This window comes from Rhodococcus sp. B10 (assembly GCF_011770055.1).
In the GTDB taxonomy this organism is placed as follows: Bacteria; Actinomycetota; Actinomycetes; order Mycobacteriales; family Mycobacteriaceae; genus Rhodococcoides; species Rhodococcoides kyotonensis_B.
Genome location: NZ_JAAFYV010000042.1, coordinates 1 through 47,709 on the forward strand (window position 1 = coordinate 1; position 47,709 = coordinate 47,709).

General features: G+C 64.8%; 47 protein-coding genes, 3 tRNA genes and 1 pseudogene. 22 read left to right on the forward strand and 29 right to left on the reverse strand.

All coding sequences use genetic code 11. The features are described from left to right. Window positions 1-165: 165 nt before the first annotated feature. Window positions 166-1,200: an L-glyceraldehyde 3-phosphate reductase gene (mgrA, locus tag RhoFasB10_RS22475; RefSeq protein ID WP_167678668.1), complete on the reverse strand. Its 1,035-nt coding sequence runs from the start codon at window positions 1,198-1,200 to the stop codon at window positions 166-168. 144 nt (window positions 1,201-1,344) lie between these two features. Here mgrA and RhoFasB10_RS22480 point away from each other — a divergent pair, with 144 nt between their 5' ends. Then, window positions 1,345-1,782, forward strand: a complete 438-nt coding sequence (locus RhoFasB10_RS22480) for a MarR family transcriptional regulator (protein ID WP_167678670.1) — start codon at window positions 1,345-1,347, stop codon at window positions 1,780-1,782. 52 nt (window positions 1,783-1,834) lie between these two features. Next, a tRNA-Ser gene (locus RhoFasB10_RS22485) sits at window positions 1,835-1,921 on the forward strand. A 21-nt stretch (window positions 1,922-1,942) separates the two neighbouring features. On the opposite strand, the gene RhoFasB10_RS22490 is transcribed toward RhoFasB10_RS22485, so the two are convergent. Beyond that, a complete protein-coding gene (locus RhoFasB10_RS22490; RefSeq protein ID WP_346764463.1) occupies window positions 1,943-2,869 on the reverse strand; it encodes a pseudouridine synthase in 927 nt (308 codons plus the stop codon). Between the two features lie 75 nt (window positions 2,870-2,944). Continuing rightward, a complete protein-coding gene (locus tag RhoFasB10_RS22495) occupies window positions 2,945-3,313 on the reverse strand; it encodes an excalibur calcium-binding domain-containing protein (RefSeq protein ID WP_167678672.1) in 369 nt (122 codons plus the stop codon). A 123-nt stretch (window positions 3,314-3,436) separates the two neighbouring features. Here RhoFasB10_RS22495 and RhoFasB10_RS22500 point away from each other — a divergent pair, with 123 nt between their 5' ends. The 4 genes from RhoFasB10_RS22500 to RhoFasB10_RS22515 all read left to right on the forward strand — a co-directional run bounded on the left by RhoFasB10_RS22500 (window position 3,437) and on the right by RhoFasB10_RS22515 (window position 6,880). After that, a complete protein-coding gene (locus tag RhoFasB10_RS22500) occupies window positions 3,437-3,640 on the forward strand; it encodes a DUF3072 domain-containing protein (protein ID WP_068423357.1) in 204 nt (67 codons plus the stop codon). Window positions 3,641-3,702: 62 nt separating this feature from the next. Beyond that, on the forward strand, window positions 3,703-5,085 hold the full coding sequence (locus RhoFasB10_RS22505) for a DUF2252 domain-containing protein (protein ID WP_167678674.1): 1,383 nt from the start codon (window positions 3,703-3,705) through the stop codon (window positions 5,083-5,085). 2 nt (window positions 5,086-5,087) lie between these two features. Continuing rightward, entirely contained in the window at window positions 5,088-5,705 is a 618-nt protein-coding gene (locus tag RhoFasB10_RS22510) for a hypothetical protein (RefSeq protein WP_068423361.1), read from the forward strand. 140 nt (window positions 5,706-5,845) lie between these two features. Next, window positions 5,846-6,880, forward strand: a complete 1,035-nt coding sequence (locus RhoFasB10_RS22515) for an alpha/beta hydrolase family protein (protein WP_114330494.1) — start codon at window positions 5,846-5,848, stop codon at window positions 6,878-6,880. Here RhoFasB10_RS22515 and hisC read toward each other — a convergent pair. Next, window positions 6,877-7,938, reverse strand: a complete 1,062-nt coding sequence (gene hisC / locus RhoFasB10_RS22520; RefSeq protein ID WP_167678676.1) for a histidinol-phosphate transaminase — start codon at window positions 7,936-7,938, stop codon at window positions 6,877-6,879. The genes RhoFasB10_RS22515 and hisC overlap by 4 nt on opposite strands. A gap of 91 nt (window positions 7,939-8,029) precedes the next feature. Here hisC and RhoFasB10_RS22525 point away from each other — a divergent pair, with 91 nt between their 5' ends. The 3 genes from RhoFasB10_RS22525 (at window position 8,030) to RhoFasB10_RS22535 (ending at window position 9,090) form a co-directional block, all read left to right on the forward strand. Further along, window positions 8,030-8,779 (forward strand): dienelactone hydrolase family protein, encoded by a 750-nt coding sequence (locus RhoFasB10_RS22525; protein ID WP_114330335.1) that lies wholly within the window; start codon window positions 8,030-8,032, stop codon window positions 8,777-8,779. An 85-nt stretch (window positions 8,780-8,864) separates the two neighbouring features. Further along, window positions 8,865-8,954: transfer RNA gene (locus tag RhoFasB10_RS22530), tRNA-Ser, on the forward strand. A 63-nt stretch (window positions 8,955-9,017) separates the two neighbouring features. After that, window positions 9,018-9,090, forward strand: a tRNA-Arg gene (locus RhoFasB10_RS22535). A 392-nt stretch (window positions 9,091-9,482) separates the two neighbouring features. Here RhoFasB10_RS22535 and RhoFasB10_RS22540 read toward each other — a convergent pair. The 5 genes from RhoFasB10_RS22540 to RhoFasB10_RS22560 all read right to left on the reverse strand — a co-directional run bounded on the left by RhoFasB10_RS22540 (window position 9,483) and on the right by RhoFasB10_RS22560 (window position 13,369). Then, window positions 9,483-10,235: a hypothetical protein gene (locus RhoFasB10_RS22540; RefSeq protein ID WP_167678678.1), complete on the reverse strand. Its 753-nt coding sequence runs from the start codon at window positions 10,233-10,235 to the stop codon at window positions 9,483-9,485. Between the two features lie 76 nt (window positions 10,236-10,311). Further along, window positions 10,312-10,764 carry a hypothetical protein gene (locus RhoFasB10_RS22545; RefSeq protein WP_167678681.1) on the reverse strand — a complete coding sequence of 151 codons (453 nt, stop codon included), beginning with the start codon at window positions 10,762-10,764 and terminating at the stop codon, window positions 10,312-10,314. Continuing rightward, the gene (locus tag RhoFasB10_RS22550) at window positions 10,761-11,279 is read right to left on the reverse strand and encodes an ImmA/IrrE family metallo-endopeptidase (protein ID WP_167678683.1); all 519 of its coding nucleotides are present in this window, start codon (window positions 11,277-11,279) and stop codon (window positions 10,761-10,763) included. Before RhoFasB10_RS22550 ends, RhoFasB10_RS22545 begins: the two co-directional genes overlap by 4 nt. Before the next feature lie 241 nt (window positions 11,280-11,520). Further along, window positions 11,521-12,585 (reverse strand): site-specific integrase, encoded by a 1,065-nt coding sequence (locus tag RhoFasB10_RS22555; protein WP_167678685.1) that lies wholly within the window; start codon window positions 12,583-12,585, stop codon window positions 11,521-11,523. Window positions 12,586-12,733: 148 nt separating this feature from the next. Further along, on the reverse strand, window positions 12,734-13,369 hold the full coding sequence (locus RhoFasB10_RS22560) for a helix-turn-helix transcriptional regulator (RefSeq protein ID WP_167678687.1): 636 nt from the start codon (window positions 13,367-13,369) through the stop codon (window positions 12,734-12,736). A 141-nt stretch (window positions 13,370-13,510) separates the two neighbouring features. Between RhoFasB10_RS22560 and RhoFasB10_RS22565 the strand changes: the two genes are divergently transcribed. The 6 genes from RhoFasB10_RS22565 (at window position 13,511) to RhoFasB10_RS22590 (ending at window position 18,263) form a co-directional block, all read left to right on the forward strand. Beyond that, window positions 13,511-13,708 carry an excisionase family DNA-binding protein gene (locus RhoFasB10_RS22565; protein ID WP_167678689.1) on the forward strand — a complete coding sequence of 66 codons (198 nt, stop codon included), beginning with the start codon at window positions 13,511-13,513 and terminating at the stop codon, window positions 13,706-13,708. A gap of 1,075 nt (window positions 13,709-14,783) precedes the next feature. Further along, window positions 14,784-15,572 (forward strand): AAA family ATPase, encoded by a 789-nt coding sequence (locus tag RhoFasB10_RS22570; protein ID WP_167678691.1) that lies wholly within the window; start codon window positions 14,784-14,786, stop codon window positions 15,570-15,572. After that, complete coding sequence (locus RhoFasB10_RS22575; RefSeq protein ID WP_167678693.1) at window positions 15,572-15,916, forward strand: hypothetical protein; 345 nt, start codon at window positions 15,572-15,574, stop codon at window positions 15,914-15,916. The genes RhoFasB10_RS22570 and RhoFasB10_RS22575 overlap by 1 nt, the downstream gene beginning before the upstream one ends. A gap of 38 nt (window positions 15,917-15,954) precedes the next feature. Next, complete coding sequence (locus RhoFasB10_RS22580) at window positions 15,955-16,725, forward strand: DUF2637 domain-containing protein (protein WP_346764464.1); 771 nt, start codon at window positions 15,955-15,957, stop codon at window positions 16,723-16,725. A gap of 487 nt (window positions 16,726-17,212) precedes the next feature. Then, the gene (locus RhoFasB10_RS22585; RefSeq protein WP_167678697.1) at window positions 17,213-17,782 is read left to right on the forward strand and encodes a hypothetical protein; all 570 of its coding nucleotides are present in this window, start codon (window positions 17,213-17,215) and stop codon (window positions 17,780-17,782) included. A 175-nt stretch (window positions 17,783-17,957) separates the two neighbouring features. After that, window positions 17,958-18,263: a hypothetical protein gene (locus RhoFasB10_RS22590; RefSeq protein ID WP_094724459.1), complete on the forward strand. Its 306-nt coding sequence runs from the start codon at window positions 17,958-17,960 to the stop codon at window positions 18,261-18,263. A gap of 198 nt (window positions 18,264-18,461) precedes the next feature. Here RhoFasB10_RS22590 and RhoFasB10_RS22595 read toward each other — a convergent pair. Beyond that, window positions 18,462-18,832: pseudogene (locus RhoFasB10_RS22595) on the reverse strand (Lsr2 family protein). A gap of 501 nt (window positions 18,833-19,333) precedes the next feature. Between RhoFasB10_RS22595 and RhoFasB10_RS22600 the strand changes: the two are divergent. Together RhoFasB10_RS22600 and RhoFasB10_RS22605 are read left to right on the forward strand one after the other, a co-directional pair. Then, on the forward strand, window positions 19,334-19,537 hold the full coding sequence (locus tag RhoFasB10_RS22600) for a hypothetical protein (RefSeq protein WP_167678698.1): 204 nt from the start codon (window positions 19,334-19,336) through the stop codon (window positions 19,535-19,537). 44 nt (window positions 19,538-19,581) lie between these two features. Further along, a complete protein-coding gene (locus RhoFasB10_RS22605) occupies window positions 19,582-20,586 on the forward strand; it encodes a DUF4192 domain-containing protein (RefSeq protein ID WP_167678700.1) in 1,005 nt (334 codons plus the stop codon). A gap of 111 nt (window positions 20,587-20,697) precedes the next feature. Here the strand turns inward: RhoFasB10_RS22605 and RhoFasB10_RS22610 are convergent, their stop codons facing one another. Further along, window positions 20,698-20,862: a hypothetical protein gene (locus RhoFasB10_RS22610; protein WP_167678702.1), complete on the reverse strand. Its 165-nt coding sequence runs from the start codon at window positions 20,860-20,862 to the stop codon at window positions 20,698-20,700. 290 nt (window positions 20,863-21,152) lie between these two features. Between RhoFasB10_RS22610 and RhoFasB10_RS22615 the strand changes: the two genes are divergently transcribed. Genes RhoFasB10_RS22615 through RhoFasB10_RS22625 form a run of 3 tightly spaced genes read left to right on the forward strand, consistent with a single transcriptional unit; the run spans window position 21,153 to window position 22,317 of the window. After that, window positions 21,153-21,701, forward strand: a complete 549-nt coding sequence (locus RhoFasB10_RS22615) for a DnaB-like helicase N-terminal domain-containing protein (protein WP_167678704.1) — start codon at window positions 21,153-21,155, stop codon at window positions 21,699-21,701. Continuing rightward, the gene (locus RhoFasB10_RS22620; protein WP_167678706.1) at window positions 21,698-21,949 is read left to right on the forward strand and encodes a hypothetical protein; all 252 of its coding nucleotides are present in this window, start codon (window positions 21,698-21,700) and stop codon (window positions 21,947-21,949) included. Before RhoFasB10_RS22615 ends, RhoFasB10_RS22620 begins: the two co-directional genes overlap by 4 nt. Before the next feature lie 38 nt (window positions 21,950-21,987). Continuing rightward, window positions 21,988-22,317, forward strand: coding sequence for a hypothetical protein (locus RhoFasB10_RS22625; RefSeq protein WP_167678708.1), 330 nt, complete (start codon window positions 21,988-21,990; stop codon window positions 22,315-22,317). A gap of 58 nt (window positions 22,318-22,375) precedes the next feature. Here the strand turns inward: RhoFasB10_RS22625 and RhoFasB10_RS22630 are convergent, their stop codons facing one another. The 3 genes from RhoFasB10_RS22630 to RhoFasB10_RS22640 form a co-directional block, all read right to left on the reverse strand. After that, window positions 22,376-22,792 carry a DUF4234 domain-containing protein gene (locus RhoFasB10_RS22630; protein WP_346764465.1) on the reverse strand — a complete coding sequence of 139 codons (417 nt, stop codon included), beginning with the start codon at window positions 22,790-22,792 and terminating at the stop codon, window positions 22,376-22,378. 211 nt (window positions 22,793-23,003) lie between these two features. Then, the gene (locus tag RhoFasB10_RS22635; protein WP_167678711.1) at window positions 23,004-23,207 is read right to left on the reverse strand and encodes a hypothetical protein; all 204 of its coding nucleotides are present in this window, start codon (window positions 23,205-23,207) and stop codon (window positions 23,004-23,006) included. 270 nt (window positions 23,208-23,477) lie between these two features. Then, window positions 23,478-23,972, reverse strand: a complete 495-nt coding sequence (locus RhoFasB10_RS22640) for a hypothetical protein (RefSeq protein ID WP_167678713.1) — start codon at window positions 23,970-23,972, stop codon at window positions 23,478-23,480. A gap of 243 nt (window positions 23,973-24,215) precedes the next feature. On the opposite strand from RhoFasB10_RS22640, the gene mobF reads away from it, so the two are divergent. Further along, window positions 24,216-28,256 (forward strand): MobF family relaxase, encoded by a 4,041-nt coding sequence (gene mobF, locus RhoFasB10_RS22645; protein WP_167678715.1) that lies wholly within the window; start codon window positions 24,216-24,218, stop codon window positions 28,254-28,256. A gap of 217 nt (window positions 28,257-28,473) precedes the next feature. Then, on the forward strand, window positions 28,474-29,508 hold the full coding sequence (locus RhoFasB10_RS22650; RefSeq protein WP_167678717.1) for a hypothetical protein: 1,035 nt from the start codon (window positions 28,474-28,476) through the stop codon (window positions 29,506-29,508). A gap of 258 nt (window positions 29,509-29,766) precedes the next feature. On the opposite strand, the gene RhoFasB10_RS22655 is transcribed toward RhoFasB10_RS22650, so the two are convergent. From RhoFasB10_RS22655 to RhoFasB10_RS22725, 15 genes are all read right to left on the reverse strand, one after another. Beyond that, on the reverse strand, window positions 29,767-30,423 hold the full coding sequence (locus RhoFasB10_RS22655) for a hypothetical protein (protein ID WP_346764466.1): 657 nt from the start codon (window positions 30,421-30,423) through the stop codon (window positions 29,767-29,769). Further along, on the reverse strand, window positions 30,420-32,258 hold the full coding sequence (locus RhoFasB10_RS22660; RefSeq protein WP_167678719.1) for a TraM recognition domain-containing protein: 1,839 nt from the start codon (window positions 32,256-32,258) through the stop codon (window positions 30,420-30,422). The genes RhoFasB10_RS22655 and RhoFasB10_RS22660 overlap by 4 nt, the downstream gene beginning before the upstream one ends. After that, complete coding sequence (locus RhoFasB10_RS22665; RefSeq protein ID WP_167678721.1) at window positions 32,258-32,812, reverse strand: hypothetical protein; 555 nt, start codon at window positions 32,810-32,812, stop codon at window positions 32,258-32,260. Before RhoFasB10_RS22665 ends, RhoFasB10_RS22660 begins: the two co-directional genes overlap by 1 nt. Then, a complete protein-coding gene (locus RhoFasB10_RS22670) occupies window positions 32,809-34,314 on the reverse strand; it encodes an ATP/GTP-binding protein (RefSeq protein ID WP_167678723.1) in 1,506 nt (501 codons plus the stop codon). Before RhoFasB10_RS22670 ends, RhoFasB10_RS22665 begins: the two co-directional genes overlap by 4 nt. Before the next feature lie 16 nt (window positions 34,315-34,330). Then, the gene (locus RhoFasB10_RS22675) at window positions 34,331-35,914 is read right to left on the reverse strand and encodes an SCO6880 family protein (RefSeq protein ID WP_167678725.1); all 1,584 of its coding nucleotides are present in this window, start codon (window positions 35,912-35,914) and stop codon (window positions 34,331-34,333) included. Window positions 35,915-35,918: 4 nt separating this feature from the next. Continuing rightward, a complete protein-coding gene (locus RhoFasB10_RS22680) occupies window positions 35,919-38,096 on the reverse strand; it encodes a hypothetical protein (protein WP_167678727.1) in 2,178 nt (725 codons plus the stop codon). Window positions 38,097-38,104: 8 nt separating this feature from the next. Beyond that, window positions 38,105-38,830 carry a hypothetical protein gene (locus RhoFasB10_RS22685; protein WP_167678729.1) on the reverse strand — a complete coding sequence of 242 codons (726 nt, stop codon included), beginning with the start codon at window positions 38,828-38,830 and terminating at the stop codon, window positions 38,105-38,107. 45 nt (window positions 38,831-38,875) lie between these two features. Next, window positions 38,876-39,283, reverse strand: coding sequence for a hypothetical protein (locus tag RhoFasB10_RS22690; protein ID WP_167678731.1), 408 nt, complete (start codon window positions 39,281-39,283; stop codon window positions 38,876-38,878). Window positions 39,284-39,341: 58 nt separating this feature from the next. Beyond that, window positions 39,342-39,941 carry a hypothetical protein gene (locus RhoFasB10_RS22695; protein ID WP_206031238.1) on the reverse strand — a complete coding sequence of 200 codons (600 nt, stop codon included), beginning with the start codon at window positions 39,939-39,941 and terminating at the stop codon, window positions 39,342-39,344. After that, the gene (locus RhoFasB10_RS22700) at window positions 39,938-41,647 is read right to left on the reverse strand and encodes a peptidoglycan DD-metalloendopeptidase family protein (protein WP_167678733.1); all 1,710 of its coding nucleotides are present in this window, start codon (window positions 41,645-41,647) and stop codon (window positions 39,938-39,940) included. The genes RhoFasB10_RS22695 and RhoFasB10_RS22700 overlap by 4 nt, the downstream gene beginning before the upstream one ends. Before the next feature lie 160 nt (window positions 41,648-41,807). After that, on the reverse strand, window positions 41,808-43,898 hold the full coding sequence (locus tag RhoFasB10_RS22705) for a cutinase family protein (RefSeq protein ID WP_167678735.1): 2,091 nt from the start codon (window positions 43,896-43,898) through the stop codon (window positions 41,808-41,810). Window positions 43,899-43,947: 49 nt separating this feature from the next. Further along, the gene (locus tag RhoFasB10_RS22710) at window positions 43,948-45,288 is read right to left on the reverse strand and encodes a ParA family protein (protein WP_167678738.1); all 1,341 of its coding nucleotides are present in this window, start codon (window positions 45,286-45,288) and stop codon (window positions 43,948-43,950) included. Continuing rightward, window positions 45,288-46,007, reverse strand: a complete 720-nt coding sequence (locus tag RhoFasB10_RS22715) for a hypothetical protein (RefSeq protein WP_240931409.1) — start codon at window positions 46,005-46,007, stop codon at window positions 45,288-45,290. The genes RhoFasB10_RS22710 and RhoFasB10_RS22715 overlap by 1 nt, the downstream gene beginning before the upstream one ends. A gap of 91 nt (window positions 46,008-46,098) precedes the next feature. Beyond that, window positions 46,099-46,707 carry a hypothetical protein gene (locus RhoFasB10_RS22720; RefSeq protein ID WP_240931410.1) on the reverse strand — a complete coding sequence of 203 codons (609 nt, stop codon included), beginning with the start codon at window positions 46,705-46,707 and terminating at the stop codon, window positions 46,099-46,101. Between the two features lie 73 nt (window positions 46,708-46,780). Beyond that, a partial coding sequence (locus tag RhoFasB10_RS22725; protein WP_167678740.1) for a hypothetical protein occupies window positions 46,781-47,709 on the reverse strand: 929 nt, incomplete at its 5' end.

Here is a 47,709-nt window from a genome sequence, read left to right on the forward strand (position 1 = left end):
GCGCGCACCCGTTCTGGCCATGGAATCTTCCCTAGCCGATTCAGGTGCCCCACACCTACGACGCCAGCAAGCGTGTCTCACATGTCCGTAGACATACGACTCTCATATGTCTATGGACTGGACATGGCCCAGAGTCCAACTATCCGCGCACGGACGCGTAGCGCATCAGATGTCCCACAAATTGATCCCGAAGTCCTTGGCGTGCTGATCGATTCGGCTCAGCTCGTCGTCCGAGAAGTCCAGGTTCTGCAACGCGCCGATGTTGTTCTCCAGCTGCTGCACGCTGGATGCGCCGACGAGCACCGACGTGACGCGTGGATCACGCAATGCCCAGCTCAGCGCCAGCTGCGCCAACGACTGGCCGCGCGACGACGCGATGTCGTTCAACGCGTTCAGTTCCCCGACGTGCTCGTCGGTGAACCAGTCCGGGTTCAACGATTTGCCCTGTGTCGCGCGGGAGCCGTCGGGAATGCCGTTCAGGTACTTGTCGGTCAGCATTCCCTGCGCGAGCGGTGAGAACGCGATGGCGCCTGCTCCGACCTGTTCGAGTGTGTCGAGAAGGCCGTCCTCGATCCACCGGTTCACCATCGAGTAGCTGGGTTGGTGGATCAGCAGCGGAACACCGGCCTTCTCGAGCAACGACGCCATCGTCGCGGTGCCTTCCGGCGTGTACGAACTGATGCCGACGTGCAGCGCCTTGCCCTGCTCGACGGCGCTGACCAATGCGCCCGCGGTCTCTTCCAACGGCGTGTCGTGATCGGGCCGGTGGCTGTAGAAGATGTCGACATAGTCGAGGCCCATGCGCTGCAGTGACTGATCGAGCGACGACAGCAGATACTTCCGCGACCCGCCGAATCCGTACGGACCCGGCCACATGTCCCAGCCCGCCTTGCTGGAGATGATCAGCTCGTCTCGGTACCCGGCGAAGTCCTCGGAGAGGATGCGGCCGAAGTTCTTCTCGGCACTGCCGTACGGCGGACCGTAGTTGTTGGCGAGGTCGAAGTGCGTGACACCCAGATCGAATGCGCGACGCAGCACGGCTCGTTGCGTCGCGAGTGGAGTGTCGTCGCCGAAGTTGTGCCACAGGCCCAACGAGATCGCCGGGAGTTTCAGTCCGCTCCTGCCGACGTGTCGATACTGCATCGACTCGTAGCGGTCGTCGGCGGCGACGTAAGGGGGATCGATGTGTGGTTGGGACATCCCACGACAGTAGGCGTAACCGTCGGAAGCGGACATCCCCGTGGCGTGCTACTCATCGGTAGCTTCGTTGCTTAATATGGTCCGGTGACGGCCGAACGATCCTTTGGTCCCGGGGGGGACCCGCAGTGGCTCGATGCTGCGGAAATGAGAGCGTGGCGCGCCTATGTCGACGGCGGCCAACGACTGATGGGGGTACTCAACAAGGATTTGCAGGATGGGCACGACCTCACGATGGCGGAATATCGCATCCTGGTGATGTTGTCCGAATCGGCCGACGGGTCGTTGCGTATGAGCGATCTCGCCGACGGCGTTCTCTCCTCCCGCAGCAGGCTCACCCATCAGATTCGGAGGATGGAGGCCGACGGCATGGTCGGCCGCAGCACGTGCGTCGACGACGGCAGGGGCGTCCTGGCCGTCATCACCACCGAGGGTCGACGACGGCTCGCCGAGGCGGCACCGACGCATGTGGCCAGCGTCCGGAGGCATCTGGTGGATCTGTTGACGCCTCATCAACTCGCGGTGTTGGGGGACATCTTCGAGAAGGTCGACGCGGCGATGTCGAGCTCCGGCGCCGAGGGGTGATTGGCTCCCTACTCGCGGAGCGTTTAGTATCTCCCACGTAGTAGCGAGGCCAGGAAGCGTGGCAGAGCGGCCCAATGCACTCGCCTTGAAAGCGAGAGACGTCTAACCGCGTCCGGGGGTTCAAATCCCTCCGCTTCCGCGGGCGAAATCCCCCTTCGATTCAGGAGGGGGATTCGTTCGTTTCGTCCCAAGCCTGCAGAGTGCGGCCGGTCTCGAATCGCCGCGTCGCACCCGAGACCGGATCCACGAACTCGAGTTCCGACGCGAGCAACTGAAGCGGATCGGTGAAGTCGTCGATCGCGCGTCCCGTGGGTTCCGGGTACAGGTCGTCGCCGACGATCGGGGTGCCGAGCGAGTTCATGTGCAGCCGTAGCTGGTGGGTGCGCCCGGTGTGCGGATGCAATCGGTAGCGGCCCAGCCCTTCTCGAGCGTCCAGCAGTTCGACGACAGTCTTCGCATTCGGTTCGCCGTCGACCTCGCGAGCGTCGAAAGTTCCCTTCTCCGTGACGATTCGGCTTTCGATTGTCACAGGAAAGTCGTTATTCGACGACGCAGCAACAGCCTCGTACGTCTTACGGACCTTGCGGTCCTGGAACAGCGACTGATACGCCCCACGAGCCTTCGGGTCGGCGACGAACAGCACCAATCCCGCTGTGACGCGGTCCAATCGGTGTGCGGGCACCAAGAACGGCAGCGCGAGGTCTCGACGCAGCCGCACCAACGCGCTTTCCAGCACGTGGCCGCCGCGCGGAATGGTCGAGAGGAAATGCGGCTTGTCGACGACCACGATCGTCTCGTCGCGATGCACGACGGAAATGTCGAACGGCACCGGCGTCTCGTCCGGTAGGTCGCGGTGGAACCACACGGCCGCGCCGGGAACGTAGGGAGCGTCGACCGAGAGGGGCCCGAACATGTCGACGATCTCGCCTGCCGCGAACATTTCGTCGAGGCGTGCCCCTGATATCCGAGCCTGGCTGTCCGACAAGAATCTGCGGACCGTAGTCCAGTGCCCGTCCTCCGGCATCCGCACTCTGGCCGGGTCCAGCCCATGCCGCTTCGGCAGCGGCGGTTGCTGGCGTCGTCTCACGTAGGCGACGGTATCGAGTCCGCGCTTGTGCAGGCAAAAGTGGCCTTCCGGCCTGCACAAGCGCGGGTCCAGGGGTTACTCGCAGCCGATGCCGTCGTTGTCGCGGTCGAGGTGCGGGCCGTAGCCGTACTCGTCGCGGTAGACGGGAGCTGCGCCGGCGTCACGAGCCTCGGTGCAGTTCTTGTACTGGAATGCGCTCGGCGCGGGTGCCGGCCGAGGCGCGGGCGCAGCCTGAGGTGCGGGCGCAGCCTGAGGCGCGGGCGCAGCCTGAGGCGCGGGCGGCGCCACGAAGGCGGGGGGCGGCGGGCAGAACTGTGCCGATCCCGAGTTGCACAGGAAATCCGTGATCGGATCTGCGGCTGCGACGGCGGGCGTGGTGACCATGGCGGCCGCAAGGACGACGCCACCGAGTCCGGCGCGCACCAGCAGGTTCTTGCTCTTCATGTCGTGCTCCTGACGAAAAGGGGGTAAGGGTCTGATTTTCGAGCCAGAAGATTGAACAGTCAATCGAATTCATCTCCGCGAATGAACGGGTTTAGGCGGGGCGCCGATGGCGTATACGAACATATGAGCGAAAACACCCAGGTCAGTCAGAACCCCGAGAAGGATCCCGACAAGTGGGTCACCGGCGGTGAGCCGGCCACCGGCCCGCAGGAGAGCTACCTCAACACGCTGGCGCAGGAGGCCGACGAGGAAGTGCCCGAGGGCCTGACCAAGGCGGAGGCGTCGGAGATGATCGACAAGCTGCAGGACGAGACCGGCCGCGGCTGACTTCCAAAAATCCACCCGTAGCGGATGACGACGAGCGGCCGGACGGGCGTCACGATCGATCGATGACACTGACGCTCGATCGCAATGCCCGGCGTAAACGGGGCAAGACTGCGCGACGCGCGACGCCCCTCGAATCTCTCGCCGAGCATCGCGCCGTCCGTCGTGACCCGGTGGCGCTGCTCGAACAGCAGGCGGCGACGCGTGTGCCGGACCTCGTTCCGATTCGATACGGCCGAATGGCTGCGGCGGAGTTCCCGTTCTTCCGCGGGGCCGCGCTGGTGATGGCCGACGATCTGTCTCGCGCCCCGAATTCCGGCATCGAGACTCAGCTGTGCGGCGACGCGCATCTGAGCAACTTCGGCGTCTATGCGACGCCGGAGCGTCGAATGGCGTTCGACATCAACGATTTCGACGAGACCCATCCTGGCCCGTTCGAATGGGATGTGAAGCGACTCGCAGCGAGTCTCGCGATCGCGGCCGAGTCGCGCGGGTTCTCGGGCAAGCAACGTCGGCGCATCGTTCGGTCGTCGGCATGTACGTACCGCGAAACCATCAGGCGGCAAGCCGAACTCGGCAATCTCGCTGTGTGGTACTCGAACGTCGAGGTGACCGACGAGCTCGAGTCCGTGCAGGGCGAGCTCGATCCCGTGCAGCGCAAACGAACCCAGCAGATGGTGCGAAAAGCGCGTTCACGAGACAACATTCAAGCCCTGGCAAAGCTGACCGAGGTGGTCGACGGCAGAAGGCGCATCATCGCCGACCCACCGCTCGTCGTTCCGATCGAGGACATGAACGACGACCCGACAGCGGTCTATCGTGAACTCGAAACTCGTTTACAGGCATACCGTTCCACGTTTCAGCAGGACAAGCAGGTGCTGTTCGACTCGTTCCGCCTCGTACAGTTCGCCCGCAAGGTCGTCGGCGTCGGCAGTGTCGGGACGCGGGCCTGGATCCTGCTCATGGTGGGCGCCGACGAGACCGACCCGCTGTTCCTTCAGGCGAAGGAAGCGCAGCAGTCCGTCATCGCGCGCTACTGGCCCGGGCCGGCGTACGACAACGAGGGCCGACGCGTCGTCGACGGGCAACGGTTGATGCAGGCGTCGAGTGACATCTTTCTCGGATGGCAACGTGGCGCCGACCCCGACGGCGCGACGCGTGACTTCTATCTGCGTCAGTTGCGCGACGGCAAGGGATCGGCCGTCGTCGAGGCCATGGAGCCGAGCGGCATGGAACTGTACGGACAGTTGTGCGGGAAGGTGCTCGCCTACGCGCACGCCAGGTCAGGGGACCGGGTCGAGATCGCGGGTTACCTGGGATCGAGCACCAGGTTCGAGGACGCGATCACCGATTTCGCCGAGGTCTACGCGGTGCAGAACGCAGCCGATCACGCGGCACTCGTGACGGCCATCGACAACGGCCGGATCGTCGCACATGCAGGAATCTGAGCATGCTGCGACGCGAATCCTGGGGATTCGTCATCGGCTCGGTGCTGTTCGCACTTGCTGCGGTGCCCGGCTACGCGCAGTGGGTCGGCGTCGACAGCGACAACGTCACGTATTTCGTCGGTTCGCTCTTCTTCACCGCAGCCGGGTTCATCGCTCTGCGACTGAGCGGCAGGCCGGTGCCGGGGGAGGAATCGAGGAGGGTCGAACTGTTCGATTGGTGGGCAGCGGCGATCCAGTTCGTCGGCACGCTGCTGTTCAACGTCAGCACCGGCATCGCGATGGTGAGCGGTCTGACGGCGGAACAGGCGGACAAATGGGTGTGGCGTCCGGACGTCTTCGGGTCTGCGGCCTTCCTCATCGCGAGCGGACTCGCAGTCCTCGCGACGACCGAGACCGATGCCCTGTGGGACCCTGCCGCGCGGAACTGGCGGACGACGTGGCTGAACATGATCGGGTCGGTCGCCTTCGGTGTGTCGGCGATCGCGGCGTTCGTGGATCCGTCGACAGGGGAGCTCTCGAACGCAGCGATAGCCAACTTCGGAACATTCGTGGGAGCTGTGTGTTTCCTGGTCGCGGCCCTGCTCATGAGGCCTTCTGTAGATATCCCAAAGATCGCGTGAAACTTTTGTACGACGGTTGTCGCGACTATCCTGGCCGCAGTTACGGCTTGCGGCGCCCCCAACCTACCGGCGGGTAAGGTGCGAGACCGATGTTCGTGCCAGCGCCGCTCGCGGCGCGGCGGGGGAGGATGGATCAGTCGATGCACCGTCGTGTCCTGGCAGCGCTGGGAGTCAGTATCGCGTTGTCGTTGTCGGTAACCGGGGTCGTGTCGGCCCAGCCGCTGCCCGGCACCGGAAGCTCCGACGGCGCTCCTCCGTTCGTGGGTGCGTCACCGATCACGAGCGCGCGGATCGACCGCGTCGACATGATCACCGACCGTCGTGCGGCGGTCTTCGTCGAATCGCCCGCGATGAACAAGATCATCCAGGTGCAGGTGCTCCTGCCGGCTCGGCAGAACACGTCTCGGCCGACGCTCTACATGCTCGACGGCGTCAGCGCGGGCAAGGAGTCCAACTACGCCGAAAGCACGTGGACTCAGAAGACGGACATCGTCGACTTCTTCGCCGACAAGGATGTCAACGTGGTTCTGCCGGTGGGCGGCTCCAGTAGCTACTACACCGACTGGAACGTGCCCGACCCGATTCTCGGGGTCAACATGTGGGAGACGTTCCTGACGTCGGAGCTCCCGCCACTGATCGACGCCCGTTTCGACGGCAACGGCACCAATGCGATCGCAGGCGTGTCCATGGGCGCACAAGCGGCGATGGACCTCATCACCCGCCACCCGAATCTGTACACCGGCGTCGCGGGGCTCAGTGGCTGCTACGACAACTCGCAGCCCAACCTGAAGGACGCCGTCCGCGCGACGGTCGCGATGAACGGTGGCAACGCCACCAACATGTGGGGCGAGAACGTCGATCCGAAGTGGGTCGAGCACGATCCGTCACGCAACGCGGAAGCATTGCGCGGCAAGGACATCTACGTCTCCGCCGGCACCGGCCTTCCCGGTCCGTACGAATTGGGTCCGGGCGGAAAGGGTTTGCAGGACGCGGCGCAGGGCGGACCGCTCGAAGCCGCCTCGCTGTACTGCACCACGTTGTTCGACACGCGGTTGCGTTACCTCGACATTCCGGCGACGGTCACGTACCGCCCCTACGGAATCCACCAGTGGCCGTACTGGCAGGATGACCTGCGTGAGGCATGGCCGACGCTGAAGACGGCTCTCGGCCTCTAACGGGCCGCTGCGGCAGCGTATTTCAAGAATGCGTCGTTCTCGTGCGGATCACCGATGGTGATCCGCACCCCGTCGTTTCCGTAGGCACGCAGGATGACTCCCGCCTCGGCCGCTGCCGCCGCGAACGCTCCGGAGCGGTCGCCGAGCGGCATGAACACGAAGTTCGCGTCGGAATGCGCGACGTCGTACCCCATCTCGATCAGCGCAGTTCGCACACGCTCGCGCTCCACGACGAGTGTGTCGGTCCGTGCCAGCAGTCCGTCCTTGGCTGCAAGCGATGCCAGAGCTGCTTGCTGGGCAACGGAATTGACCGCGAAGGCGATGCGTACCTTGCCGAGCGCGGTGATGATCGACGGGTCGCCGACGGCATATCCGACGCGCAGGCCTGCGAGGCCGTACGCCTTGGAGAAAGTTCGAAGAACGAGAACATTGCGACGGCCGCGCGCCAGTTCGACGCCGTCGGTGTACTCGCCTTCGGGGTTCTCGCGGGCGTACTCGAAGTAGGCCTCGTCGAGGACGACGAGGACGTGGGCGGGCACGGCATCGAGGAACTTTTCGAGCGCGGATCGCGTGACGACGGTTCCGCTGGGGTTGTTGGGGTTGCAGACGAACACGACGCGGGTGCGGTCGGTGATCGCGGCGAGCATGGCGTCGAGATCATGGACGTGGTTCTCGTCGAGTGGCACCTCGACGGGCGTCGCACCTGCGACGCGGGCGATGATCGGGTACGCCTCGAACGACCGCCACGCGAAGACGACCTCGTCGCCCGGGTTGCAGGTGATCTGCACGACCTCCTGGCACAGTGCGACGGAGCCGTTTCCAGCGGCGACGTTCTCCGGCTCGACGTTCAGCATCCTCGCGAGTTCCGCGACGAGGGCGGTCGACAGGATGTCCGGGTAGCGATTCACGTTCGCCACGGCGTCGGCGATCGCGTCTCGGACGCTCGGCAGTGGGCCCTGCGTGGTCTCGTTGCTGGCCAGCTTGATCGCACCGGGAAAGTTCCGTCCCGGGACGTAGGCGGGGATGGCATCGAGGTCGGTGCGAATGCGGGCGGTCACGGCACACATTATGCGCTCACACCGGTGAGTACGTTTCAGTGTGTCCGTCGGTAATGGCCCGGGGCGAGCGCGTCGGCACTATTTTGGTGCTATGTCGGGAATCTTCACGGATGTCGCTGTACTGCGGGTCGATGTGGATACCGGGGAGGACGGCGACGAGCCCCCGCGGCCGCCGGACGATCCACAGACGGTGCCCTTGACCGCCATCTCGCCCGAGGGCAGTGTGCGGGGCGGCATCGTCGTTCTCCACGAATCGCGCGAGGTGCCCGACAGTCTCATCGATCTGCTGCGTGCGTTGGCCCTCGAAGGATGGCTGGCGGTTGCGCCCGACCTTTTCCATCGTGACGGAGCCGACGGCGAGGTGTTCGGCGAGAACCTGTTCGCGGACTTCGACGCCACGTTCGACTGGCTCACGTCGCGAGGCGTCTACCCGGATTGCGTCGGCGTCATCGGTTTCGACGACGCGGGCACCGCCGCGCTCATCGTCGCGACCAACCGTCGCATCGGCGCGGCGGTCAGCGTCGCTGCCGCGGGCATCGTCGAACCGCTCAATGCCGACGCGGTGGCTCTGGTCGAGGCCGCCCCGGCGTTGCAGGCGCCGTGGCTGGGCTTGTACGGCGAGAACGACCCCAAGACACCACCCGAGCACATCGAGACTCTTCGCGAGGCGGCGACGCGGGCGTCGGTGGCAACGAACATCGTCAGCTACAGCGGACTGCGTCATCGCGCCGACGCGGTCAAGGGGCAGCCGGGTAGCGCCGAGTATTCCGACCCCGCCTCCGACGCCCTCGTCGAAGCCCAGGCGCGGATCTTCGACTGGTTCGACTCATTCCTGAGGTGAACGGCAGGTTGACCAGGCGTTTTGCGTTCGTGGCGTAAGCATGTGTAATCTTTCACCCCGGCGGTCCGAGAGGGCCGGCAGCCTAGGAGGCGTGCCAGAGCGGCCGAATGGGAGTCACTGCTAATGACTTGACCCTTCACCGGGTCCGGAGGTTCAAATCCTCTCGCCTCCGCCACGCTGATTCGCAAGAGTCAGCATGTAGTACGGTTGGTTCGCAAGAACCAGCTCAACAGAAGATGCGCCCGTAGCTCAACGGATAGAGCACTTGACTACGGATCAAGAGGTTAGGGGTTCGAATCCCTTCGGGCGCACAAGAAAAGAAGCCCTGAACTGCGACGATGCGGTTCAGGGCTTCTTGGTTCCGGCCCGAGTTGTTCCGACTCAACACTTACTCAACACAAACGGCTCCCAGACCTCGTGAAAGTGTTGACCGCTCGTTGAGCTGCGGGTCCCCACGCTGCCGCAACCGACTAGTGCGCGGCTGGACGATATCGATCGGTAGATCGAGCGAGAGTCGAGCGGCGATCTGTTTGACGGCGCCCTCTCCCGTCGGAACCTGCGGGCGCGGAGCAAGACGGTGTCGACGCTTGCGCCGTCGGCAGCCCAGTAACCCAGCGGGCCAGCAAACGCTGCACGTTGGATTTAGGGTGATCAACGTCGCGACCGTTTCCGTGTCTAGCGGTGGCTACAGACACGGATAGATTCAGCGCATGAAGTCAGGATGGGGGCCGTAATACCCCCGATCCAACATCGTAGGGAGTAGGTCCCAGTCGCAAATCGCGATCGTGTTTATCGTAATACCCGAAAGATCACAGGCCGCTGCTCTCTCTCGGGCGGTGCGTAGTTGTGAGTCCCAGCCGGATGCTCCGTCGAAGTCTCCTGCGCCGCCTGGGTTGAATGCGAGCCAGATGAATTGCCCGCCCGCTGCATTTGATCCGTAGTCGTAGTACCGATGGAACGTGGCGAAGTGCGCGTAGATCTCGAAGGCGTCAGCGGCACCCTCGGTTCGGGCGTCCGTAAACATGCTGCGTCCCAGTCGGACAGGAACGATTCCGCGAGTTACCTTCCCGGTGTTGTAGTACAGATTTGAGTCGGTGATGGTGATGGAGTATGCCGCCACCGCGCCTTTAACTGCTTGCAGCACGACCCAGGCACCTGGTAGTCGGTAGATCCGATCTTCGCTTTGATCGCCAACGGTTTGCCACCGATTAAGAAGGTGCGGTTTCCCGAGTGCAGTTTCAATGGTTTCGAGCGGTCGGCCGAGACCCAGCTGATCGAGCTTTTCGGCCTGCTGCTTCTGTATCTGCTCAGGCCGTTGCTGCCACCGCCGCCGCAGCGGTCTGATGCTGACTCCGACAGCGACGATCAGAGTCGTAACCACAGCGATACCGGAATCGGCGATACTCAAGCCATCCTCTAGCCATTCCAACATCCCGCGGACCTCCGAATCATGCATTGCAGGAGCATTGCAATGTGCTGCCCGCCTGGACGTCTGCGGGGAGACTCGCGCGCATACACGTTACGGTGCACAGTCACGCGTAGAAGGTCTTGTAAATCGCGCCGACGAGTATCGCACCGATTGTCCCGAGCACCATCAGGACCACCACGACGCGGAGCAGAATGTCAGCAAATGTGCAGAATCCCGAGACCCACTTGTGTTCGCTGCAGTACTGCGACACGCGGTCTTGCTTCTCAGGATGGGTGTAACACGACACCGATTGGTAGTGCACGAAATCAGTAAATGGTGTGGCCTTGAGCAGCGAGGTCAGAAATTTGAACCCAGGCAGATCGACGTCGCTAGTGGGTCCGTCAGGTGAGGCCCCATCAAGCTCGCTGGAACGCTCAACCTCTGATGCACCGGCGTAAAGCTCCATCAGCTTGTCAAGAGTGGCCTGGTCAATGGGCTTCAGATCCTCAACTTCGCCCTCGTCGACGGCTGACTGCTCTTCCGGGTCGGCGTCATCCGATGGATTGACCAGAGTCACCGCAACCCGAGTGTTCTCAGCCGGTTTGATACTGCCTCGGGAGACACCCAGAACCTTCGGGCCAACTCCATCGAGTCGTAACCCATGCTGTTCAGTCGGCGCACTTCGCTCTCCGGCATCAGAAGATTTGCCGCGAATTTGTTCGCGTACATCTCCTCGACGCTGGTGCCGCATGATGACAGCGAGTCACGCCGGTGCGTATACGTCTTGTGACGCTCACCGCTGGGTGTGTAGTTCCCGAAGTAGTGCCCAAGTTCGTGGGCGCACGTAAAGCGCTGACGAACAGGGGCATGCTCGTCGTTCAAGAAGATGTCAGGTTCCTCGTCCTCGCGCAGCTTGACGATCATCCCGGAAACTGACGATGGTAGGCGCTGGTTAAATACATTCAGGCCGAGATCACGCGCCACGACGACGGGGTCGACCGGAAGGCGGAGCGTCCCATTCTCGTCGCGCAAGATCCCCAAGACTCGCTCGGCAATCTTCTGCGCGGGCCACCGCGCTGCTGTAGACGCCATTCACTCCTCCTCTCGGTCGTCTTCTACCACAACTCTAATGACACGTCGGTGATTCCCAGCGTGTCGCTACGTTCGCGGCGAGTTGCGAAGATTTCGAATGTTAGCCGTAAGGACTGACAAGGCTGCGTTGGGAAGGCCAAAGCGTCGTGCCGGTTTGGCGAGAACCGCTCGACTGCTGCCTCTGCCTTCTGATGCACGGTCACAGGAAGCACTGCGCCGCCGACGGTCCGTCGATCGAGAATCAGATTTGTATAACTCTCGGGTCGGCGTTGAGGTGTGGGGTGAACTCGTCCAGGGCGCCGGTGGTGTCCGGCGCGCTGTTCATTCGCTCGATGTAGTGAGCTTCGGTAACCCGGGTCGAGGAGTGTCCGAGCTGACTTTGGGCAGTTTCAACCCCGTACTTGGCCTTGATCAGCGTCGCGACGGTCTTTCGGAACGAGTGCGGCTTCACCCAACCGAAATCAGAGCCGAGAGCGGCGCGCCAGTTGCGTCGCACGTTTGAGGGCGACAACCAGTTGCCTGTGCTTGTCACGAATACGGCCGAGTGTGGATTGAGAAAGACAGGTGCGGCGGCCCGCCGTCGCAACACGTCCGCGCCGAATTCGGGAAGGATGAGGGTGAGCGGCGGGGCCTCACCTTTACGATGAGGCTGTCTCCAGAGCTTTTCACCAGCTGCGCGCGGGACGACTAGGGTTCCGCCGATCACGACCGTCGGCGGCATAGCCTCAGCGAAAACGTCCTCGTGCAGTAGGGCGAGAATTTCACCGATTCGAGCCCCGGTAGCGATCAGGAGATCCATGATGTCTTGCAGGTCCTGCCCTGGCTTGGGGCCCGGACGCTTCCTCGTTAACCCCGCCTCGTCGATTTCCTCATGTCGGCAGTACAAACTGACGCGTCTCCTGATCTCCGTAAGCTCCTCGATTGTCACTGAGCGAACAGCTTCGCGTTTGTGGCGAGGCAAGGAGATCTCGCGTACCGGGTTCCGTTGCATCAGCTCGAGGCGCACAGCTTTACCAAACACTCCAAGGCATACGACCCTCGCGAGTTTCGCATTGCCTGGCGTGCGCTTGGCCAAGGTGGTCAGACACGCGTCGACTGCGCTGACGCGCACTTCGTTGATCAGTAGTTCTCCGAGTGCGGGCGCACACAGTTTGTTCCATACATCCCGGTAGCGAACCCAGGACTGCCGCGCAATCTTGTCCTCTTGATCAAGTAGCCACTGCTGAGCGAGAGCTGAGACGGTAGATCGGCTGGTCAGCTCGACTCCCGATGAAGGAGGAATTCGGTTCTGCAGCTTCGTATTCAAGGCTCTGCGGGCTGCTTCGGCGGACGCGCCGCTTGCTTCTACTAAGCGGCGGACCCCGTCCGAGTCGCGGACCCGGACTCGCGCCACGAATCGCCCACCGCGTTTGGCATCAGTGACCTTGCCCCATTCGCCGGGGGCCATACGTTGCCTAGGCATCGTGGCTTTCGCTGTCGACGGCCATATCGAGTTCGGTCATCTGACGGAACAGCTCCTCGGATCGCCTCCGCGCCTCCTCGTACATGAACTGCATGGCTTCGATGTGTTCGGCGGATTCTTTCTTCGACAATCCGTTTCGCAGCTGGACACGCGCCTTGCGCATGGCCTGCAGCGCCTGGAGCCAGTCTCGGACGATGCTCACGCGGTCGTTCTTTGGGTCGAACTGCTCGCGCGCCCAGACTTCGCTTGGTTCGCCATTCTCACCGTCGACCCAGTCGTTGGTTGGCTTCATCAAGCCGGCCTCACCGCTGAACCACTGAAGTGCATCGTGTGACTCCTGGTCGAGTCCCGGTAGGACCTCGACGTTGCCTTTGGGGAGATTGGGAAAGACCAGCTGGACCGGCGAGACTCCCAGCGCTGCTGCGAGAACCAGCAACTCGGAAACGTCGAGGCTTTTCTTACGGCCGTTTTCGAGGTCGGCGACGACGGACCGCGAGATGCCGTACCCGATGTCGTACGTGCGATCGGCGAGCTTCGCGGCCGAGAGTCCTGCATGTCCCTTACTGCGTAAACGACGGACCTCGCCCGCTATGCGCGCGACGAGATCTTCTGCCCAAGACTGCGTCATGGTTACGCAGTCTAGCGGAAATATCCGAAGGGTTGTGGCAATGAGGCGCAGTTGCTAGTTTGTGGTGGTGCTACTTGGACTGACGGTTCGAGTAGCTCGAAATGTGGATCAGCAACGCAACTGCTCTGAGGGAGGAAACCCATGTCACGACGGCTGTACTCGGTTCCGGAAGCGATGGCTCACACGGGGCTCGGACGCTCGAATCTGTTCAACAAGTTGGCATCAGGCGAGATCCGCAGTGTGAAAGCGGGCAAGCGTCGCTTGATCCCTGACACTGCAATCGACGAATACATCGAAGGACTCGAGGAAGCGGCCCGGACCAGCTCCGTCGTCGCCTGACATGCCTTTGACTCCCGACCCATACGAAATCGAAACGCCCCCGGCGATTCTCGGTGTTACGAGCACCGAGGCCGGGGGCGTCGTCGAAACCTCAACCCTGCTGGAAGGAGTTTCTCCATCGGATACTAATCGGTCCTGATACGCCTTTCAAGGTGTTTCGCAGCGACTCTCCGTGGATTCGTCGGCTTCTCGATGCCGGCCGCCTGCGCTGACAGCTGTGTCTGGATTCGCCGCGACAACGGGTGAATCCATCTGCTTACGAGCCACTTCGGCAAGCGCAAGCTATGCCACTGCCGGTACAGCTACCGGTATGTCGCCGTTGTGTGCTCTCGCAGCGTCGTTTTCTGGCAGTGCCCGACGTACAACCAGCCTGCCGCCGGCCTGTGCACCCTGTTGTAAATCCTCGACGACCGGCCCCGAGGCACCACCGGCTTGACTGATCATCGAGCTGGCGGCGATACCGATTAGCCGCGCGTCCGAGAGGACGCGGGGCTATTGGGCGTGGAGCGGACAACGTGGGTGCGGAAATTGGGGTAACGCCCTTGGGGGGTCCAAGAGAAGCAGGGCGAAGCCCCTTGTCTTGCAGACAGATAACACCACCGGAGGTAACCGATGAGACCTACCCGACTTAACGGCCATCCCGCTCTGATCGTGCACGCCGGATATCGCACCCTGGTGTGTTCACCAGGATCCTGGTCACCCGTGGACCGGCGCAACCGAACCTAAGCGAACTTCGACCCGGAAGACATCGAGCCTTACCCCATTTCCAGACAGCCCCGACCACACCGCAGCGAACCCACACGTCTCCAGTCTCGTTCGAAACCGCAATTACCCGTAGGGAGTGACATGGACGAAACACCAGCAAAGTGCCCAGCACCGAATTCGACATCGGTAAATACCTGCAACGCCCGCAATGCCTTCGACACTTCCTATGCGCCCCTTGGGGTTAATTCGCCCCATACCCGCGAAAGAACTATGTCGTCCATCGGTCTCTATGCCTGCACAGCACGCCACACATCCTTTGCGCCCAATACATCCCTTTCTCCCATTGCCTCCCTTGGAAGTGAGACACCCAATGCCCACTGATGTGATCGCATTCTGCAACCAGAAAGGCGGAGTAGGTAAGACCACCACTGTCTTTCACCTCGCGCACGCCGCAGCGAACGCCGGCCTACACACCCTGGTTATCGACATCGACCCCCAAGGCAACCTCAGCACCGTCCTGGCCAAGGACCCGCTCGCACGCGACGACGTCGGTGTCGCCGACGTCCTCTCCGAAGGGGCGATAACGACCATCACGCACGCCGCTGTCCCGACCCTGTGGCCTAGCGTCGACCTGCTTCCGACCGTGCCAGGCAACGAATCTCTCGCCTACGTTCGAGATCAACTGGTCATCGCCGGCGCAGGACGCGAACGGCGCCTACGGGATGCCATCGACAGCCTGGGCAACACCTACGACCTCGTCCTCATCGACTGCCCACCGAGCCTGGACCTGCTGACGATCAACGCACTCGTCGCTGCACGAACAGCTGTCGTGGTCAGCCAATCCGCGCTCTTCTCCGCGAACGGTCTCGCGCGGCTCCGACGAACACTCACCGATGTCAAGCGTAGCTACAACCCGGACCTCGAACTGCTCGGCGCCATCATCAACCTCCACGAAATCAGCACCATCAGCGGCCGCGAGCAACTCACCGAAATCGCCGCGAACATAAACATCCTCGGTGACACCATCCCCAAACGAGTCGTCATCAAAGACTCCATGGAAGCGCAAACCAGCCTGTCCGACTGGGGAACCACTCAAGCGCGCAGCCTCGCCACCATTTACCGGGACACCCTCGTACTCCTTACCGGCGGAGCTCGCTGATGCCGAGGCCGGAACGACTCAAAAGCGCACTGGTCGAATCGAGCCCGATCGACCCACCGACCGCCGCGCAGCAGACGAACACGCCTGGTGCGCAACATCCCGATGCGCAACCGGACATCGATGCCAAGCGCAAACGCTCGTACTACCTCTATCAATCCACCATCGAAGAACTTCTCAACGCTGCCGAGGCACTCGCCGCAACGCCAGGAGCTCCGCGCGGACCGTCTGACCTCGTCAACGCAGCGGTCGAGCAGTACCTGGAGGTGTTGCGCAATACCTACAACGAGGGGCACCCGTTCCCGCAACGCACCGGCCCACTCGCGAGAGGACCGAGAATCCGATGAGCAACCATCACCGCCCTACTAACTTCGCATCTGACGCAGTGCCCATTCACCCTCGCGTCCTGCAGTGGGCACTCGCGACCGCGGTTGTCCTGACCGTCGGGATCGCCGGCGCATCGTTCTGGCTCAGCTTCGCAGTCCTTCGAGATCTGGCCGCAATGGCCGGGCTCGGCGCAAGTGAAGCTTGGGTGATCCCCGTTGTGCTCGACGGCGCCATCGTGTCGACTACCGTAACCGCGATCGCGCTGTCGAACCATGTCGACGAACGCACGATCCGCGGCCGACGTTTCGTCGTTGCCGTGCTCGTCGTTGCGGCCGCAACATCGATTGCGGGCAATGCCTACCATGCTGTCTTGACCGCGAAATTGTTGTCGGCCATCGTCTCTGCGGGCATTGCCACCATTGCGCCTATTGCCCTCCTGGCGATGACCGAGGTACTCGCCGTCATCCTGCGTGCGCCGCGCACCACTAGCGACCTCGCCTCAGCTGAGGTAGATCCAACGCTGCGGGTGCGAGACGATATCGATCGCAATTCTGAAGTACCTACTTTCCGTTCCACGGTCGACGGGCGTGATCGAGTCGAACTCGCGCTGCCGATCGAACTCGACAACGCGGACGACGGAACTCTCCCTCCGGAGGTGGAGGAAACCGTGCGTCTACGCCATGCGCACAAGGAGTGGTCGTGGGCGCGGATCGGACAGGAGACCGACGGCTCGGTCGCATCGACGGCAATGCGCAGGTATCGCAAGTGGGAGGAGTCGGCGTCGCAGAAGCAGTCTGTCTCCGCCGATAGCAGTGTGGCAGTCGAATGATGAGAGCTACCGCGGCAGGAACGTGGGCACCTTCCGTCGCTCCCGCACAGTCACGTGAGCATCAGGGGAGTGGGAGGTGGCCGGTTACCCCCAAAAGGTCCTGTTGCCCCGAAGTCATCAACAAAGACTCAGCACGTGGAGGGGGCCGGCATTCGGAGACCGGTCAGCCATCGCATGGGGTGGGGCGACCTTCGGTGTCCGCCGAATCGAACTCCGCTGCGCGTCGCGCTGAAAGAGCAATTTCTTTCGGGCATCTGGCTGCCGGCGAGTCTGCATCACCCGTGACCGCCGTATCAACCTCTGGCGTCGCAGGCTCCGGCCACAGGCTCCGAACACTTTTCAGAGCCCTTCGGTGAAAACTGTCCGGCCCAGACGTTGACCCGTCGTCCCCGGTCGCTGCTGTCTCTCCTCACGCCAGATGACGGCGAAAGAAATTGGCAGAGAACAGGGCCGGGGGAGCCGGTCCCGCGAGATAGGGGAGCCCGACATGGCGAAGTCCGTAGGCAAGACCACCACACGTAAGAGCACTGCAGCTGGGCGTGCCCAGACCCCGGCAATCGTCACCCACACCACCGCAATCGTCACCGGGCCGCAGACCGCGAGCATCACCATCACCGCTGCCGGTACCGAAGACGCGCAAATGGTCGTCGCGTTCGGCCACCTGATGCTGACCTTTCGCAGCGCAGAGGCCGTCAGCGGTGTCATCGCCGGATTCGCTACCGTCCGTTCATCGCTCGTAGGCACGGACGGACACGCCCCATACCCTCGGCAACCAGGAGCGGAGTTCGGTGCACCCGCGATCTCGATTGTCTGGCTCCGTGGACCCGAGCACACCGTAGTACCAGGGAGCCGCTACCTCGCAGACCAGCGGCGCACAGTGCGTTGGGTGGATCTTTACATGGGTCCGATCACCTGGCGCATCACCGACCGCAGCGGATACGACAGCCTCATGGACGAGTTCCGGCGCGTCCACCGATCCGCAGTCGGAGTCTTCCTCGACGGAGGACAGTTCCGCCGCGACCCGTCCAAGATCCTAGACGCGTTCGACGGTGCCTGAGCGCCCATAGCACAGGTTCGGCCTCGCACACCGGGGTCGAACCTGTTCATCCACAGCGTTCTTCCCATCCACCGGTCCCCGAAAAGCTAGCCAGCGTCGCACGACTCGCTGCGCTCCCCGTGCGACGCTGGCGCAACGCGCCACTCACCACCTGCCGGAAAGGAACCGCCACCCCATGATCACCTGGACAGTCACAACCCACCCCGAAAACAACCCCGAATTTCTGACAGCCAGCGGAGCCGAACCCACCCTGATCGATGCAAAACGCGCAGCAGCCGACGCCGTCCGCTACGCACTCCTCGACGCAGCCGAGCACGCGTCACCGGACAACGGCAGCGCCCCGTCCTACCTCGTCACACTCGATGGAACCTGTGCCCTCATAGTCGGGCTCGGTCGCTGCCATCCAGCCAACTACAACGGCGTCCTCGACAGTCTCGAACGCTTCGACGGTTCGGCACCGCCGCACCTGCTGTACATGTGACGAGCACCCACCTGCAGACCGATATGCAGTACGCACTGATGGAGTCGGAGCGATCGGGTGGCGGATATTCGCCGACTGCGGAGCTGTGCACTGTGTTGTGCGAGAGGCTGCGCCCCTCGCGCTCCCGCCCCCGGATCGTCGCGTGCAAGAACGTCAGGCCGCGGGGTGCGCGAGGGCGTACGCTCACCTTAGAAAGGCTCAATGAGCGGCGTTGTACGCCTCTTCGATATCGGCGGGAATGCGTCCGCGCTCGCTGATCTCATAACCCTCATCGGATGCCCACTGGCGTATTGCACGGGTTTGTGCCGGATCACGCTTCGTGGCCGAGCCAGCGGTCTTCGCCGTCGATGTTGCGCCGGCCGGGACGGTTTACGGCGACGACCACCGACACGAGTCGCGTGCTCGATGTAGTAGTCGAGCTTCCGGTGAAATTCAGTCGCATTCTTGGACTTCAGATCGATGACGTATTCGACCCCGTTGACGGCGAATTCGATGGATTCGCCGGACCCCTCGTCGATCGCTGCCCCGTCGAGATCGTCGACAAGGGAAGTGATGATGTGTGTGGCCACAGTTCTTGTGTACCTTTCCTAATCGGGCATTACGTTCGCCTCGACACTAGCGGAACAAAAAATTACCTGATGCTTTAGATCAGGAAATATATGCCATTGTCCTTTTCTAGCTCTGAATCCGTTGGTCGAGTTGATCTTGATTTATTTGGCAGGGTGTCGAGCTGCCAGTGCCGGTACGGTATCTCGTATTGGTGGGCCGGCCACCCTTCGGGCGTCCACCGAATCGAACTCCGCTCCGCTCCGTCCAGTGGAAAAGCATAGAAATTTCTTTCGGCGCATCTGGCTCCAGTCGAGCGTGCGTCAGCCGTGACCACCGCCGCAACCCCTGGCGGCTGACGCCGGCACAAGGCCCCGAAAACTCTCAAAGCGCCTTCGGCTGAGACTTCCCGGTCCAGGGGCTGCACCGGTGTCCCCGTCCGCCGCCTTCTCGTCCTACGCCAGATGAGGCGAAAGAAATTGGCAGGGCAAAGGTCCGGTCACCGTATCGCAGGGAGGGTCACCATGAGCAGCACCGCCGATCGACTGAACCGGGCACTTGCCCAGATCACATGCGCCACCAGCCGACTCGACGCCGCCATGTGCAGCGGGCTGAGCATCGACGTCACCGACCTGTGCCAGACCCTCGCAGCGTGGGACACCGAAGCCCGCGCACTCGGCGCGACGGACGAGCAGATCGACGACGCGCAACTGGCCGGCATCTCCTGACCACCGAGATCTTTCAGTCGATCCCACCACCGAAAGGCGCCACCATGAGCAACCCAGCACAGACCGACCTCCGCATCACCTCCGCCGCCGACATCCTCGCCGCACTGCCCGCGATGATCGGATTCACCCCGCACAACTCAATCGTAGCGATCCTCCTCGCCAGTGAAACCACACGAAAGACGTTCGTGCGCGCCGTAATCCGATCCGATGCAGCGGACGGCGCCGCACCCGCAGCGGACATCGCAGCTGCAGCATCACGCCAAGATGTGGACGCCGCAATCCTCGTTGCAGTCGCAGACGCGGGCCGCACGGTCTCGGCGCTACAGGGAATCGACGGAATCCGGGACCACTTGAAGGATGCCGGTATCGAGGTCCACCGTGCCCTACACACGTTCGAGTTGACCGCCGGTGCGGTGTTCAGCGACCTCGACTCCGCCGACGGTGGCATCATCCCCGATCCGGCGTCGAGCGAAGTCGCCGCCGCGCAGGTACTGTCGGGCCGCGCAATCGAATCCGACCGCACAGTCGTCGAGCACCGCTTCGACCAGGGCGAGGAAATCCCGGAATCGGTCGGTCTCCGCGCCGCAGCACTCCTCGGGGACGACTTCTTGGCAGCAACCTTCGAGGAACTCGCAGCAACGGTGTACGCCCGCGAGATCCCCAGCGAAACGATTGTTTCACGCGTCGGAATCACCCTGAGCCGATCACCGCTCGACGTCCGTGATGCCTACCTGCGCCTGGCGATATACGGCGAGCAGCACGCCCTCGAGGCCATGACGCACATTGCGCGCGGCCTACGCGGAACAGCACGAGCGCAAGCACTCACCATTGCGGCATATTTCGCTTACCTTGGCGGCGACGGCGCCGCCGCGGGTATCGCGATCGACGCGGCACGACGAACAGCCGACAATGTGGGCGCCGAAGTTCCGTCGTTCACCACGTTGCTCGATCGAGCGCTTCGCGCAGGATTCGAGCCGGAGAACCTGCGTGAACTCATCCCGAGCGCCGAGACCGTCGAGAAGTCGACCGGCGCCACACTCACCGGATAGCGATCAGCCGGCTCGGGCAATTGCACACACCGCACGCGCCCGAGCCGGCCGGGGCATCGGGCGTCGAGGCCTCACGCCAACGACCGCACCATCGCCTACAGGGGAGCGACTCTATTCCGGAAGGCCCACGGCGTTGAAGAACACATCCATCGCAGGAGAGCCATCAACGAGTCGAGCCGCCGATGAGATTGAGTCTGCGATCGGCGCACGGATATCCAGAGGCGTTCCGATCATGAGATCAACGGACAGGCGAGCCTCGACGGCTGAAAAATCCACGCCCAGGAGTGTAGCCCCAGCCGCATCCACCCAACCGAATAGAGCGTGATGCCCGTAAAGCATCCCTTACCCGCAACGCCCATGCCTGACTCCGTGAAACAGATGAATACTGTTGCTGCACAGTCCACACGCATCCACCACGATCCAAGTCGGCAGTAGATGTACACACCGAGCCTCACAGGCGATACCGTGACCATGTACTGCTCGTAAAAGCATTGAACGACAGCGCCATTCGACCACTTCCGGCAGGTGCCGACTACCGACGCGGCACCCACGAGATTGGATTGATCATGACCGCACTACGCGCAGTGGCACTCGAACCCGACAAGGACGAAAGCGGCCCGATCGATGACCTGACCGCGCACCCCGAAACCGCACCCGAGGCATTGGCGATCTGCGCACTGATGTGGTCGCGGGACGTCTCCGAGAACCACCGGATCGCATCGACGCTGACCCCGAACGACTTCCACGAGCCCCTCTACCGCGCCCTCTACGCCATCGTGCAGGACCTGATCCTCACCGACGCACCCCACGACCCCGCCGGCGTCCTGGACGTCCTCGTGCGATCCGGGGCAGACGGCCACAAGGACGCTCTGCTGCGGCGCGCACTCACCGACGTCACCACAGCCAACGCATGCGGAGCATCGGCGAGCGACTACGCCGGCATGGTGCTATCCGAGTCGTACCGCCGCAGCTTCTACGACGCAGGCGTCGCGATCATGCAGGCCGCCGAGGAAGCACCCGAGGACCTACTGTTCGATCAGCTTCTCGATATCGGCCGCGCACAACGGACCGCCACCAACCGTCTCAACCAATTCCGGCGCGGAGCAGCGCAATGACCGCCGGCGACACCGACGCGGCGCGCACTCTCGGACTGACGCCCGAGGACGCGCGGCGACTCGATCCGCAGGCGATCGACGATCTTCTCGTAGGCCGCGTGCTCGACGACGACATTCGATCCGGCGCCAGGTTGCACGACGCCGCGTTCGCCGCCGGTTACACCGACAGCGCCGCCCGAACGCTGCTGCACCGGTATCGACAGTTTGTCGAGGACTGCAACCAACGCGACCAGATCGCACTGTTCTGACCTACACCCTTGAACACACCCACAACAAAGGACAATCGATGCCGACAAGAATAGACACCGACCGCGGCGCGCTGTTCGGCCCCAGCTTCGACGAGACCCTCGGATACTTCTTCGGTCCGGACGCGTCGTGGGAGTGCCACAGGCTCACCGCCGGATACATCGAGGGCCGCGCGACCGGAACGACGGCCGTGCGAGTGCCGCACGACGGCGGAACGATTATCGTCGCCCGCATCCTCACGTGCGTCGACGTGTCAGAGGTTCCCGCGGCGGCGGTGCAGTGCGCCGATAGGCAGTTCGCGGTTGGAATCACGGCGTGCCCGGAGCTTCCCCGGTGGGTGTACGAAAACGCACAGTCGCTCGCGGTCTGACCGCAGCGCACTACGGTCGACAGTCAGGTGATCATCGAACAGGCTGCACCGTGAGCGGTTATGCGGCAAGGGCGACGACGGTGCCCGGTTCGACCGGGCCGTAATGAGCGGTGATCTTGTCGAGCTGCACTTGGTAGTACAGCGTCTGCAGCCCGAAGACGAAACACAGCAGCAGTCCGACGACAGGGCTGCAGGTCGGTTCGATGCCCGCGGCACGTTGCGCGTCCTTGATTCGGTTGCCGGTGTTGAAGTAGCTCACCAGCGGCGCGATGACGGTCCACCCCAGCAACAGAATGACCAACATCGGCCCTGCGACCGGAACGTTGCGCCGACGATCGAACTCGGCCATCTCGCGGTGAATCTTGTAGTACCAGACGAAGTGATAGATGCCGAGCGTGATCAGCGGCAGGCCGATCCAGACGGCGAACGGGTTGCGCGTTTTCATGGCGAGCCCGGAGGCGACAGGGGCAGTCACGAGGATCTCCTCCACAACTTCGATGCGGCCAGTCCGCACGACCGGCGAACATCGTCGCACGCGCACTGCAACACCCACAGGGGAAGCCGCGTCGACGTCCGTAGGTTCATCTGCGTGAATGACCCTGCTCGGCGCCGCGAAGGATGCCGTCGACCCTGCAGCATGCGCGAAGGCGACGCTCGTATCAGGCCTCGTTGCGCGACAGCAACGTTCACATGTTGCTACGGAACGCGCCGGCCGCAACTCCGACGATCAGTGCAACCGCCACACCGGCGACGGCAACGACGATCCGAAAGATCCACGTGGCAACGAGTCCCGTTGCGCGCAGCGGAGCGAACCGCCACCCGGTGTCCGTTGCACCGGCCTGTAGCAACGCCGCCGCACAGACGACGGCAACGACAATCCATCCGATCACGAGATTCACCTCCCCTCGATGAGTGCTGCGTAGTGCGGACTACGTTCAGTACACACGCCGGCACCGACACGCCAGGTATGCACGAGCCCGCCGGTTGCGCAGCGGACGCGACGGAATGACGATCGCGGGCGCCGTGCGCCCACCGATCAGGTGAGTGGCTGCTCTCCGAGCCTGTGGGAAACGCTCGATCTTGCACTGCCAGTGCGTTGTGCGTTCGATCCCGTTGGTCGCCCGCGTGCGGAGTAACACTAATGTCGTGCAGTCGCCCAACTACGCCACGTCCCTGGCCGATGCCGACGCGTCGGCACCGTCGGACGTTAGCGTCGAATCCGGCGCAGCGGCCGCAGGATCCGCCGAGTCCTCGCCGGCATCCGGACGCGGCGCAGCCGACTGCTCGTCCACGGCTCGGCCGGACGGCACAGGTGCGCGCCGAGTGGACCGAATCAACTTGGTCGCCTCGGCTACCGGAATGTCCACGAGGGATGCGACGGCACTGTAGGTTTCGCCGCGCGCCTTGAGGGCCGCTAGCGCCGAGGCGCGCCGACCGCGCGCATCTTCGAGCTTTACGCGTGCGGCGGATCGGAGCTTGTCGATCTTCTCGGCCAAGTCGTCCTCGATCTTGTCTTCGTCGCGGGTCGCGTCGAAGTACGAGACCAAGTCCGCTTCCTGATTCTTCAATCGCTCGCGAGCATCGGCCAACCGGTGGGCGTTCGCTTTTCTCGCACGCTCACGCGCGCTCGAGGTCGCTTTCGGGAATTGGCTCATGTGCTTGACGGTATCGCGAATTCGCCGCGCCCAGAAGGGCCAGTGAATTCGATCTGTTCTCCCGATCGTGTTGATCGTCAATGTCATTCGTCCTGATTCGTCCACCGCCGTTCCTCACGTTCCAATCAGCTGGCAGAATCACGATCCGACAACTTTTCATGACCCACAATTTTCGAGCACCAAACCCCACACACCTCTTGCACTACTAGTGACTATGGGGCGGCGAGCGCCTATGGTGTCGACATGATGACCGTCCATCCGCTGCACGCCGGGGACGGATACACCTATCTCACACGGGAAGTCGCCGTCGGTGACACCAGCCTCGAGAAGGGGCAGAGTCTCACCGACTACTACACCGCGGAGGGCGCTCCGCCCGGAATGTGGGGCGGCCGGGTAACCGAGGAACTCGGCGTCGACGGTCAGGTACGCGAGGATCAGATGAAAGCCTTGTTCGGTGAAGGGTTGCATCCCGAAGCGGAGGCGATGACCGCAAAACTCATCGCCGATGGTGCCACCGCGGACGACGCGGTGGACAGCGTGCGGCTGGGTAGACGGTTCGCGGTGTACCGCAACGAGGTACCGCTGACGAAGCGGATCCGTGCTGAAATCGAAGGCGATCACAAGACGTTCGGACGTGCTCTCTCAGCGGATGAGTGTCAGCAGATCCGCTACCGACTCGGCGCCGACGAGTTCCATCGAGAGGTCGGGCGCTCGCCCGCCTCCGAAGCGGAGCTGACCCGCTACATCGCGTCGCAGAAACGGCGCGAACGCCAACCCGTCGCCGGCTACGACTGCGTGTTCACCCCCGTGAAATCAGTGTCGGTGCTGTGGGGCCTCGCCGACAACGACACTCGACGCGGCATCGAACGTGCCCACAGCAGAGCGGTCACCGACGCGATCGGCTGGGTCGAAGACAACGCTTCCTACACCCGCGTCGGCAAAGCCGGTGTCGGACAGATCGAGTCCACCGGGCTTATGTACACGCGGTTCGATCACCGCGACAACCGCAACGGCGATCCGAATTTGCACACCCACGTCGCCATCTCAACCAAAGTGAAAGGTGTCGACGGTAAATGGCGCAGCCTCGACGGGCGCGTGTTGCACAAGCTCGCCGTCGCCGCGTCCGAGCGGTACAACACCCTGATCGAGGAGTACGTCAACCGCGAACTCGGCGCGACATTCTCCGACCGCCCCGGCGCCGGTGCCGGCAAACGAGCTGTTCGGGAGATCGACGGTATTCCGCCGGAACTGCTCCGTGAGTTCTCCCGCCGCGATGCCATCGAACGTCGTCTCGAGCAGCTCGTCGGGGAGTACCGAAAAGCGCACGGCAAAGACCCGTCCAAGGCGATGCAGATGCGCCTCGCGGACACAGCAACGTTGGAAACCCGCGAGCAGAAACCGCCCGCAACCTCGCTTGCTGCGCAACGCGCCGAATGGCACAGCCGCGCCGTCGATCGCATCGGGAAACGAACACTGGCACGGGCATTGGCTGCGAGCACCGGCCACTCGGTCGAAGCAACGAACGCAGACGACATCGACCACCATCAGGTCGCCGCCACCGTTGTTGCACGCGTCGCGCAGCAACGCGCGACCTGGAACCGCTGGCACATCGACGCCGAAGTGCAACGCCAACTACGCGGCATCGTCTTCGACTCCGAAACCGCGCGACACGATCTCACCGAACGCATCACCGAAGCAGCACTCGGCGCACACTCGATCCGACTGACCCGCCAAGTCGACGCCGCCCCGGCGGCGTTGCAACGATCCGACGGTGCCTCGATCCTGACCGTCCACGGCAACCAGACCTACACCAGCACCGCCATCCTTGCCGCCGAACAACGGCTCGTCGGAGCCGCCCACACACCGACCGCCGTCATGGCACCCGCTCACGCGTACCACGCAGCGCTGGCCGCGCACACGGCCCGCAAAGGCTGGGAACTCGGCGCCGATCAGAAGAAACTCGTCGAACATTTCCTGTTCTCCGGGGCGCTGCTCAGCGACGGCATCGGACCGGCCGGCACCGGCAAGACCACCGCCATGCGCGTCGCTGTCGATGCCTGGCGCGCAACCGGATACGACGTCGTCGCCCTCGGACCCTCGGCGAAAGCCGCCGGCGTCCTCGGTGAAGAACTCGGTGTCACCGGACGCACCATCGACGACGTCCTCACCCGCCATCGAATGGGCCTCGACACCGGCATCACCGCCGCGGCGATGATCCTCGTCGACGAAGCAGGCATGGCCTCCACCCACAACCTGGACCAGCTCACCCGCATCGCCGCCGAACGCGGCGCCGTCGTGCGGCTGCTCGGTGACCCGCAGCAACTCGCCGCCGTCGACACGGGTGGCGCACTGCGCCTGATCGCCGCCGAAACTACCGCTCCCGAACTCGTCGACGTGCACCGCTTCCACGACAAAGAGGAAGCCGAGATCTCCCTGCGCCTGCGGGAGGGAGATACTTCTGTGGCCGCCTGGTACGCCGCGAAAGACCGCGTGCGACACGGTATGGCCGACGAGCTCGCCGAGAAGGTCTTCACTGCATGGTCCGCCGACCGCGACAGCGACATCGCATCGGTGATGATCGCCAACAGCAACACCACCGTCCGTGACCTCAACGACCGCGCCCGTACCGACCGCATCGCACGGGGACTCGTCGCCCACGGCGGCAACGAACTCTCCGACGGCCTCCGCGCATCCAAGGGCGACACCATCGTCACCAGACTCAACAACAGCGAACTGCGCGTCACCGGCACCCGCGGGGAACGCGTCGACAACGGCGACCTGTGGACGGTGGAGACCGCGCACCGCGACGGCTCGCTGACGGTGAAGTACCTCGACCGAGCAGGTCAGGTTCGACTGCCCGCCGAGTACGTCCGCGACCACTGCGAGCTCGGCTACGCCACCACCATTCACCGCTCCCAAGGCATGACCGTCGACGCCGTCCACGTCCTCGTCGACGACACCATGAACCGGCAAGCGCTGTACGTCGCACTGAGCCGCGGACGATTCGACAACAACCTGTACGTGCCGATCGACCGCATCGTCGACCCCCACCTGATCCACGTGCACCCCGACAAGAAAATCGCCGACGAAGTCGTACGCACCGTCATCGGCCGCGACGGCTCCGACACCTCCGCCACCGAACAACAACGCGACGCCGAGGTTGCGCATCTGCGCCTGGACTACAACGTCGCCGGCTACGGCTACGCCGACGACCTGATCGACGGTCACCGCATCGAAGCGATCGTCCGCGAGCAGATGGGACCGGCACTTGCCGCGAAGATGACCGGGGAAGCGGAATGGGACTCCTTCGTGCGGCAGTACCGGCGCACCGAGCACCTCGGGCTCGACGCAGCACCGACCCTGTCCTCCGCCCGCGGTGAACGCGAACTCGACACCGCCGAGTCACTGTCGGCGGTGATGCATTGGCGCCTCGAACGCCGCATCGACGACAGCGCCGACGAGCAGACCGCGTGGCGAGCGCGCCTGCAAGCGGCTCTGCAACAACGCTTCGGTGCACACGCCGACACGATCGTCGCCGACGAGCAGAGCTGGGAACGCCTCGCCGCGCAACTCCGCAACGTCGAACGGGCAGGAAAGGACCCGCACGCGGCGATCGCACAATTACAGCGCGGCGCCGACGGTCCCGAACCGACCACGACCGAGCTGCTCGCCGACGCCGAACGACGGTGGCCTCTCGGCCGCGACGCCCGCAACCCCGCCGCGCCGACCTGGATCCTCCCGCCGATGCAGGAGCGCGACGGAGTCGACCCGGAACTGACCGCATGGAGCCGGCGCCGCTACACCGAAATCGCCGACCGCACCCGCGAACTCGGACAGCATGCCGTCGACGAGCGACCCGACTGGACCGTGCACCTGGGCGAGATCCCCGATGCACCGGCAGACAAGTTGGCCTGGCAGCTCACCGCCGCCCAAGTCGGTGCCTACCGCGAACAGTTCGGCATCGACAGCGCCCGAACCCTCATCGGAGATCGGCCCGAGCACGGGGACAGTGCGTCGGCGTGGGATCAGGTCAACGCCCGTATCAACGCACTCAGTGTTCGTGAGACCGTCGACGCCGGTGCCCACGAAACTTCGCCGGTCACACCGCCGCCAGTACCTGCCGTCGATCCAGCAGTGCTCACCGATCGAGCACGTCGCGAGGCAGCAGAACAACGCGCCGCCGAGCAACGACGCCTCGCCGAACAACGCAAAGCCGAACGCCGCGAACAACTACGCCAACAACAAGCACGCCGCCCCGGACCGCACCGCGGCCCACGCATATAAACCGTTCACCTCGCGCCCCTCACCGAACCCAGAAGCCCGACCACGCCAGCAGCACCATCGGCCAGAAGCACGATGCCGCAGCGTGAATCGAGCCCGAACCGGTTCGCGCTCCCATCTCACACACGAGGAGCTATTGATGGCGTTCTACATTCCCGAACAAGACCCCTACCGACTAGTCGAGCTCACCGCCACTCAGTCAGGACGACCAATCCACGAAATGGACGGGACTTTCCACACCTTCCCCACGGCGGACAGGGGCGCCCTATTGCTGTGGAGCAGCCGACCTCGACTGACCGACGAGCTGTACACACACGTCGAGGACGTCCTACAACTGCCGCGCACCCACAAGGACTTTCCGACCGTCAGCGATCTGTCGATGCCAGCGTTCCACGCGATGGTGGAGGCGTCTTCGTACCCGTCACCGGACGGTAACGGGAGAGTCGCCGGTGAGCAGTGGGAACACATGCACAGTCCTGACGAACTAGCTAAGAACGTCCGCGGCGACACCGGAATTGAGATACCGGCGTCGACGCTCAGCCAGCTGGATACAGATGCAACGCTCGCTTGGTACGGCGACCTCCACGTCGAGCACGTCGGTGCGGTGTTCCAGATGGAAGCCGTGCGTCGGGACCGCGCGTTCCTCAATCACGACCTCGACGCGGGCGTGCTTTCCGGTCGCCGCGCAGCACTCGATCACTACGCCGACGCCCTGCGCCATGATCTCGGTAATCGTCTCCGAAACACCGAGTTTCGTGGGGCGCGGCCGGATCAACTAATTGCAGGACAGACCAGCGAGTGGACCGAACAAGCACGGATCGCGGAACTTCGAACCTGGCCGGGAGGGGCAGCCACACAGAAGGTGGTCGCCGACTTCGACCGAGCAGCAGCAGACTGGCACAGTATCGTCGAGAAGCCGTGGACGATCCTGCCCCACCAGTCAGAAGCCGACCTGTTCAGGGAGTACGACAACCGCAAGCACACTTTCTCGAGCGACATGTCCCGGGCGCGCACGCAGGAATGGGCTGACGCCGCGAAACCTGCGACCCTGACGCCTCACCGTCTGCTCCCTGCAATGGATCTGACCGATGCGGACCTGCGCCGTCGCGCCGCCCAGCAGCACACCGTCGACCGCGGAATCCGCCGCGAACCTACACCGCCGCAGGCGAAACCGATTGCACAGCAACACCCCCAGCCGCGCAGGATCGAACCCTTCTCCTCCCACACGATGGATCACCGGCGTCCCTCGATGTGAGGTGTCGACACCCACTGCACGTGAAAGATGCTCCGCACTCGACATCGATCGAGTGCGGAGCATCTTTCCTTTTCGAGCCGCCGAGGTGCGTGTACGTCCGGGCGGGTGGACGTACTGGCACTTGTGGGTCGACGGCCCCTACGGCCGGAGCCGCAGCGACATCCGAGCCGAACCTTTCGTCGTAGCCGGGCGGGTGGATACGACGATTCGGTCGCCTGTCGCTGCGGACTTTCGGGCCGCGGGCTTTCGGGTGCCGCGTCAGGTCGCCGGCACCCACGCGCCGAGGCGGGTGTTGTAGGTCCAGTCGATGTCCTCGAACGTCACCGCGCTGTCCGGATCGGCGGGGTCGACGGGTTCGGCGAGACCGGCCTCGATGGCGGTCTCCATGTCCGCTTCCGGGATCGACCGGACCTCCTGCGCCGAGCTGATGTCGATCACCGACGAACCGGCCGGTGGCGCCGGTGTCGGTGGTGCTGGGGTGGGTGCGGGTTCGGGGCGGCCAGTGATGTCGGCGGCCACGAACTCGTCGATGCCCGGCAGTGTCGCCGGTGTCACCGGCTGATGGTCACACCGAGTGTGGGTGCAGGTGTCGAAGTCACTGACCTTCCTGATTCTTTCGATGGCCGGCCAGAACCATTGGGTGTGCCAGGCCGTGAGATCGTCGCGGTACTCATCGCCCCGGTAGTAGGCGTCGGTCCACGCCACCATCAAGGCGGAGAGTTCTTCGACGACGGGACTGTGCCGGTACCAGCACGGCGGGATCTTGGTGTCGAGCTCGTAGCGGTCGCGGATCCAGTTGACCCAGTCGATCAGTTCATCCCACAACTGGCGCGCTTGCACGTGGTCGAGGTAGCGCCACGTGAACCTAGAGGGTGCGAGCTGGTCCATTCCGGATTCTGGTGCAGGGGTCGTCACGACAGCGTCGTCCCGTCACTGACCTTGTCGAGAACCACTGCGCGCGCACGATCGACCGGCACGTGGCCGGAGTCGACGATGCTATCGAAGGCCTTCTGCGAGGCAAGGACTGCGGTGCGGGAGTGCTTGTCGTCCCAGACCGAGGGCAGGTGCACCAGGATCGGCGGGGCACCCCGGTAGATCAGCAGTCCGTGGTCGGGTTCCATCGTCCGGATCTCCGCTGGCGTCATGATCGGAACTTCCCGCAGAGTGGGGCCGGCTTGTTTGCTGCCCGAGGGTTGCCATTCGTAGCGGTCGCCGAGCAACCGCGACAGCGATTGCAGCTCTTCGCCTTTCAGTCCGGGGAGGATGATCCGGGCGGGGGAGTTGTCGGCGAACATCTTGCCTGCCACTGGTCCCCACCGCAGTTTGTTCTGCTCTTCGTTGTGGGCGTAGGCGTGAATGGTGATCCCGCGGCCACCGGAGTCCGACATCAGATCCGGCAGACCGGGAATAGGGGCGACGTTGTTGACCTCGTCGAGCTCGAACCGCATCGGCGGATCGAAACGCCCACCGGGCAACGTCTGGGAGTACCGATCGGCGAGATAGTGCACTTCCGAGGCCAGGGCAGCGATGAACGGCGCCGCGGAGTTGTCCTTGCCTTTCGACACCAGATACAGGGTGTCTCCGCCGGACCGGATGAACTGCTCGAGGTCGAACGACTCACGCACCGGGACGTCGACGGCCCGCAGCAGCGCCGGCGACGCCAATGGTGCGAGGAGGCGGCTGGCTGCTCCGATCATATCGTCGGAGGAGTCCGATCTAGAGTCGAGGATCTGGGAAAGCTCGCTCTCCCAGTCAGGCATCGACCGGGCGAGGATCTCGCGCGGTTCGCGGCCCTTGCGGGAGTTGACCCAGACCCGGAGCTTGCCCAGGCTCGCTCCGCTGACGGCGGCGGCGTGGAGGTAGCAGCGCAGCAGGACGACGGCTTTGTCTTCCCAGTAGCCGCCGTTGGTGGTGTCTCCCATCGGCATCGCGCCTACCAGCGCCTTGGCTCGGCGGATCGCGACGTCGGGGTCCTGGCAGCCGGAGAGGATCGACCAGCGGATCGGGTCGGGCCAGCCGGTGATGTTCTCCGGATCGAAAATCGCGATCGTCCCGAGCGTCTCGCGCCACAGGTAGGTCGCGGAGATCAGATCCACTTTCGTGGTGGTCACCACCAGCGGTCCGGGGGCGTCCATGCAGCGTTGATACGCCAGCCGCCAGGTCTTACCGGAACCGGTGACACCGTGCACCAACATGCAGTCGTTCTGTTTGAGGTAGACCCTGCGATCAGGGTCGACGACGTTGTCTCCCAATGCGATCGCGACTTCGCTCGCGTCCAGTCGTGAGGGTTTGATGTCTTTGAGTGAGGCGCGGGTCGCGACTGCGGCCTTCCGGACGCTCTTTTCGTCGATGCCGGCGCGCGCGAGATCCTTACGGGTGGCGAACCCGCGTTCGGACTGCTGCTTCCGGAAGTGCCAGTCGTCGACTTCCGAGTCGATCCACACCGCGACCGCAGCATAGGCGGTCCCCAGCACGAGGATGCACGTCCAGGTCACCCATGCCGGGCCGGGTTGCGCACCCTCGGGCCACCCGGCCGCCGGATCGCTGGGGTGGGTGAACAGTCCGATGAAGATCCTCGCGATCTCCCCGCCGCCGGCGGGCATCGCGACGACGTTGCCGGAGACGATCAACGAGACCATGCCGCCGCCAAGGGCTGCGAACAGCACACCTCCGACGAACGCCGCGATGGTCAACGCCTCGGAGGGAATGATCGGATCGTGCGGCCGCGGGGGAGCCTGACGTTGACCCATCAGTTCGCTTCTTCCGATGGAAAGACGATGGGGTCGAACTCGCCGCCTGCCAGAACGAAGGCATTCCAACCGCCCTCGTAGTGGCGCATCACCAGGCGTGCTATCTGCCAATCGTGCAGTTCGTCGAGAAAGTCTTCATCGACGCCGCAGTCTGCCAGCCAGCCTCGGGCCTCGGCCATCGCAGCGGACGAAGGCGCGGCCATGAGCCCGAGTGCGCGCCAGCAGTCGGAGGGCATGGGGCCTTCGGGCAGTGGGGAGTCCGATTGGAACTCGACGCCACCGCCCTCGATGAACGCGAGCGTGGCGGCGTCGAAGACCCGTGAGCTCTGTTCGAGTACGAACCCGTTCCATCCTGTGGGGTGCGTCGCGTCGATGATCTTGTGTTGTTGGGCAACCGACAGGCTGAAGATGGTGTCCCAGTCCAGGAATCCGAAGTGGCCGAGGACCCAGGAGATTGCTTCGCCTTCGGCGTCCTGGTGTGCTTCGAGGAAGTCGTCGGTATATTCGCGCATCTGCGCGCTGATGGGATGTTGTGCAGTGTAATCGGTGCTCATGCGGATCTCGGTCCTTTCACGGCAGTGTCGGTGTCGGTGAGTGCGATCTCTTCTGGGGAGCGAACGTGTTCCATGAGGATCGGGTCGGCGGAGCCGATCTTGACCAGGCATTCGCCTTGGCCGAGGCCCATGATGATCTCCACCGATCCCGGTGGCAGGTGGTACATTTCGGCGGTTTCGCGGGCGTCGTCGTAGCGTTCCTGCGCGAAGAGGAACACGATTCCCGCTTCCTGCATGAGCGCGCGAGCAGGAGAGTCCTTGGACATGTCCGAAGGGTGATGGAACGCCGAGACGGTCGACAAGCCCAGTCCGCGCGAGAGTTTCATATTCGATCGGAATACTCGTCCGGTGCTGCCTTCGGCGACGTGCCAGCCTTCCTCGACGATCAGGATGGTCTGACGGGAGAGGGAGGATCGGGCGGCCAACAGGTTCGCGAGCCAGGTGTTGATGACCGTCATCACCACCCGCAGCGCGGGGCCTTCGGTGGGCAGGGCGGAGATGTCGAAGTGTGCGAACGGGTGCTCGAGCGCGGCCCGTACTTCCGGTGAGGTGGGGGCGTCGACGAGGCCTTTGAGGTCGCGGTCGACCAGCCGGAGTAGGGCTAGGCCTGCTTCGTAGCCCCATTCAAGCGAACGCTGCGCCCACCGGTCACCGAAGTAGTCACCATCCCCGGGTTGGGGTTCGACGAGCCTGCGCGCGAGATCCTCGAGGACCGGTTCACGACCGGTCGCTGCGGCTTCCTCGTTGACGAGCGCGAGGGCGCGACCGACAGCGCTTTTCTCCGCGGTCGACAGGGGCCGTTCCATCGTGTCGGCGAGGACCGCGATGACGAGAGCTTCCTGCCCGGCCGGGGTGACGCCGTCGAGGCCTCCGGCATGCTCGCCGCCGGTGGTGATCGCTGGATCGAGCAGATTCAGGCGCGCCCCGCCGCCACCGGTCTTGAAGCGGACCGATTCGACTCCGAGGGTGCGGGCGAAGATCGAATATTCGCCTTCGGTGCCCTGGCGTTTTTTGTCCATGACAACGACTTGGCGGCCGAAGATCAGCTGCCGCCAGCACGATGCGGTCTTGATCAGCGAGGACTTGCCTTTGCCGATGTCGCCGACGACGCAGACGTTGATGTTGGAGATGTCGGTGCCGTATAGCTCGAACGGGTCGGTGATCACCAGATCGTTCGAGATCCGGTTCAGCCCGGTGACCGGTCCTTGATGCCGGACACTGCGGCGGCTGATGGCGAGGTTGAGTGCTTCGGCTTGCCGGGTGGTGCTCCACGCCCCTTCCGGGCGGGGTTCGTACCAGCCGAACCGGTCGAGGAGCTTCCTGCGTTTAGGCGGCTTCCTGCGTGTGATCTTTTGAGGAGCGGCGGGGGCGGTCTCGACGGCGTCGAGAACTTTCTGCCCGTCACCGAGACGCTGCGGCGGAGCGTCGCCGAACAGGCGACTGCGACTACGTGCCGGCGGCCGCGCATGGGTAGCGGTGCGGGTGGTGGTGTTCGGTGCCATGTCGGATGCTCCTGGCCTATTTGCTCGATCGGGTGACGGCCAGTCCGCGGCCGAGGGGCAGGGTGGCGAACAGGGCGACGTCATGGTTGTCGTCCTGCCAGTCGATGGTCTTGATCGCCGAGGCATCGGCGGCTTCGGTTACGCGCATGCAGGCCCGTTCGAGGTCGTCCTCGTCGCGGCCGGTGACGGCGATGGTCATGGAGTAGATGACGCCGTGATGACCGGATCCGGGTTTGAGGTCTTCGCGGCGCCGCGCCGAGGCGCTGGTCATCACTTCACTCGATCCGTCGCCGGTCTTGCCCTTCTTCTCCTGCGTTGCTTGCGCGGCGAGATCCTGGGTGAAGTCTTTGGCAGCGATGTCGCGGGCGACACGGTCGCGCACGAAATCCATTCGGACGCTGATGGTGCGGATCGTCGGCGACGGGGCGGTGTCGTCGTCGCCGGGATCGGGGGCTACGTAGGTCAGCAGCGGAGCAAGCCACAACGGGCCGAGCTCGACCGGTTCGATGCTCGCCGGTGGTATCACTCCGACCCGGGTGTGCCAACGCCCGGAGATCACAGCGGAGTCGGTGCCGCCGATGTAGGACGGCCAGCAGTTCGACCAGCGAGCGCCTTGGTGGCGATCAAGGCGATAGGTCGGGTCGATGAACGCCCGGATCACCGCGCAGGTGCGTTGCTCGCCGAGGACCTCCACCCGTCCGAACCCGGCAGAGACGAGTCGGCTCACTGCCCGCATCGTCTCGTCGCGAATGACTTGTGCGACACCGCCTTCGTAGCGCGCGTTCTTCCCGCCCGCCGCCCGGAATGCTGCGGCGTCGAGCAGGTCGGTCTGCGGGATCTTGAGCACCACGTAGGCACGGTGTTCTTCGGTGTGCGGGCGCATGGTGTCGAGCAGATTCCCGTAGGAGGCCACCGGCGCTTTCAACCGCATATCGCCCAGAGCCTCGACTCGTTGTTCGACCCAGTCTTCGTGCATCGTCAGATCGGCCGGGATGGAGCGGTGCAGCATCTGCAGGCCGCGGATCAACGAGGTCTGTTTCGCCAGTGAGGCCGCAAACTTGCCGAACTTGTCCGAGGTGCTCGCCCAGGCCGCGTCGGTCCGCAGACCGCCTGCGAGACCTTGGACAGCGAGAACAACGGTGTAGTACGGGCGCTCACCGGGATTGGCAGTACGGACGATGAACATCTCGTCCAAGCCGGTGCCGGCGACGTCGAGGGGCTCGGTGCGCCCGAGCGGCACCGGGTACTCCCAACCCGGATCGAGACCGGGTTGCCCGAACGCGGGATCGGAAGGGTGCCGAAAGACGTGCTCCCCGCGGCGCATCCGCGTCACCCGGCGAAGCGTGTGCAGTTTCCATGCTGCGTAGGACGGTCCGTTGAACTCGAACGTCGTGAGAAAGACGGTGATGTAGAGGGCGGCGACCATACCGACAGCGAGGGTTCCGCCGCCGATGACGAAATAGCCGATGACGCCGAGGACCAAGGCTGCCGACCAGGCGATCAAGACGGGGACGGCGACTCCGGTCATCCCGCGGCGGGCGATCTCACCCCCGAGAATCGAGGTGCGTTGGACGCTGTCGTGGGTGGTATCGGTACTCATCAGCTCACCTACCTTCGGATTCGGCGGCCGAGGACTCGGCGCCGGCTTTGGCTTTGTTCATCGCGGCCGACGCGGCCTGCGCTGCGATCGGCGCCGCGACCGCGCCCGCGGCAGCAGCAGCTCCGACTGAGCCCTTGGCGAGCTTGCCGCCGAGACGCCCGGCCATCCCGAGCGCGGACCCACCACGCCCCGCCCCGCCGTGGCTGCCGGGTCCTGGAGTGTGACCGACCGATCCAGTCGCGGCGGTGCCGTTGTGCCGCGAGTGCGGCGAGTGTGCGGCGTGACCGGTGTTGGCCAATCCGCTGCCCGACGGGGTGGAGCGTCCACCACCGGAGTTGCCTCCGCCCGATACTCGCTTCCCGCCGCCGCTGCGATTCTGGAACAGCGCCGAGCTACCCAACCCTCCGACGACACCGCCCGCGATGGAGCCGCCGCCGGATCCGAATCCTTCGGAATCCGATTTCGTCGGCAGGATCGGTGCCCACTTGAGCAATGCCCAGGGCGCGAATCCGACGAGGATCATCGACGCTGCGACCAAGGCCAGTGAGCCGAGCGAGGTCAGATCACCGGACCCGCCGCCGCCGGAGAGCAACGCGTTGTTGGCGCCGGCCAGGACGACGGTGATCAGCAGGAACAACAGTGGTTTGCTCAGCACCAATCCGACGAACGTCAGGACCGGGCGTAGTGCTTTCACCCGCCAGGTGGGGTGTACCCACATGCCGTAGCCGATCCCGGCGATGCACGCAGCCAGCGGCAGCCCGATCTGGTGCAGGAGCAGGCCGATGTAGACCGACATCGCGCCGAGCAGCAGCAGGCCGAAGAAGATCAATCCGACGATGGAGCCGCCGACGATCGTTTCGTCGTTCATCGCCGACATCGAGCCATAGATGTTGTCGACCGTCTCGGTGATGGTCGAGCCGCTCGCTGTGGTGATGCCGTCGGTGAGGACTTTGGCGATCTCGAGCAGGAACTGGGCTCCGATGAGGGAGAAGATCATCATCACGATCCCGGCGGGGAGGTAGCCGAATAGGTTGGCGACGAGCTCGCTGGGGGAGCCTTTCTGCCGGGATCGGGTGATGGCGATCAGCACCGCGAACGACATCACCATGATTCCTATGCCGGTCGAGACGGCATACCAGGTCAGAAACCACGGTTGGGTGGGGTCGAAGTCTCCGGTGGAGGTCAGCCCGCGTAGGACTGCGTCGGTGAGGGAGAGGGCGCCGGCTTTGGTGGAGTTGGCCCAGTCGTCGATGACGGTGGCCGGGTCTTTGACGAAGTCGACGACATCACCGACGGTGCCGGCGACCCAGGAGAAGGCTTGGACGTAGGCCTTGCCGAGCTTGTACTGCGGGGTGGCCTGAATGGTCATGCTCAGTGCTTGACCGATCCGGTCGGTGAAGCCGGTATTCTGATCGATCCAGTTCGCGGTGCCGGCGAACAACCGGCCGATGGCAAGATTCCAGTCCTGGCAGCGGCTCGCATCAGCCCGGTCTGCCTGGCCGCAGTCGACGAAGAAGGCGTGCATGCAGTACTGATCACCGGAGCCCTCGGAGCAGGGATCCGACCACGCAGCGTCGGGAACCTTTTCGGCGCCGGGTAGGTGCTTGATCGCGGTCAGTGAATCGGCGTCCGGAGTGCCGGCCCAGGCGAAGCCCCAGGTGCTCCACTCGGTGGTGCCCCAGCGTGCGAGGTCGCCCGCGCAGGTCCCGGTCGGGGGATGAAAGCTCGAATCGCCGGCCGGAAACACTGTCGGCAGAGCGGATTCGGGCGGCTCGTCACCGTCTTCGATGGCCTTCTTGGCGGCATCGACGGTGCCGACCGCTTCGCTTTCGTTGCCGGCGGTGAGGGTGGCGCCGCCGACCATGTCGATCTTCTGCTCGTCCGGTGCGGTCCAGTACAGCAGTCGGTTCTCCGCGGTGAGGGCTTGTGAGATGTAGAGGCCGAGATCGCCGCCGTGGTCGCGGCAGTTTCCGTTGAACCACGGCCCGTTCTTGAATTCTTCGGTGCCGCCGATGAATTTGCGCAGATTCTGTGGGAAGTTCTCTGGCAGCTTCGATGCCGCTTGCTGGCCGGTGACCGCTCCCGGTTCGGGGACGGGCTGTGGTTGCGCTGCGGCGATCGCGGCCGGTCCGAACAGTGCTGCGAGAGCGGCGACGACGACGAGAACGAGTCGGCGAATCATGTTCTCTCCTAGTCGATGTAGAAGGTGTAGTAGCCCGCGGTCAGCTGGCCGCCGAGCGCGGAATCAGCGGCCGGGTAGGAGGCATCTTCGGGACGCGGGCCCTGCCGGTAGGACCAGTGCTGGGCCTTCCAGTCCCCGTCCTGCCAGACCAGTGAGATGTCGGTGGTGGCCCACAAAGTGCTCACCGCCACCGTTCCGGTGCCGTTGAGGTCGGACTGCGTGGTGGTCATCGTCCACACCGAGATCTGCGTGGCATCCGGGGAGAACGAGGAGACGTGTACTGCTGCGGGCAGGGTGTTCATCACGTCCTCGCTCAGATCCCGGTTGCTGCCCAGTTCGACCTCTCTGGCCAGCTCCGCACCGGGGTCGGCCGCGATCATCGTCGAGCGGACATCGTTCATGTCGACGCGGCCTTGGCTGGCTTGATCGAAGGCCTGAAGCACATTCACTGCTGCGGTCGATGCGCCTTGCTCGTCGCGGGTGTATCCGCTGGGCACACCGTTGTTGACGGTCGTGGGTCCGTGGACGGCGTGGATCGCATCGCTGCCGGCGTCGCCGCCGTCTGCAGACTGCCCGGCGAAGGTGATGACGAGGATGAGCGAGAGCGCTACTGCGACAGCGCCGGCGACGATGGCGAGGATCGGGCCGCGGTGTTGCGGCGTGCGCTGCCGATCGGGCTCGGTAAGGGCGGGGCTGGTCGAGTTCGCCGAGACGGTGCGGTAGTCGGTTCCCATGGGTGTCTCTCCTTCGGATGCCGGGTCGGTTGGGGGTGTGTGGGGTCAGGCTGCGGGCTGGACGAAGTAAATGAGGCCGCCGATGATGGGCGAGATGCTGGCAATGCCGGCAAGTGACAGGAGCGCGAACCGTAGATCGTCGGAGGCGTCCGACAAGTCAGTAGACATTCCGCGGTTGCGCGCTTTTCGCAATTTCAGGAACGACGTAAGAACGAAGTAGCTCGCGATCGCCATGCATGCACCCCACGCTCCGGCCAACCATCGCTTCCAGGTTGTGTTGAGGGCGGGCCCGAATATCCCGATGTCCGGGGTGATTCCTTCGAAGGGGTTTGCTATCTGTGCGGACGCGATGCCGGGGGTGATCAAGACCATTGCTGCGGTCATAGCTAATACGGTGAGAGTTCGGCGGATCCGGCGGCGCCGATCGGTGGTGAGTGTTGCGGGGGTGGTCATCGTGGTCCTTTCGAGAGACGATTCAGGGCTGAATGTGAGAGGAGAGAGCGGAAGTGAGTCATGTGTGAATGCGGCTGACCTCCCACCCGGTGGGGCCGCGGCGTAGGACGACCGCGACGACGGTGTCGGCGACGGGAGCACCGTCGACGGATTGGGTGAGCCGGTAGGCCCGGTAGGCGGCATCATCGGTTTGCGGCGGTGTCGGCTCGTCGTCGACCACGAGTGAGGGAGTCAGGACCGCGCTACGACCCGCCCAGGACAGCCACTGCGCACCGGGACTCGATTGCGCTGTGGTGGCGGTGATCTCGCGGGCGTAGTCGGCGGCGAGCAATGGTGCGGTGCGCGCGGCCGCATCGCCGGGGCCGGCGTCGACGCCGGTGTTCCAGGTGAACCAGATCGTCAGGGCCGCGGCCGCGACGGAGTCCGGGTCGCTGCGGTCGACGTCGACACTGTCGGGGAGTGTTGTTGCTGCGGGCGGCGGAGTCCGGATCGGGTCGATCGACTCCGGCGGCGTGTCGCCGGGGTTCCATTGCTGCGCCGGAATCGACGGCCCGGCTGCTGGTTTCGAGGTTCCGCCGTGTCCGCAGCCGGAGAGGATGACTGCGGTCAGTAGCGCGGTGGCCACGAGAATGCCCAGGCGAGTGTGGGGGTGGTTCATCCGAACCTCCGTGCAGTCAGGCCGCTGGTCGGCGGGGTCCAATCGGATACTTTGACGACGTCGCCGGATTGCGGTGCCTCGACGACGTGGTTGTTGCCGAGCCAGATGAAGATGTGGCCGGAGTGCGGTTGGATGATGTCGCCGGGCGCGAGCTCGGCAGGGGTGCTGATGATGCGGCCGCGTGGGTCGGCGATCTGCGCCGAATCCTGATGCGGCAGCACGATCGCGCCGCCGGAGGCTTGGGCGACGGCGTAAAGGACCAGCCCGGAGCAGTCGAATCCGACCTTGTCGAAGTCGCTTATCATGTCCGCGCGGCCGCCGCCGTCGCTGATGCCTTGGGTGGGGCCGTTTCGGTCACCGCCGCCCCATGCGTAGGTGGTGCCCAGCCACGCCATCGCCGCAGCGACGACGTTCTGCCCGAACGGCCCACCGGGCACCAGGCCGGAACCCGCATTAGGAACGGCGACGGCGAACTTCTCGGCCGCGGCTTTCGGGATCTTCGCGACGTAGTCGAGGGTTTCGGTGTTCTGGCAGACCCGGCCCTGGGAGAGGGTGGCGCCGGGGCCGCAGTTGTACATCGACAGATACAGCTCGGTCAGGTCGCCGGTGATCTTCCCGGAGGCGAGAGCGTCCTTCGCGATGCCCGCGAGCTCGCAGTCGTACGCAGCTTGGGTCATCACCGCATCGGCGATGCTGCGGGTGTCGGTGCGGCCGTCTCCGTCACCGTCGACAGCCTTCGCAGCCCAGGTGGCAGGCATGAACTGCGCCGGGCCGTCCGCTCCGGACGAGGGGTTGCGGGCTTCGACGTTGAAGCTGCTTTCCTGTTCGAGCTGCGCGGCGACGATCGGTGCGGTCACCTCCGGGCAGACGGTGCCGGCTTTGACGATCCACGGCTCGAACTCCGCCGGCATCGACCCGGAACGCAGGCCCGTGGTGCCGGTGGGTTGTCCGCAGCCCGGTTTGATCGCGGCCGCCAGCTTCACGTCGCGGCTCGACGCCCGACCCGCCGACGGCGCGGATGACGGCGACGGTGACGCTGTGGTGCCGGGACCGGCAGCGAGCGAATCGGTTGAGTCGGTGGGGGCGCCGGCGCCGGCGCCGGATGCGGCGAGCCAGGCGACCGGATCGACTGCGTTCGACCCGGAGGCGAGCCGGGTGCCGGGCCAGACCTCGAAATGCAGGTGCGGTCCGGTGGACTGGCCGTCGTTGCCGACCTTCCCGATCGGGTCCCCCGCGGCCACGGTCTGGCCTTCGGTGACGTCGACACCGTCGTCGTTCATGTGCCCGTAGACCGTGGACACCGACTGTCCGTCGACTGTCGTGTCGATGATGATCCAGTTGCCGAATCCCGATGCGGGACCGGCCTTGACGACGGTGCCGTCGGTGGCGGCGTAGATCGGGGTTCCTGCTGGCGCGGAGTAGTCCTGGCCTTGGTGGCCTTCGTCTTCTCCGGTGACGGGGTTGATGCGCGGACCGAACGGGCTCGTCGCTTGGTAGGTGCCCTCGCGTAGCGGCATGACCACTGTCCCCGAATGCGGCACAGGAGATCCTCCGCCGTTGGCGGGGAGGCAGGTGCCTTCGTCGTCGGCGGCGGGCTTGCGGTCGCCGGAGAGGACACCGAACAGGGCGGTCGCGGCGATCAGTGCGATCAGCAGTGCGCTGACTGCGCCTGCTGTCTTTCCGCTCTGTGCGCCGTGTGTGGCCATCGGTGTTGTATCCCTTGTCGATCGAGGTGATCGATGCCCGCCCGGACACCGTGAACTGCTCGTACGTGAACTACTTGCGTGGTGCTGTCTCGCTGAATGTGGGTTGTGCTCCCGCGTGTGGTCGTGTGCTGCGCACCCGGACCATGCGTGTAAGAGGTGTTCAGGCTCCGATCTTTTGGGTGAAGAAGTCGATCAGCCATTGCAGTGCGCTACGGCCGGTGGAGTCGATCTGGAAGTCGGCGTAGGACTGGTGCGCTCCGGAGGCGAAGAACGTCGCCGCATCGATGCCGGCGCCGACGAGCTCGGTCAGATCCCCGGCGCCGGGGGAGGAGGCGAGGGAGACCAACGAGCCTGCGAGACCGGCGAAGTCGCCGGTGCTCGCTTGCTGTCCGATCGCCGCGGACTGCCCGGTCACCTGGGTGTGGGCGCCGAGTTGATCGGGGCTGGTCTTGCTTCCGCCACCGGAGATCACTCCGACTGCGACGGAGGCGAGGTCGAGACCGATGGGCAGCAGTTCCGCTGCGGCGGCGAGGTTTCCGCTTTCGAGGATCTTCCAGCCGACTTCCTGAATGGCACCGACGTTGTTGGCGAGCCGGATGACATCGACATTGCCGAGCAACCCGAGGACGAGGGAGGCGATCTGCGCCGACCCGGATGGGTCGGGGATCAGGGCGACGAGCCCGGCGAGGGTGTGCAGGTCGATACCGGCGGCCATCTTCACGATCGGAGCGAACTGGTTGTTCAGCTCCCCGGCGATGCGGTGCGCGTTCTGCACATCCAGCGCGGCGACGGCCTGTGGGAGGGCGATGAGATTGTCGACGATGCCCTGATAGTCCAGCGAGGTGAATCCGGTGGCGACGTTGACGATCTGACCGACCACGGTCTTGGGTTTGAGCATCGAGAGCACCTGCGTTGCTGAGGTCAGCGCGTCCGGTGCCACCGACTGCAAGGGCGCGATCTGGCCGCTGAGGGTGGCCGCGGAATCAGCCAGACCCGCTCCGGTGCCCGCAGTGGTGCCGCCGAGGATCGACGCGGCACCGTCCGCGATGGAGGTTGCGGTGGCGATGGTGGCCGGGAGGTCGATCTGGTCGAGTGCATCGAGGACCCCGGCGGTCTGCTTCTCCGGGGAGCCGTCCGCTGCGGTGTCGAGCGAGGAGCGGATGCCGGGGTTCGCCGCGATCACCGATGCCACGTCCGCGACAGGGCCGAGTGTGTTCGCGAGCGAGGTGGCCGAGGCTTCGACACCGGCAACCTGCGACTGGGTGCGGTTCGCGCCGACTGTCTCCGGGAGCGCTCCGATGCGATCGGACAGACCCGAGACGGTGCTCGCAGCTCCCGCGAGGTCGACGCGGGAGAAGTCCGAGACGAGCGAGGACCCGAAGTCACTACCGGCCGTCTCCCGTGCGGTGGTGGTGCCGGCCTGCCCACCGCTTGCCGCTGTCGAGGCCCCGGTGACGCCGCCCTGGGTGTTCGCCCCGACCGTCAACGACGCCGACGCCGACGCCGCGGCGGCTGTCGTCGAGCTGGTGGCTCCGTCGGTGGGGTTGGCGAGGATCTTCCCGAGGCCGGCGATCAGGCCGTCGGATCCGGCGTTGGTGGAGCAGTACAGGTCGGTGGGGGCGCAGAGCTGGCGCACCAGTGGTGCGAGGGAGCCGAAGCCTTCGGGCCGGACACCGCCGATGCCCTGTCCGTCGACCTTCGGGCCGACGAGAGTGCCGCCGGCGGTGCCCTGATGTGGGTCGGCGACGAGGCCGACGCCGAGGATCCTCCCGGCGGGGACGACGCCGCGGCCGTTGCCGATCGCGGCGGCGACATCCCCTGCCGCGTCGGCGCCTTGGGAGTAGCCGGCGAGGAGGAACTTTGCGGTTGCGCAGGCGGAGGTGAGGATGTTGATGATCGAGTCGATGCCGGTCTGCTTGCTGTCGGCATAGGTGCGGCCCTGATCGAACGCCGACGCCGAATATGCGGGGTAGCGGACGTCGATGTCGTTGCCGTACTTCGCTTCCAGCGCGTCACCGACTGTCTTCAGCATCCCGACCGGGACGGCCGGGTTCGCCGCCGCGGTGGTTTCCCACGTGCCAGGGGTCATGACGGCGACGTACTTCGCGCACCCGGCGGTCGCGGTCTTCGCCGGAGCTGCACCCGCGACCGTGGTCGACGACAGGATCACCGCGGCGGCCAGGGCGACACTGCCGACTGCGGTGAGTCGTCGTCGCCAGCGGTGGCCGATGGGGGCGGCGTCGGTGGTCATGTCATCTCCTGTGCAGGCTGGAACCGGAACGAAATCGGACGAAAGAAAGTCAGGCACCGCGGCGTCGGTCGCGGCGACTGTCGTAATGCGAGAGCTGGGAGAGGTTCTGCTGCTCGGGCGGGTGGCGGTAGACCGGCTCGGGCGCAAAGGAATCGGAGTATTCGAACGCCGCCGCGCGCCGGGCTGCGCCGAGGGTGTCGGCGACCAGCGCGGTGACGTTGGTGTAGGCCTCGACGGTGGACGCGGGCAGGTCCTTGTAGACGATCCGATCCCCGCGGGCCAGCGCCGCATCGTAGGGAGCTTCGACGAAGTTCCCTTCCGGGACACCGAGGGCGCGCAGGTCGTCGTAGATCATCTGCGAGAGCTCCGGGGAGGAATCCGGGGTCATGCAGGTGACGATGACCGTCGAGGCGAGCAGATACTGTTTGCCGCGGGCGGCGATGCCGTCGAGCATCAGGAAGACCTGTTTGGCGATGTCCATCCGCAGCGGCAGTGGCACCACCAACACATCGGAGTGCTCGATCGCCCACTGCCAGTTCTCCGCGAGCGGGTTCGTGGCGGTGTCGAGGATGATCAGATCCCGGTGCCGGCGCAGTACCGCCATGACGGCGGCGCATTCGTCCCAGCCGATGCTGCGAGACTGGGTCGTCGAATTGTCCGACGCGAGAATGTCTTCCATCGTCGGCTGACGCCGCAGGAACGCATTCAGTGATCCGGACACAGCCGAGGAGGAGGCCAGCTCGCCGGCGTGGGCGAGCAGATCCCACACCGTCAGCTCCGGGTCGGTGGTCCGCGCAGCCCGGTCCCCGAGAGATCCCGAGGATTCGCTGGCGTCGAACACCGCGACTCCTTGACCGCGATGCTTGCCGAACGTCGCACCGAGCATGATCGAGGTGATCGTCTTGCCGGAGCCGCCTTTCGGGTTCATCACCGACACCACCGAGCACCCCGGAAGCGGCTGCTGCACGGTGCGCACGGACTGGCGGAACCGGACCTCTGCGGAGACGTGCTTGGGCCGCATGTGGGCTCCGAACGCGGCATTGAGGCGGCCGCGCAGTCCCCACGTTGCGGGTTCGGTGGTCAGGTCTTCTTCGTGGCGGTCGAACATCTTCGCCCGGTACAGCGTTTCCGGGTCGACGTCGGGTGCGTCGATCGCGGCGAGCGCGTCCTGTCCGACGCCGTACGGATCCGGTGCCAGGGCGGCATCGTCGGCGGCGATGTCGGCAGGGTCGCTGGTGGGTTCGGGGCGGCGGAGCCGCTGGTTGCGCAGGTTCACCGCCGCTTCGGCTTGGTAGTCCGCGACCGGGTTCTCACTGTCGCCTGCAGAAGCGACGGTGCTGTCGACGGCGGGATCGGGGTCGTCGCGTCGGGTGGGTTCACGGGAGGCCATCACTGCACCACCGCATCCGCGGTGATGTCATCGCCGGTGGTGTCGTGGTCGTGGTCGCCGCTCTGCTCGTCGATGTCGTGGTCGTCGACGAGGAGGTCGGTGAGCCGGATTGCCTTCCAGGCACGATGTCCGGGGACCTCGCACCAGGTGACGGCGGGGTTGTCGTCGGCGATGTCGAGGCGTTCGAGGTGCACGCCGTGCTTCGCAGCGACCGCAGCGAGGCGGGTGCCGTCGATGTTCGGGTTGGTGATGTGCAGGATCAGCCGGATCGCGGGGACGCCGAGCTCGTCGCGGAGTTTGCCGGCAAGGAACGCAGCTTTCCCGGCGGCAGAATCATCGGCGGAGTCCTGATCGCCGAGCCGGAACACCGAGTCCTTAGCGTGGAAGGTTCCGTACCAGGCTGTGTCCTCACCGTCGCCGACGACAGCGAAGCTGCCCCGTTCGTCGCCGGCGGCGTGGAGCTCGATCAACGGCGCCGCGGCGGCGGCTTCGGCGACCTCATCGGTGACCTGTTCGGCTTCGCGGGCGCGGAGGGTGTCGTAGTCGAGGTCGAGCTGCTTGTAGAGCTCGCGTTTGACCTTCGGCCACAGCGACCGACTGAACAGCCCGGAATTTTCGGCCCAGGACCGCAGAGCGGCCGTGTCGGCGGTTCGAAGGGTGTCGGCGGCGGCGCGGACAGCGGCGGCGGCCGTGTCCCATTCGGTGGAGGCGCTGGTCATGATGGTGTGGGGTCCTTTCGTCGGGCTGCTCACCGCCGCGGGCGGCCGGTGTTCTCGCAGATCTCGTACTGCTGGCAGGGGCTTTCGGGGTTCAGGCGGCATCGATGGAGGCGATGACGTAGCGGCCGTCGACCTCGGTGGTGGTGATGCGTTGGCGGTACTGGGTGCCGGGCACGCCGTCGGCGCTGGATTCGGTGATGGTGAGAGCGAAGACACCGGGGCGTAGAGCGTCGAGGTCGAGGCAGTAGCGAGTGCCGTCGGGGACGGTCGCGATACCGGCGTCGAGGTTGGCGGCGACGGTGAACGGTGCCGTCGACGGTGCATCCGGGGAGATCAGGGCGTGTGCGGCGGTGCCGGAACGCTGGACGTAGTAGGCGTGCTCGAACGCGGCGATGACGCCTTCGCCGCTGTCCTGGTCACCGGCCGACATCGTGCAGTCCGGTCCGGCTTTGACCGTCGTGGTGGCGACGGGCGCCGCGGTCGTGGTGGCAGCGGGTGTTGCAGCTGCGGGGGTGGCGGAGTCGTCGCCGGTGAGTACGGCGATCAACGCACCGAACAGCAGAGCAAACACGGCGGCGAAGGCGAACAGCAACCGCCGGCGCAGACGCGGAGGACGAGTGGTGGGGGCGGGTCGGGATGAAGAACCCGACGACATCCCCGACCGGCTCGGGCCGGCGGCCCGAGCGATCGGGGATGTCATGGAGCGTCGCGACATCTGGGGAGGATCCTTCCTGGCAGTGAAAAGCTTTCAGGCAGTGCGTGACTGGTGAGATTCAGGCCGGGATCAGGCCGGCAAGGGTGGCGTTGACTTGATCGAGAACCGGGCCAGCGGCATCAGCGATCACGGGCTGCTCGAGCACCACGGAGGTGAACCCGTCGACCGCGGTACGGACCGGTTCGGTCCAGACCGGTACGTCGACGGCGGCCTGTTCCAGGGCCGGGGCTGCTGCGGCTTCGAGATCCTGCACGGCAGTCGTGGCTTGCGCGAGAAAATCCGGTGTGTCGGCGGTCAGTGGTGCCGGGATGGCAGGCAGCTGATCGGCGGCCGGGCCGGGAGCCGGTGCTTCGAGTGTGTCGACTTCCGGAGCGGGCGGGGCGGGCTCTTCGATGATCGTGGCCTCGCCGCCGGCGGCTGCGCCGCCCAGGATCCCGCCGACGACCGCACCGACTGCCGTGGTGGTGGCGACGATCGGCGCCGAAATGGCCGCACCGACACCAGCGCCAGCGAGTGCTGCTGCGCCGGGGACGAAGACGTATCCGATCGGACCGCCCCAGATGATTGCCGGAGTCAGGATCGGAGTGGCAGCCACACCCAGTCCACCGCCGATGGCTGCGCCGCCGCCGGTGATCAACGCGCCAGGGACGAGGCCGGTGACCAGACCTGCACCAGCTCCGGTCACGGCGCCGCCGACCGTTCCGGCGGCGATCCGGTCCGCGCGGGGTGCGTCGGCGAATCCGTGCTCGACGAGCCAGTTTCCGCCGTCCGCCTGTATGGCCTGGGCGGTGTTGCTGAACTGGCGGGCGAAGGTCGGGTCGACGATCGCTGGGTCGTAGGGGACCGGGTTGGCGCCGACGAGGATCGTGCCGTCGGGGGTTTCGATCGGAGCGATGGCCTTGCGCTGGACGGTCGGTACCGGCGCCGGTGCTGGCTCGGGAGCGGGGGCCGTCTCGGAGTCGTCGAGGCCGGGGCCCTGGGTGGGGG

Coding starts and splice junctions, on each gene's coding strand:
- mgrA (WP_167678668.1), bottom strand. CDS start 1,200: ATGTCCCAACCACACATCGATCCCCCTTACGTCGCCGCCGACGACCGC.
- RhoFasB10_RS22480 (WP_167678670.1), top strand. CDS start 1,345: ATGAGAGCGTGGCGCGCCTATGTCGACGGCGGCCAACGACTGATGGGG.
- RhoFasB10_RS22495 (WP_167678672.1), bottom strand. CDS start 3,313: ATGAAGAGCAAGAACCTGCTGGTGCGCGCCGGACTCGGTGGCGTCGTC.
- RhoFasB10_RS22500 (WP_068423357.1), top strand. CDS start 3,437: ATGAGCGAAAACACCCAGGTCAGTCAGAACCCCGAGAAGGATCCCGAC.
- RhoFasB10_RS22505 (WP_167678674.1), top strand. CDS start 3,703: ATGACACTGACGCTCGATCGCAATGCCCGGCGTAAACGGGGCAAGACT.
- RhoFasB10_RS22510 (WP_068423361.1), top strand. CDS start 5,088: ATGCTGCGACGCGAATCCTGGGGATTCGTCATCGGCTCGGTGCTGTTC.
- RhoFasB10_RS22515 (WP_114330494.1), top strand. CDS start 5,846: ATGCACCGTCGTGTCCTGGCAGCGCTGGGAGTCAGTATCGCGTTGTCG.
- RhoFasB10_RS22525 (WP_114330335.1), top strand. CDS start 8,030: ATGTCGGGAATCTTCACGGATGTCGCTGTACTGCGGGTCGATGTGGAT.
- RhoFasB10_RS22540 (WP_167678678.1), bottom strand. CDS start 10,235: ATGCATGATTCGGAGGTCCGCGGGATGTTGGAATGGCTAGAGGATGGC.
- RhoFasB10_RS22550 (WP_167678683.1), bottom strand. CDS start 11,279: ATGGCGTCTACAGCAGCGCGGTGGCCCGCGCAGAAGATTGCCGAGCGA.
- RhoFasB10_RS22560 (WP_167678687.1), bottom strand. CDS start 13,369: ATGACGCAGTCTTGGGCAGAAGATCTCGTCGCGCGCATAGCGGGCGAG.
- RhoFasB10_RS22565 (WP_167678689.1), top strand. CDS start 13,511: ATGTCACGACGGCTGTACTCGGTTCCGGAAGCGATGGCTCACACGGGG.
- RhoFasB10_RS22570 (WP_167678691.1), top strand. CDS start 14,784: ATGCCCACTGATGTGATCGCATTCTGCAACCAGAAAGGCGGAGTAGGT.
- RhoFasB10_RS22575 (WP_167678693.1), top strand. CDS start 15,572: ATGCCGAGGCCGGAACGACTCAAAAGCGCACTGGTCGAATCGAGCCCG.
- RhoFasB10_RS22585 (WP_167678697.1), top strand. CDS start 17,213: ATGGCGAAGTCCGTAGGCAAGACCACCACACGTAAGAGCACTGCAGCT.
- RhoFasB10_RS22590 (WP_094724459.1), top strand. CDS start 17,958: ATGATCACCTGGACAGTCACAACCCACCCCGAAAACAACCCCGAATTT.
- RhoFasB10_RS22600 (WP_167678698.1), top strand. CDS start 19,334: ATGAGCAGCACCGCCGATCGACTGAACCGGGCACTTGCCCAGATCACA.
- RhoFasB10_RS22605 (WP_167678700.1), top strand. CDS start 19,582: ATGAGCAACCCAGCACAGACCGACCTCCGCATCACCTCCGCCGCCGAC.
- RhoFasB10_RS22615 (WP_167678704.1), top strand. CDS start 21,153: ATGACCGCACTACGCGCAGTGGCACTCGAACCCGACAAGGACGAAAGC.
- RhoFasB10_RS22620 (WP_167678706.1), top strand. CDS start 21,698: ATGACCGCCGGCGACACCGACGCGGCGCGCACTCTCGGACTGACGCCC.
- RhoFasB10_RS22625 (WP_167678708.1), top strand. CDS start 21,988: ATGCCGACAAGAATAGACACCGACCGCGGCGCGCTGTTCGGCCCCAGC.
- RhoFasB10_RS22640 (WP_167678713.1), bottom strand. CDS start 23,972: ATGAGCCAATTCCCGAAAGCGACCTCGAGCGCGCGTGAGCGTGCGAGA.
- mobF (WP_167678715.1), top strand. CDS start 24,216: ATGATGACCGTCCATCCGCTGCACGCCGGGGACGGATACACCTATCTC.
- RhoFasB10_RS22650 (WP_167678717.1), top strand. CDS start 28,474: ATGGACGGGACTTTCCACACCTTCCCCACGGCGGACAGGGGCGCCCTA.
- RhoFasB10_RS22660 (WP_167678719.1), bottom strand. CDS start 32,258: ATGGGTCAACGTCAGGCTCCCCCGCGGCCGCACGATCCGATCATTCCC.
- RhoFasB10_RS22665 (WP_167678721.1), bottom strand. CDS start 32,812: ATGAGCACCGATTACACTGCACAACATCCCATCAGCGCGCAGATGCGC.
- RhoFasB10_RS22670 (WP_167678723.1), bottom strand. CDS start 34,314: ATGGCACCGAACACCACCACCCGCACCGCTACCCATGCGCGGCCGCCG.
- RhoFasB10_RS22675 (WP_167678725.1), bottom strand. CDS start 35,914: ATGAGTACCGATACCACCCACGACAGCGTCCAACGCACCTCGATTCTC.
- RhoFasB10_RS22680 (WP_167678727.1), bottom strand. CDS start 38,096: ATGATTCGCCGACTCGTTCTCGTCGTCGTCGCCGCTCTCGCAGCACTG.
- RhoFasB10_RS22685 (WP_167678729.1), bottom strand. CDS start 38,830: ATGGGAACCGACTACCGCACCGTCTCGGCGAACTCGACCAGCCCCGCC.
- RhoFasB10_RS22690 (WP_167678731.1), bottom strand. CDS start 39,283: ATGACCACCCCCGCAACACTCACCACCGATCGGCGCCGCCGGATCCGC.
- RhoFasB10_RS22695 (WP_206031238.1), bottom strand. CDS start 39,941: ATGAACCACCCCCACACTCGCCTGGGCATTCTCGTGGCCACCGCGCTA.
- RhoFasB10_RS22700 (WP_167678733.1), bottom strand. CDS start 41,647: ATGGCCACACACGGCGCACAGAGCGGAAAGACAGCAGGCGCAGTCAGC.
- RhoFasB10_RS22705 (WP_167678735.1), bottom strand. CDS start 43,898: ATGACCACCGACGCCGCCCCCATCGGCCACCGCTGGCGACGACGACTC.
- RhoFasB10_RS22710 (WP_167678738.1), bottom strand. CDS start 45,288: ATGGCCTCCCGTGAACCCACCCGACGCGACGACCCCGATCCCGCCGTC.
- RhoFasB10_RS22715 (WP_240931409.1), bottom strand. CDS start 46,007: ATGACCAGCGCCTCCACCGAATGGGACACGGCCGCCGCCGCTGTCCGC.
- RhoFasB10_RS22720 (WP_240931410.1), bottom strand. CDS start 46,707: ATGACATCCCCGATCGCTCGGGCCGCCGGCCCGAGCCGGTCGGGGATG.